Source organism: Acinetobacter sp. A22 (assembly GCF_030913345.1).
GTDB classification, from domain to species: Bacteria; Pseudomonadota; Gammaproteobacteria; order Pseudomonadales; family Moraxellaceae; genus Acinetobacter; species Acinetobacter junii.
The window spans coordinates 3170510-3226540 of the sequence record NZ_CP133162.1 but is presented as its reverse complement, the minus strand read 5'-3'; the positions used below and the strand labels follow the sequence as shown (position 1 = coordinate 3226540).

66 protein-coding genes, 4 tRNA genes and 1 pseudogene (1 of these 71 running past the window's edge) are annotated in these 56031 nt (G+C 40.6%); 15 read left to right on the top strand and 56 right to left on the bottom strand.

Annotated elements, in window-relative coordinates; translation table 11 throughout:
* Positions 1-117: 117 nt before the first annotated feature.
* The 4 genes from Q9Q86_RS15790 to Q9Q86_RS15775 form a co-directional block, all read right to left on the bottom strand.
* Positions 118-768, bottom strand: coding sequence for a hypothetical protein (locus Q9Q86_RS15790; protein WP_004678533.1), 651 nt, complete (start codon positions 766-768; stop codon positions 118-120).
* 140 nt (positions 769-908) lie between these two features.
* Positions 909-2444, bottom strand: a complete 1536-nt coding sequence (locus Q9Q86_RS15785) for an alkaline phosphatase (protein WP_112987631.1) — start codon at positions 2442-2444, stop codon at positions 909-911.
* 20 nt (positions 2445-2464) lie between these two features.
* On the bottom strand, positions 2465-4057 hold the full coding sequence (locus Q9Q86_RS15780; RefSeq protein ID WP_112987630.1) for an alkaline phosphatase: 1593 nt from the start codon (positions 4055-4057) through the stop codon (positions 2465-2467).
* Between the two features lie 142 nt (positions 4058-4199).
* Complete coding sequence (locus Q9Q86_RS15775; RefSeq protein ID WP_008941959.1) at positions 4200-4982, bottom strand: NRDE family protein; 783 nt, start codon at positions 4980-4982, stop codon at positions 4200-4202.
* Between the two features lie 105 nt (positions 4983-5087).
* Here Q9Q86_RS15775 and lgt point away from each other — a divergent pair, with 105 nt between their 5' ends.
* Both lgt and Q9Q86_RS15765 read left to right on the top strand, forming a co-directional pair.
* Positions 5088-5900 carry a prolipoprotein diacylglyceryl transferase gene (gene lgt / locus Q9Q86_RS15770; RefSeq protein WP_008941960.1) on the top strand — a complete coding sequence of 271 codons (813 nt, stop codon included), beginning with the start codon at positions 5088-5090 and terminating at the stop codon, positions 5898-5900.
* 59 nt (positions 5901-5959) lie between these two features.
* The gene (locus Q9Q86_RS15765) at positions 5960-6661 is read left to right on the top strand and encodes an IS1-like element ISPa14 family transposase (protein WP_004678526.1); all 702 of its coding nucleotides are present in this window, start codon (positions 5960-5962) and stop codon (positions 6659-6661) included.
* Between the two features lie 76 nt (positions 6662-6737).
* Here the strand turns inward: Q9Q86_RS15765 and wrbA are convergent, their stop codons facing one another.
* The gene (wrbA, locus tag Q9Q86_RS15760; RefSeq protein WP_112986939.1) at positions 6738-7337 is read right to left on the bottom strand and encodes an NAD(P)H:quinone oxidoreductase; all 600 of its coding nucleotides are present in this window, start codon (positions 7335-7337) and stop codon (positions 6738-6740) included.
* 112 nt (positions 7338-7449) lie between these two features.
* Between wrbA and Q9Q86_RS15755 the strand changes: the two genes are divergently transcribed.
* On the top strand, positions 7450-8700 hold the full coding sequence (locus tag Q9Q86_RS15755) for a YihY family inner membrane protein (RefSeq protein ID WP_005403234.1): 1251 nt from the start codon (positions 7450-7452) through the stop codon (positions 8698-8700).
* Between the two features lie 26 nt (positions 8701-8726).
* On the opposite strand, the gene Q9Q86_RS15750 is transcribed toward Q9Q86_RS15755, so the two are convergent.
* Positions 8727-9635: a DMT family transporter gene (locus Q9Q86_RS15750; protein WP_112986938.1), complete on the bottom strand. Its 909-nt coding sequence runs from the start codon at positions 9633-9635 to the stop codon at positions 8727-8729.
* Between the two features lie 103 nt (positions 9636-9738).
* Here Q9Q86_RS15750 and Q9Q86_RS15745 point away from each other — a divergent pair, with 103 nt between their 5' ends.
* Positions 9739-10539: a helix-turn-helix domain-containing protein gene (locus tag Q9Q86_RS15745; RefSeq protein ID WP_042893202.1), complete on the top strand. Its 801-nt coding sequence runs from the start codon at positions 9739-9741 to the stop codon at positions 10537-10539.
* A gap of 2 nt (positions 10540-10541) precedes the next feature.
* Here Q9Q86_RS15745 and Q9Q86_RS15740 read toward each other — a convergent pair whose 3' ends face one another.
* The 4 genes from Q9Q86_RS15740 to Q9Q86_RS15725 form a co-directional block, all read right to left on the bottom strand.
* A complete protein-coding gene (locus tag Q9Q86_RS15740; RefSeq protein ID WP_171293856.1) occupies positions 10542-11438 on the bottom strand; it encodes a polysaccharide deacetylase family protein in 897 nt (298 codons plus the stop codon).
* Between the two features lie 67 nt (positions 11439-11505).
* Complete coding sequence (locus tag Q9Q86_RS15735; RefSeq protein WP_112986936.1) at positions 11506-12147, bottom strand: fumarylacetoacetate hydrolase family protein; 642 nt, start codon at positions 12145-12147, stop codon at positions 11506-11508.
* A gap of 33 nt (positions 12148-12180) precedes the next feature.
* Positions 12181-12678, bottom strand: a complete 498-nt coding sequence (locus tag Q9Q86_RS15730; RefSeq protein WP_112986935.1) for a YcxB family protein — start codon at positions 12676-12678, stop codon at positions 12181-12183.
* 187 nt (positions 12679-12865) lie between these two features.
* A tRNA-Arg gene (locus Q9Q86_RS15725) sits at positions 12866-12942 on the bottom strand.
* 116 nt (positions 12943-13058) lie between these two features.
* Here Q9Q86_RS15725 and Q9Q86_RS15720 point away from each other — a divergent pair.
* Positions 13059-14084 carry a hypothetical protein gene (locus Q9Q86_RS15720; RefSeq protein ID WP_112986934.1) on the top strand — a complete coding sequence of 342 codons (1026 nt, stop codon included), beginning with the start codon at positions 13059-13061 and terminating at the stop codon, positions 14082-14084.
* A 124-nt stretch (positions 14085-14208) separates the two neighbouring features.
* Here Q9Q86_RS15720 and Q9Q86_RS15715 read toward each other — a convergent pair.
* The 3 genes from Q9Q86_RS15715 to Q9Q86_RS15705 form a co-directional block, all read right to left on the bottom strand.
* Positions 14209-14285, bottom strand: a tRNA-Arg gene (locus Q9Q86_RS15715).
* A 45-nt stretch (positions 14286-14330) separates the two neighbouring features.
* A tRNA-Arg gene (locus Q9Q86_RS15710) sits at positions 14331-14407 on the bottom strand.
* Between the two features lie 11 nt (positions 14408-14418).
* Positions 14419-14508: transfer RNA gene (locus Q9Q86_RS15705), tRNA-Ser, on the bottom strand.
* A gap of 261 nt (positions 14509-14769) precedes the next feature.
* On the opposite strand from Q9Q86_RS15705, the gene rnr reads away from it, so the two are divergent.
* Entirely contained in the window at positions 14770-17190 is a 2421-nt protein-coding gene (gene rnr / locus Q9Q86_RS15700; RefSeq protein ID WP_112987651.1) for a ribonuclease R, read from the top strand.
* A gap of 59 nt (positions 17191-17249) precedes the next feature.
* On the opposite strand, the gene Q9Q86_RS15695 is transcribed toward rnr, so the two are convergent.
* Positions 17250-17663 carry a putative four-helix membrane protein gene (locus Q9Q86_RS15695; protein ID WP_023013747.1) on the bottom strand — a complete coding sequence of 138 codons (414 nt, stop codon included), beginning with the start codon at positions 17661-17663 and terminating at the stop codon, positions 17250-17252.
* A gap of 299 nt (positions 17664-17962) precedes the next feature.
* Between Q9Q86_RS15695 and Q9Q86_RS15690 the strand changes: the two genes are divergently transcribed.
* The 4 genes from Q9Q86_RS15690 (at position 17963) to Q9Q86_RS15675 (ending at position 21778) form a co-directional block, all read left to right on the top strand.
* Positions 17963-20002, top strand: coding sequence for a M3 family metallopeptidase (locus tag Q9Q86_RS15690; protein ID WP_112987652.1), 2040 nt, complete (start codon positions 17963-17965; stop codon positions 20000-20002).
* Positions 20003-20040: 38 nt separating this feature from the next.
* Positions 20041-20247, top strand: coding sequence for a YheV family putative metal-binding protein (locus Q9Q86_RS15685; RefSeq protein WP_004909296.1), 207 nt, complete (start codon positions 20041-20043; stop codon positions 20245-20247).
* A gap of 12 nt (positions 20248-20259) precedes the next feature.
* Positions 20260-20703, top strand: a complete 444-nt coding sequence (locus Q9Q86_RS15680) for a hypothetical protein (protein ID WP_171293864.1) — start codon at positions 20260-20262, stop codon at positions 20701-20703.
* Between the two features lie 196 nt (positions 20704-20899).
* Positions 20900-21778: a DMT family transporter gene (locus tag Q9Q86_RS15675; protein WP_039908708.1), complete on the top strand. Its 879-nt coding sequence runs from the start codon at positions 20900-20902 to the stop codon at positions 21776-21778.
* Between the two features lie 81 nt (positions 21779-21859).
* Here Q9Q86_RS15675 and Q9Q86_RS15670 read toward each other — a convergent pair whose 3' ends face one another.
* The 11 genes from Q9Q86_RS15670 to Q9Q86_RS15620 form a co-directional block, all read right to left on the bottom strand.
* Positions 21860-23464 carry an IS66 family transposase gene (locus Q9Q86_RS15670; RefSeq protein WP_305156059.1) on the bottom strand — a complete coding sequence of 535 codons (1605 nt, stop codon included), beginning with the start codon at positions 23462-23464 and terminating at the stop codon, positions 21860-21862.
* Between the two features lie 74 nt (positions 23465-23538).
* Entirely contained in the window at positions 23539-23850 is a 312-nt protein-coding gene (gene tnpB, locus Q9Q86_RS15665; RefSeq protein WP_158319084.1) for an IS66 family insertion sequence element accessory protein TnpB, read from the bottom strand.
* A gap of 20 nt (positions 23851-23870) precedes the next feature.
* Positions 23871-24254, bottom strand: coding sequence for a transposase (locus tag Q9Q86_RS15660; protein ID WP_148699016.1), 384 nt, complete (start codon positions 24252-24254; stop codon positions 23871-23873).
* Positions 24255-24348: 94 nt separating this feature from the next.
* The gene (locus Q9Q86_RS15655) at positions 24349-26550 is read right to left on the bottom strand and encodes a TRAP transporter large permease subunit (protein ID WP_004964292.1); all 2202 of its coding nucleotides are present in this window, start codon (positions 26548-26550) and stop codon (positions 24349-24351) included.
* Positions 26551-26882: 332 nt separating this feature from the next.
* Positions 26883-27629, bottom strand: a complete 747-nt coding sequence (locus Q9Q86_RS15650) for an IS5 family transposase (RefSeq protein ID WP_004912080.1) — start codon at positions 27627-27629, stop codon at positions 26883-26885.
* Between the two features lie 178 nt (positions 27630-27807).
* Positions 27808-30018, bottom strand: coding sequence for a TRAP transporter large permease subunit (locus Q9Q86_RS15645; RefSeq protein WP_112987442.1), 2211 nt, complete (start codon positions 30016-30018; stop codon positions 27808-27810).
* 153 nt (positions 30019-30171) lie between these two features.
* Positions 30172-30741, bottom strand: coding sequence for a rhombosortase (gene rrtA / locus Q9Q86_RS15640; protein WP_004951830.1), 570 nt, complete (start codon positions 30739-30741; stop codon positions 30172-30174).
* A gap of 88 nt (positions 30742-30829) precedes the next feature.
* Complete coding sequence (locus Q9Q86_RS15635; RefSeq protein WP_099948048.1) at positions 30830-31912, bottom strand: hypothetical protein; 1083 nt, start codon at positions 31910-31912, stop codon at positions 30830-30832.
* A 360-nt stretch (positions 31913-32272) separates the two neighbouring features.
* Positions 32273-32479, bottom strand: coding sequence for a hypothetical protein (locus Q9Q86_RS15630; RefSeq protein WP_171053826.1), 207 nt, complete (start codon positions 32477-32479; stop codon positions 32273-32275).
* Between the two features lie 211 nt (positions 32480-32690).
* Entirely contained in the window at positions 32691-33068 is a 378-nt protein-coding gene (locus Q9Q86_RS15625) for a hypothetical protein (protein WP_227540267.1), read from the bottom strand.
* Between the two features lie 4 nt (positions 33069-33072).
* The gene (locus tag Q9Q86_RS15620) at positions 33073-33330 is read right to left on the bottom strand and encodes a succinate dehydrogenase assembly factor 2 (RefSeq protein WP_039047469.1); all 258 of its coding nucleotides are present in this window, start codon (positions 33328-33330) and stop codon (positions 33073-33075) included.
* 184 nt (positions 33331-33514) lie between these two features.
* Here Q9Q86_RS15620 and Q9Q86_RS15615 point away from each other — a divergent pair, with 184 nt between their 5' ends.
* Positions 33515-34687: an acyl-CoA dehydrogenase family protein gene (locus Q9Q86_RS15615; RefSeq protein WP_004909327.1), complete on the top strand. Its 1173-nt coding sequence runs from the start codon at positions 33515-33517 to the stop codon at positions 34685-34687.
* 47 nt (positions 34688-34734) lie between these two features.
* Here the strand turns inward: Q9Q86_RS15615 and Q9Q86_RS15610 are convergent, their stop codons facing one another.
* Together Q9Q86_RS15610 and Q9Q86_RS15605 are read right to left on the bottom strand one after the other, a co-directional pair.
* Positions 34735-35235, bottom strand: coding sequence for a DUF2059 domain-containing protein (locus Q9Q86_RS15610; RefSeq protein WP_112987444.1), 501 nt, complete (start codon positions 35233-35235; stop codon positions 34735-34737).
* 120 nt (positions 35236-35355) lie between these two features.
* Positions 35356-36846 (bottom strand): NAD(P)/FAD-dependent oxidoreductase, encoded by a 1491-nt coding sequence (locus tag Q9Q86_RS15605; RefSeq protein ID WP_112987445.1) that lies wholly within the window; start codon positions 36844-36846, stop codon positions 35356-35358.
* A 372-nt stretch (positions 36847-37218) separates the two neighbouring features.
* Between Q9Q86_RS15605 and Q9Q86_RS15600 the strand changes: the two genes are divergently transcribed.
* Positions 37219-37770, top strand: a complete 552-nt coding sequence (locus Q9Q86_RS15600) for a hypothetical protein (protein ID WP_112987446.1) — start codon at positions 37219-37221, stop codon at positions 37768-37770.
* Between the two features lie 114 nt (positions 37771-37884).
* Here the strand turns inward: Q9Q86_RS15600 and rplQ are convergent, their stop codons facing one another.
* From rplQ to Q9Q86_RS15455, 29 genes and pseudogenes are all read right to left on the bottom strand, one after another.
* The gene (rplQ, locus tag Q9Q86_RS15595; RefSeq protein ID WP_004641032.1) at positions 37885-38250 is read right to left on the bottom strand and encodes a 50S ribosomal protein L17; all 366 of its coding nucleotides are present in this window, start codon (positions 38248-38250) and stop codon (positions 37885-37887) included.
* Between the two features lie 18 nt (positions 38251-38268).
* Positions 38269-39276 carry a DNA-directed RNA polymerase subunit alpha gene (locus Q9Q86_RS15590; protein ID WP_004660372.1) on the bottom strand — a complete coding sequence of 336 codons (1008 nt, stop codon included), beginning with the start codon at positions 39274-39276 and terminating at the stop codon, positions 38269-38271.
* Between the two features lie 18 nt (positions 39277-39294).
* Positions 39295-39921 (bottom strand): 30S ribosomal protein S4, encoded by a 627-nt coding sequence (gene rpsD, locus Q9Q86_RS15585; RefSeq protein ID WP_004909337.1) that lies wholly within the window; start codon positions 39919-39921, stop codon positions 39295-39297.
* 12 nt (positions 39922-39933) lie between these two features.
* Positions 39934-40320, bottom strand: coding sequence for a 30S ribosomal protein S11 (gene rpsK / locus Q9Q86_RS15580; RefSeq protein WP_001040166.1), 387 nt, complete (start codon positions 40318-40320; stop codon positions 39934-39936).
* A 19-nt stretch (positions 40321-40339) separates the two neighbouring features.
* Positions 40340-40696, bottom strand: a complete 357-nt coding sequence (rpsM, locus tag Q9Q86_RS15575; RefSeq protein ID WP_000090815.1) for a 30S ribosomal protein S13 — start codon at positions 40694-40696, stop codon at positions 40340-40342.
* A gap of 107 nt (positions 40697-40803) precedes the next feature.
* Positions 40804-40920 carry a 50S ribosomal protein L36 gene (gene rpmJ / locus Q9Q86_RS15570; RefSeq protein ID WP_000867907.1) on the bottom strand — a complete coding sequence of 39 codons (117 nt, stop codon included), beginning with the start codon at positions 40918-40920 and terminating at the stop codon, positions 40804-40806.
* A 20-nt stretch (positions 40921-40940) separates the two neighbouring features.
* On the bottom strand, positions 40941-42260 hold the full coding sequence (secY, locus tag Q9Q86_RS15565) for a preprotein translocase subunit SecY (protein WP_171053828.1): 1320 nt from the start codon (positions 42258-42260) through the stop codon (positions 40941-40943).
* A 45-nt stretch (positions 42261-42305) separates the two neighbouring features.
* Positions 42306-42746: a 50S ribosomal protein L15 gene (rplO, locus tag Q9Q86_RS15560; protein ID WP_004909340.1), complete on the bottom strand. Its 441-nt coding sequence runs from the start codon at positions 42744-42746 to the stop codon at positions 42306-42308.
* Positions 42747-42749: 3 nt separating this feature from the next.
* Positions 42750-42926 carry a 50S ribosomal protein L30 gene (gene rpmD / locus Q9Q86_RS15555; protein WP_000849088.1) on the bottom strand — a complete coding sequence of 59 codons (177 nt, stop codon included), beginning with the start codon at positions 42924-42926 and terminating at the stop codon, positions 42750-42752.
* 6 nt (positions 42927-42932) lie between these two features.
* Positions 42933-43430: a 30S ribosomal protein S5 gene (rpsE, locus tag Q9Q86_RS15550; RefSeq protein ID WP_004657688.1), complete on the bottom strand. Its 498-nt coding sequence runs from the start codon at positions 43428-43430 to the stop codon at positions 42933-42935.
* 2 nt (positions 43431-43432) lie between these two features.
* Positions 43433-43783 carry a 50S ribosomal protein L18 gene (rplR, locus tag Q9Q86_RS15545; RefSeq protein ID WP_004641044.1) on the bottom strand — a complete coding sequence of 117 codons (351 nt, stop codon included), beginning with the start codon at positions 43781-43783 and terminating at the stop codon, positions 43433-43435.
* A gap of 14 nt (positions 43784-43797) precedes the next feature.
* A complete protein-coding gene (gene rplF / locus Q9Q86_RS15540) occupies positions 43798-44331 on the bottom strand; it encodes a 50S ribosomal protein L6 (RefSeq protein ID WP_005403248.1) in 534 nt (177 codons plus the stop codon).
* Positions 44332-44344: 13 nt separating this feature from the next.
* A complete protein-coding gene (gene rpsH / locus Q9Q86_RS15535; RefSeq protein ID WP_004909347.1) occupies positions 44345-44740 on the bottom strand; it encodes a 30S ribosomal protein S8 in 396 nt (131 codons plus the stop codon).
* An 11-nt stretch (positions 44741-44751) separates the two neighbouring features.
* On the bottom strand, positions 44752-45057 hold the full coding sequence (gene rpsN / locus Q9Q86_RS15530) for a 30S ribosomal protein S14 (protein WP_001074624.1): 306 nt from the start codon (positions 45055-45057) through the stop codon (positions 44752-44754).
* A gap of 9 nt (positions 45058-45066) precedes the next feature.
* A complete protein-coding gene (gene rplE / locus Q9Q86_RS15525) occupies positions 45067-45603 on the bottom strand; it encodes a 50S ribosomal protein L5 (protein WP_004909351.1) in 537 nt (178 codons plus the stop codon).
* 15 nt (positions 45604-45618) lie between these two features.
* Positions 45619-45936 carry a 50S ribosomal protein L24 gene (gene rplX, locus Q9Q86_RS15520; RefSeq protein ID WP_004909354.1) on the bottom strand — a complete coding sequence of 106 codons (318 nt, stop codon included), beginning with the start codon at positions 45934-45936 and terminating at the stop codon, positions 45619-45621.
* Between the two features lie 9 nt (positions 45937-45945).
* Positions 45946-46314 (bottom strand): 50S ribosomal protein L14, encoded by a 369-nt coding sequence (gene rplN / locus Q9Q86_RS15515; RefSeq protein ID WP_004657680.1) that lies wholly within the window; start codon positions 46312-46314, stop codon positions 45946-45948.
* Positions 46315-46406: 92 nt separating this feature from the next.
* Positions 46407-46664, bottom strand: a complete 258-nt coding sequence (gene rpsQ, locus Q9Q86_RS15510) for a 30S ribosomal protein S17 (RefSeq protein ID WP_004657679.1) — start codon at positions 46662-46664, stop codon at positions 46407-46409.
* The gene (gene rpmC / locus Q9Q86_RS15505) at positions 46661-46858 is read right to left on the bottom strand and encodes a 50S ribosomal protein L29 (RefSeq protein WP_004909358.1); all 198 of its coding nucleotides are present in this window, start codon (positions 46856-46858) and stop codon (positions 46661-46663) included. Before rpmC ends, rpsQ begins: the two co-directional genes overlap by 4 nt.
* Positions 46858-47271, bottom strand: a complete 414-nt coding sequence (rplP, locus tag Q9Q86_RS15500) for a 50S ribosomal protein L16 (RefSeq protein WP_004641059.1) — start codon at positions 47269-47271, stop codon at positions 46858-46860. Before rplP ends, rpmC begins: the two co-directional genes overlap by 1 nt.
* Positions 47211-48027, bottom strand: a pseudogene (gene rpsC / locus Q9Q86_RS15495) (30S ribosomal protein S3). Before rpsC ends, rplP begins: the two are co-directional and overlap by 61 nt.
* A 1-nt stretch (position 48028) precedes the next feature.
* Complete coding sequence (rplV, locus tag Q9Q86_RS15490) at positions 48029-48358, bottom strand: 50S ribosomal protein L22 (RefSeq protein ID WP_004683272.1); 330 nt, start codon at positions 48356-48358, stop codon at positions 48029-48031.
* Positions 48359-48369: 11 nt separating this feature from the next.
* Positions 48370-48645, bottom strand: coding sequence for a 30S ribosomal protein S19 (gene rpsS, locus Q9Q86_RS15485; protein ID WP_004641066.1), 276 nt, complete (start codon positions 48643-48645; stop codon positions 48370-48372).
* Positions 48646-48658: 13 nt separating this feature from the next.
* Positions 48659-49483, bottom strand: a complete 825-nt coding sequence (rplB, locus tag Q9Q86_RS15480; RefSeq protein ID WP_004909365.1) for a 50S ribosomal protein L2 — start codon at positions 49481-49483, stop codon at positions 48659-48661.
* Between the two features lie 11 nt (positions 49484-49494).
* A complete protein-coding gene (gene rplW / locus Q9Q86_RS15475; protein ID WP_004877633.1) occupies positions 49495-49815 on the bottom strand; it encodes a 50S ribosomal protein L23 in 321 nt (106 codons plus the stop codon).
* Positions 49812-50414, bottom strand: a complete 603-nt coding sequence (rplD, locus tag Q9Q86_RS15470; RefSeq protein WP_004909368.1) for a 50S ribosomal protein L4 — start codon at positions 50412-50414, stop codon at positions 49812-49814. The genes rplW and rplD overlap by 4 nt, the downstream gene beginning before the upstream one ends.
* 11 nt (positions 50415-50425) lie before the next feature.
* Positions 50426-51064, bottom strand: coding sequence for a 50S ribosomal protein L3 (gene rplC, locus Q9Q86_RS15465; RefSeq protein ID WP_004909372.1), 639 nt, complete (start codon positions 51062-51064; stop codon positions 50426-50428).
* 57 nt (positions 51065-51121) lie between these two features.
* Positions 51122-51433 (bottom strand): 30S ribosomal protein S10, encoded by a 312-nt coding sequence (rpsJ, locus tag Q9Q86_RS15460; RefSeq protein WP_000070912.1) that lies wholly within the window; start codon positions 51431-51433, stop codon positions 51122-51124.
* A gap of 227 nt (positions 51434-51660) precedes the next feature.
* On the bottom strand, positions 51661-52389 hold the full coding sequence (locus tag Q9Q86_RS15455; RefSeq protein ID WP_112987447.1) for a type 1 glutamine amidotransferase: 729 nt from the start codon (positions 52387-52389) through the stop codon (positions 51661-51663).
* A 167-nt stretch (positions 52390-52556) separates the two neighbouring features.
* Here Q9Q86_RS15455 and Q9Q86_RS15450 point away from each other — a divergent pair, with 167 nt between their 5' ends.
* From Q9Q86_RS15450 to hmpA, 3 genes are all read left to right on the top strand, one after another.
* Complete coding sequence (locus Q9Q86_RS15450; RefSeq protein ID WP_112987448.1) at positions 52557-53750, top strand: PLP-dependent transferase; 1194 nt, start codon at positions 52557-52559, stop codon at positions 53748-53750.
* 19 nt (positions 53751-53769) lie between these two features.
* Entirely contained in the window at positions 53770-55317 is a 1548-nt protein-coding gene (locus Q9Q86_RS15445; protein WP_112987449.1) for a helicase HerA-like domain-containing protein, read from the top strand.
* Between the two features lie 136 nt (positions 55318-55453).
* Positions 55454-56031: the beginning of an NO-inducible flavohemoprotein gene (gene hmpA / locus Q9Q86_RS15440; RefSeq protein WP_112987450.1), read on the top strand. The gene runs 634 nt beyond the window's last position; the window shows 578 of its 1212 coding nt (coding positions 1-578); its start codon is at positions 55454-55456; its stop codon lies beyond the right edge, outside the window.

Sequence of the window (56031 nt, the reverse complement as noted above, 5' to 3'; positions counted from 1 at the left end):
GTAAGCTCATTTCATTTAAAGATTGAAATGATAGCGGTCACCGAACAGATCAACTTCTATGATAAAAAAAGCCCCTTTAAATAAGGAGCTCAATTCAGTTAATTCAGCTTTATGCGGTTAATCACCAAAGTCTGAATAATCTTTGCTGCTGAATTTACTATAGCTTTTCCACGGTTCTACAATATTCACCTGTTGGATATTGGCTTTTAAAATGTCGTAGCGCAAACCATCTAAACTGCGTACTTCCACCCGTTTGGCAATATTATTGCGATTGTCCCATTCGATGCTCATTTTATTTTTCTTATTCTGACTTTCATACCAAGTACTATTGCTGTCTTTTTTCTTAACGGTCATTCCCTTTAAGCTTTTAGGGTCAATCAATGAATACACACAGCTCCAACAGCTACTCAGTCCTAACATATCGACATCGGCATCTTGTAAATGCACAACGGTTTTATCTTCCATCAGCACCAAATTGAGTTTGGGCTGTTTTTTCTGATCAATAAAATAATGCTGGGCCGCTTCTGCTAAATCCAAATGTTTATGCCCGCCCTTTTCATGTCCATGTTGGTGATGTTTAGGTAGTACACGTTCAATCCAAATATTCTGAGTATTACGATACATACGCTCCTGAAACACACTGGTTCGGGTCACACCATCATTGCCAATGCTTTGGGTCTCACGGGTAATATTGGCACTTAATACTGGGGCTGCATGCAAAGACGTCATTCCCACACTCAGTAATACCGCACTCATCACTAGACGCATGTTATTTCCTACATAAAAAAACCTCAGTCATAGTGACTGAGGTTGTTTGCAATATGATGAAAAGCTTCAATAAAGTATTGACGGTCTGTTAACATTTCAACCATGCTCTGTCGCAAGTATCTGTGAAATGTTAGCAGCCCCTATTTAAAACCAAACGCTTCTTTTAATTTGCTGAATACCCATACATTTTCACGTGTACCTTTAAATACTTGTGAACCCGCACCTTCAGCAAATAACAGCACATCACCACCCCCATGGGTTTCAGAACCAGGACTGCCGAGTTTTACACCAACTTCTTGCAAGTAATCATCTGCAGCTGCGTCATTGTCAGTAATGTCGATGCGCGATGTTGGACGCGGGCCACCACCATTACCAAATACCAAGGTGGTTGAGGTTTTACCATTGACATCCAGATTCGGTGCATGCTTCTTGCCGTCAGCCAATACACGCGTACGGGCGTCTGTTGCTTTGGCTTCTTGATAGCTATAGCTCAAACCCAAAATACCCGGGTTGGTGGTTGTGGTTTTCCCCGTACGCGCGGTATAACCGTTAAAGGTCATGGTATGGTCATGGTCAGCGGTCACCACGATCAGGGTATTCTTTAATTCAGGGTCAGTTTTCTTGATTTTATCCAATGCCGTCTTAATTGCATTATCAAAAGCAATGGTGTCTTGCAATGCGCGTTTGGCATTGGTTCCATGCAGGGCATGGTCAATACGCCCGCCTTCCACCATCAAGAAAAAGCCTTTGCCTGCAGTATCTTGAGCTTGTAGTAAATCAATCGATTTTGCGGTCATTTCAGCCAAACTTGGTTGGTTTGGCGCTGTTCGTGCTCGGTCTAAATCGTATTCCAAATGTGAGGTTGCTGAATAAAGACCGATGTATTTTTTATTCAATGGTGCTGCATCCATCTCTGCTTTGGTCGCACCAACAGTGTAGTTTTTAGCTTTTAATTCATTGAGTAGGTTACGTCCATCAATACGCCCCTTCTTGTTATCCGCCGCATTATAAGGGGTGAAATGATTGCGCCCGCCACCCATCAATACATCAACGCCATCTAACAGTTTTGTGTTATAACCTGCACCGCCAGGGATGACCTGACGTGCAATCTCAAACTGTGCATTACGATTACACACATGAGCAAATGTTGCAGCTGGCGTTGCATGGGTCAATTCTGTGGTGGTAATCGCGCCGACTTTTTTGCCATTGGCTTTAGCAAGTTCAAGAATCGTTTCCGCAGGGCTGCCCGCAGCCACACTTGAACCTGGGGTTGGACAATTATTGATGGCATTAGATACTTTGGTACCATCTGGTGCTGTACCCGCACTTGGTTTAACCGCGATCGTCCCAGGCGTCATTCCACTCACTTCATTACGGGTTTTCTTGCCCGTCATATAAGCCACCATTGAAGGAGCACTGTCGGTGGTTTGACCATCTTCTGAATATGTCTTAATTCTTGCCGTACGGCGCAAGGTGTCCATGGTTAATTTGCCAGATTCACCGTAGCCATAAATACGGCTTGCCGTAACTGTGGTTGGCCCCATACCATCACCCAAGAAGAAAATGATATTCTTGGCTTCGCCCGCAGCTTGTACACCAGTGCTTGCAGCAACTAATGCAACCGTTAAAACAGATGCTTTCATACCGAACTGACCTAATTTAAATTGTTTTAACATCATCGTTCTCCAGTCTGTTGTTATTTATCTAGGCCAATGGCTTTGCGAACTAAGTTAAAGACTTCGATATTTTCGAGGCTGCCATGGAAGTTGTCTGACCCTACACCAATTGCACCAAGGAACACATCGGTACCGCCATGCGTTTCACTATCAGCAAAACCAGTTTGCACCACAGCTTCTTGCTGGAAGTCATCGGAAGCTGTACCCGTACACCACCCTTCTTTATCAATATCTGTACCACGACTATCGGTAAATTTACCCGCTGGACCTACGGCTGGATTACAGCTGTCGTTATCGGTCAATACCCCACGTGCTTCGATACGGTCATTGTCTAAACGCTTTTTACCTGTACCAAAGCCGATGATTGGATATGGGTTACCATTCACATCGGTTGAGAAACCTGCCTTGTTATAGTTTTTGACTAAACCAAGCACACTGGTCTCTGCCCCTTTCACATATTTACCCGTACGTTTTGCATAGCCATTCAAGACCATGGTGTGATCATGGTCAGCGGTCACCACGATCAAGGTATTCTTGAGCTCAGGGTCGGTTTGTTTGACTTTATCAATCGCAGCTTTAATTGCATTATCAAATGCAACCGTGTCTTGTAAGGCGCGCTTGGCATTGGTGTCATGCAGTGCATGGTCAATACGTCCACCCTCAACCATCAAGAAGAAGCTTTTGTTTTTCGCGTGGAGGACATCAATGGCCTTGGTGGTCATATCGGCAAGGCTTGGCTCATCAATTTTCTTATTGGTACGATCCAAGTCATAGTTCATATGGCTGGCATTAAATAAGCCCAATAATTTTTTGGTCTTGCTTGGATCAATTTTGGCTAAATCACTTCCGCTTGAAACAAAGTTATAGCCTTGATCTTGCATTTCTTTGACCAGATCACGACCATCAGCTCGTTTACCGCCCGATACCGTCGTTGGTTTAAACTGACGTAAGCCACCACCCAAGACCACATCTACACCATCCTTTAATTTAGTATTATACGCGCCCCATCCTGTACCTTTACCTGCAGGAACAAGCTGTGCCGCAATATCGTTCTCGGCATCACGATGGCACACATGCGCATAGGTCGTGGCAGGTGTTGCATGAGTAATACGGGTTGTGGTAACTAGCCCAGTGCCCATGCCTTGTGCCTTAGCAAGTTCAAGCAATGTTTCTGCTGGTTTCTTGCCTTTATTGGATGCAACATCGTCACAGGTACTGGTGCCGTCTGCTTTCGGTGGAGATGCGATGGTGCCTGTCTGCATGGAAACGACTTCATTGTTCATTTTCACGCCCGTCATATAGGCAGCCATAGACGGTGCACTGTCTGTCACTTGACCATCTTCTGAAAAGGTACGAACAAATGCAGTTTCTGGCAGCGTATCAATGGTCAAATCGCCATCTTCCCCAACAGAATAAATACGCGATGCGGTTAAGGTGGTAATCCCCATACCATCGCCCAAGAAGAAAATTACATTTTTTGCGGTGGGTGTTTTTGGTACTTCTGTTTTTTCATTGTTATCACTATCGTTACAAGCAGTCAGTCCCGCTGACAAAACTGCCATTAAACTGACCGCCAATAGCTTTTTGGAAAAGCCCGTCTTTGATAAGAACATAGAATATCCCCAGATGTATTGTTTGGACGTAACTTGATTTGCTACACCATAACAATGCTGGGTGACACTTTTATGTCATCGTGATGACAGTATTATTTCATCTTGTTGTTTTATATACATAATTATGTTACAACATATCAACCTAACGCTTCAGATCAACGTGCAAATTAACCACTTGTCCCTGCTGTTCACCCTGTTGAGATTTTTCTAGCCATTGCCATTTGGTATCAGTTAATCTTAAAAAATTAGAGCATCGTGTTCCATAAACTGGGCTTTGAATAAAGGTGGATGACAATAGGGCTTCCATCTCAGGATTAATTCCCGTATCAGGTAACAGATTGGCAATGACTTTACGCTCATCTTCCAGAATGTCCCAAACCGCAGACACCAAATCCAATTCTGCGACTTGAGGCTGCTGTAGTATGGGTAAAAACTCCTGAGTAAAGCGTTTACGCAAATGTCTGGTTTTATGCCAGTCTTCAGACATTAATCCATTGGACACCACATAGACGCCATTGGCCAGAACCTGTGGCGCTTCTCCACGATTGCTCATATACACCGCCTGTTCACGATCACCCAGAAACAGGTTAAAGCCCGCATAGTCCTGCTGATTCTGTTCCAGCATTTGCGCAAAGCGGATGGGAGCTAAATCACTTTCCAGAAAGTCCTGAATCAGGTGTCCGCGTGAAGTGCTGTACTGGTTCTTGTCCCGACCATTGCGGAAGTTGGTCACGATTGCCCAGCGACCTGGTGCGGTCACACCCATCCATGTTCCACCCGACTGCAAATCCTGCCCTGCCACAATCGGGCGGTTTTCCCACTGATGCAGGGGAGCACTGGGACGATGGTAAAACTCATCACGGTTTGAAATGAGGCAAAGTGGCATCTCATCTAGCACATGCCATGCAAAAGCGACAATACACATTATTTTGTTCTCACATCTTTACACATTGAATGTACAACATTTTTCACATCATTCCGCTACAATCTGCTCAAAACTTAATTTCAAATTCTAAATTGAGGAAAAGCGATGCTGACCTATCCAAATATTGATCCAGTGGCACTGAGTTTAGGGCCAGTCAAGGTACACTGGTACGGATTGATGTATCTATTGGCATTTTTATGTGCATGGGGCTTGGCATCTTACCGAGCCAAACAGCGCGATGGCTGGACAGCCGACATGGTGTCCGACTTGGTGTTCTATGGTGCTTTGGGTGTGGTGCTGGGTGGTCGGGTGGGCTATGTCCTGTTTTACGAGTTCGGCAAGTTTCTGGAAAACCCACTATGGTTGTTTCAGGTCTGGACTGGGGGCATGAGCTTCCACGGCGGCTTCCTCGGTGTGATGGTCGCCATGCTGTTCTGGTGTCGGAAATACCAAAAAACATGGTTTCAAACACTGGACTTTATTGCCCCCTGTGTACCCACAGGCCTGATGTTCGGTCGTATCGGCAACTTTATTGGTGGTGAGCTATATGGCCGTCAGGTGACCAATCCTGATTATCCGTTTGGCATGATTTTCCCAACAGACCCACTGGGCTTGGTTCGTCACCCGTCACAGATTTATCAGGCACTGTGTGAGGGTCTCATCCTATTTATCGTGCTGTGGTGGTTTAGCTCAAAGCCCCGTCCACGTATGGCAGTTTCAGCTTTATTCCTAATCGGTTACGGCGTGGCACGTTTCTTTATGGAATTCTTCCGTCAACCCGATGCAGACCAAGGTTTTATCTTATTCGGCTGGATGACCAAAGGGCAAATTCTCAGCTTCCCAATGATTATTATTGGACTATGGATGATTTGGTATGCCTACCGTAAAAATATCTATGATTGGCAGCTTAAAAAATAAGGTGGTGTTTCAAAAAGTATGCTGAAACAAAGCAGGTTGAATTTTGATAAAATAGAGAAATGCGAATAACTCTAGAAATCAAATGTCCAACCTGCCTCAGTGACAGTATAAAGAAAAATGGCATCAAAGTAGATGGGAAACAAAACTATCAGTGCAAAGACTGTAAACGTCAGTTTATTGGTGACCATGCTCTGAGCTATCTAGGATGTAATTCAGGCATTACTCGAAAAATATTACAGTTGATGGTCAGAGGTAGTGGTATACGAGATATCGCTGAAGTTGAGCGAATCAGTATCGGTAAAGTTTTACGTACTTTAACCGAATCGACCTACCAAATTCAGCCTAAACAAAGTCATTATGAGTCTCTTGAAGTTGATGAGTTTTGGACTTTTGTGGGAAATAAAAATAATAAACAATGGCTTATTTACGCCTACCATCGAGAAACAGGTGAGATTGTTGCTTATGTTTGGGGTAAAAGAGACTTAGCTACAGTTCAACGATTGAAGACAAAGCTTAAACAATTAGGTATTCACTACACCCGAATTGCAAGTGATCATTGGGACAGTTTCATAACTGCTTTTAAAAACTGCGAGCAAAGTATTGGTAAATTTTTTACTGTAGGTATTGAAGGTAATAATTGCAAAATAAGGCATCGAATTAGGCGCGGTTTTAGAAGGAGTTGTAATTTTTCAAAAAAGATTGAAAACCATTTTAAAGCTTTCGACTTAACCTTTTTTTACATCAATAATGGCTTCATTTAATGTCAGCATACTTTTTGAAACACCACCAAAAATAATTAAAGGGAGCAAATGCTCCCTTTTTATTAACTTTGAAAACTTATAATTGAACCGATAATGCATTGACCACTTCACCCAAACGCTTACCTTGAGCTTCACACAAGAGTTTTTCATCTTGGCTTAAACTCTGATCATGACGCGGCCCACTAACATGACTCGCCCCATAAGGTGTTCCACCTGTTTTGGTATTTGATAATGCAGGGATTGAATTAGGTAGACCTAAAATGATCATGCCGTGATGAAACAAAGGAGGTAGCATTGTTAGTAATGTACTTTCCTGTCCACCATGCATCGAACCAGAAGAGGTGAATACACAGGCAGGTTTATTATGTAATGCGCCATTCAACCACAAGCTGGTCGTTTGATCCCAAAAATATTTCATTTCACTTGCCATATTTCCAAAACGAGTTGGTGAACCAAGCGCCAAACCAGAACAGTGGGTTAAATCATCTAAAGTACAATAGATGTCGCCTTCACTAGGGATACTTGCTTCAGCTTGAGTCACAACAGTAGCAAGATTGGGGACTGTTCTGATACGAGCTCTAACCCCAGTTGCTTCTACACCATCAGCAATCAAATGTGCCATTTGTTTGGTTGAACCATATTTACTGTAATAAAGTACAAGAACGTAAGGTTGCATCGCTTTCAAGTATTTTGTTAAAAAGAACACTATACGACATTTTTTATACTTTTCGCGGTAGTAATTCCTATGTATGCATAGGATTTGATTAAAAATAATTAGGATAGAACCCATGATATTAGACCGTTATCTAAAAAACCGAGCGTTTTTAGAGAAAACATGGTTTCAATTTATTGTATTTGTGTTACGACGTTTTGAGGCTGACCGATGCCGAGAGCAAGCTGGATCACTTACCTATACGACCCTTTTTGCTGTTGTTCCGATGTTGACAGTTTTTTTAGTCATTATTTCCTCCATCAAAGCATTAGAGCCAGCAAGACAACAGTTACAACAACTGATCTATAGTAATTTTTTACCTAAAAGCACGATTGCCTTTGACAAAGCCCTGAATGCATTTACTGAAAAATCCAGTAATTTGACTGTGATTGGTGTGTTGTTTTTATTTGTGACCACAGTCTTAATGCTGACTTCGATTGAAACAGTATTTAATCGCATTTGGCGTGTCAAAGAAACACGAACTGGTCTTGTCGGCTTTATGCGCTATTGGACAATCATTTCATTAGGTCCAATTGTGCTGGGAAGTGCGTTTGTACTTTCTTCAACTGTCGCATCAATGAATGTTTTAAGTAATAACTTTGCAGGTTATCAGCTTGATGGTGCGTTAATTTTATGGCTCATTTCCTTTATTTTGACCATTGTCGGATTCTTCATTTTATATTGGACGATCCCCAATCGGACGGTACCAATTTTTTCAGCTGTGATTGCGGCATGTTTCAGCGCGACCGTTTTTGAAATTTTAAAACATTTATTTGGCTGGATCATGAGTAATTTCACCAGCTATGAAATCGTTTATGGTGCTTTTGCAGCAGTTCCTATTTTTCTACTTTGGATCTATTTGTCTTGGAATATCATTTTATTGGGTGTAGAAGTAAGTTATGCACTCACCGCCTTTCATTCTGGTAAAGAAAAAAAGCGCCATCCAATTTTGATGTTATTGGATATTTTAGAATTGTTTTACCGTAAGCAACAAATCGGTGAAAGTGTTAGCGAGCAAGAGCTACTCAATATTATTGGTCGTGGTGAGCTTGGTCGTTTACCCTCTTACATCCTTCAGCTTGAAAAGCAAAACCTGATTAAACGCACTGATACGGATGAATATGTTCTGGTACGAAATCTAGCACAAGTCGATTTTTGGAGCTTTTTTACAGCTCTACCGTATCCATTGCCATTACGCCATGATGTTGCCAATATTCATGAAGACGATGAATGGATTGAACGCCTTGGGCCATCGCTAGTGGAAAGTAATGACTACTTAGCAGCAAAACTCTCCATCCCACTTTCAACTATTTTTGAACAAAAATAATTGAATAGACCTCTTCGGAGGTCTTTTTATTTCCTCAACCATCCCTGCAAACTCACAACTAAAATTCCAAGTAATACCAATGCCGTCCCAAAAATGAAATTTACTTCTATATTCTCATCTAACAGCCATACGCCAAATATGATTCCAAACAAAGGAGTGAGAAATGAAAATACTCCCAGTCGAGAGGCTAAATAATTTCGTAATAACCAAAACCATGCTAAAAAACTAGCAAAAGACACGATCAAAGTATGAAAAGCTAAACTCCCTATTACTAATGGTGTCCACTGTACAACTGCTTGTCCCAAGAAAAATGCCAAACCTAGCAACAGAATAAAGCTACCAGCCAACTGATAAAATAAAGTTTGGGTGACTGCAGCTTGTGCCAAAGAGGATAAACGTACCGTAACTGTAGTGGCCGCCCAGGCAATTGCCGCAGCTAAGGCGTATAAATCTCCCCATAACATCTGTTGCTGAAATGTATTGGCCCCTATCTGTTGTGGACGAATAAAAGTCACCACAATGCCGATAAAAGCGATACCAATGCCAGTCCATTGCAATAGCGTTAGGCGCTCAGATGGTAACTTCCAATGTAAACCTAGCGCCACAAAGATAGGGGCTGTGTAAAGCAAAACAACTGCATGCGAAGCAGAAGTCAACTGGAGTGCTTGTGCGAGTAAAAAGAATTCTAGAGAAAATAGAACAGCGACTAATGCTCCAGCTTTCAGGTTCTTGGGATTCATTAATTGACTTTTTTGATCAAGCAACACCAACGGCAATAAAAGTAATGCTGCTAACCCAGATCGCAAAGCAATTTGCATCAAAGGACTGATGTCTGAAGCTGCCATTTTTAAAATAACTTGCTGTAGCCCCCAAACCATACACAATACGATCATTAGACTTGAGGCTGTCTGATCTAGGGCTTTACGCTCGTCCATAGCAAGCTCCATATACACGATATTGAACCACTATAAGACTGTCGTATTTTAATGATATAGTGAAAAATAGACAAAATATGTGTGTTTTCAGGCAATTCTTTCTATGAAAAAATCAGCACAGCGAGTTCAAGATTTTCAGGAACTCCCTGCTTATAACGAAATACCTGAACTTCTGTGGCTCAGCATACGCGATGCACCTGCTGCAACGGTTTATCCACAACATGCGCATGCTTGGGGAGAGTTTATCTATGCTTTTGATGGTGTTTTAGAAGTAAATATTGATCAGGTACATTATCTCACTCCACCACCGTATGGGATTTGGTTACCGCCACATACTCAACATAGTGGTGTGAATCGAAATGATGTAACGCATTGCACCCTTTATGTTCATGAATCACTTTGTGAAAAAATGCCTCAACGGGCAGGAATTTTACTGACCGCACCACTGGTGCCGGCACTACTTGAACATATACAAAAATATGCTTTTAAAGATCACGATCCGGAATATTTGCGAATATTGCATGTTCTACTTGATACCTTAACCCATGCCGAAATCATCGGGAGTTATTTACCCAGTACAGAGCACCCTGCTTTAGCTCAAATATTAAATCACCTACATTTACATCCTGCTGACAACAGCACTCTAGCTGAGCTGGCAGCGATGATAAATATGACTGAAAGAACATTGGCGAGACATTGTCAAAAAGAACTCGGGATGTCCTTACACGAATGGCGACAACGTTTAAAGGTAATGAAAGCGATGTCTTTATTAAATCAAGGTTACACGATTGAAAGTATTGCTCTAGACTTAGGTTATGCAAGTTCATCAGCCTTTATTTATATGTTTAAACGTTGGATGAATTACACCCCTGATCAGTTTAGAAAATACTATCAAGGACGCTAAATTTATTCCAAACCAAACCGTTTTAGTCGCTCAAGTTCATATGGCGCATCTTCAGCAGGATAACGCAACTGAATCTTGGCTTGTTGTTTAGCTAAAGACCAAACAATACTTCCCCCTGCTGGCAAAACATTTGTTTTTAATCGATATATCGGATCTTGGTAAGCAGTTTCACTATCTATAAATTGCCATTGATGCAGCTTAAATGCCTCGACTACATCATTGAGAAATGCTGCATTGATTGCATTTACATGAAGTAGCAATACATGCTTTGGAGAATACCCGACAGTCTGTATCGCCAATTGATCATAATAATTTGCTCGATCCAATAAATGATCAATATAAGCATTCTTTAATTTTTCAAGCTCAGCTGTTTGTCCATTTTTAGTATAAGAAAGATATTTTAAATTATAAAACCAGTCACTAGCATCAATACTCACAGCACCTGATTCATAACCCTGCTGTTGTAAATAATGCGCAACTCCATCTCTTTTTTCTATGATATTGCCTTCTTTCAAAAACGGATAACGATACCTGGGAACCCAACCAGTCAATGGTTTAAATACTTGTTCGGCTCTGAAAATTTGATCAATATATTGCTGCGTTGTGACCTGCTCCTTGTTTAAATTGGAATGCAATTCACTGTGATTACCGATTTTATGCTCTTGCTTTCCCCATGCGGCAACCAAGCTCAAGCCTTTATAATCACCGATTTTAATTACACTTGGATAAACAATACTTCGTATATGATTTTGTTTAAGTTGTTCTAGAATTCTTTGATTAATTTGTTGGGCATTCGGATTTAGATCAGGATTGACCCCATCATCAAAACTTAAAGCCAGCTGCTTGCTATGACTGATAGTTATGATCAATAAGATCACAAGGAAAAAACACAGTTTCATTTTATTTTTCATTCTTTATGTAAAAAATGGCATTAATTCATTCAAATCAATGCCATAAGATCGTGCATTACACTTTGACAAAAGTATCCCAATCATACTCACCAGTCTGAGTAATCAATTTCATTGTCAATTTATCATGGGGTTTCAATGCCCCTACACCTGCTGGAGTACCTGTCATAATCACATCACCAGTTTTTAAACTAAATGATTGATTGATCTCAACTAACAAAGCGCCGATATCAAATAGCATATCGCGACTAAATCCATGTTGACGTTCAACTCCATTGATCATCAGAATAAGTTCTAGCTCTTGCAAATCGCCAATTTCATCAATCTCAATCCATTCCGCAAGCAAGCAAGCGCCATCAAATGCTTTTGCTCGCTCCCAAGGCTGCCCTTTTTCTTTTAAATCACTTTGCAGATCACGAAGAGTCAAATCCAAACCTAAAGTAATTGCACCTACGGCTTCTAATGCCTTTGAGATGTCAGTTTCTTTTGAAAGTGGATGTGCAATTTGTACGCAGATTTCACATTCGTAGTGACATTCACCCAATGCTTTATTCCAATCAATTCCTTTTTCTAAGGAACCTAAACTACTTGGAGGTTTCATGAATAAAATCGGGCGATCTGGAATAGCATTTCCTAATTCTTTTGCATGTTCTGCATAATTTCGACCCACACAAACAATTTTTGAAGGATGTGTACTCATGAAAGCTCCTTGCTTTTATAACCGATGAAAAATTTATTTTTTAAAGCTATTTTCAAACTTATTTTGATCAATAGAATCTGTAAATGCGCGTTTAGGCACAATAACAACAGTATGGTTTTTTAACTCCAACATATACGTCAGCTTTCCAATCGCAAAAGATTGAACCTCTGTGTATTGTACTATTTGCTTTTTCCCTGCTGCGTAAAGCTCAAATTGGTCTTGATATAAATCAATTCCCTGTTCACTTTTGCCAAACTGGTAACGAACAAATTGTCGTTTAAACAGCAATGGTAATAACCAATAACGCATTAACCCTTGCATAAGCAAGAAAAAAACACCCAATGCAACATAATAACGACCAACACCCGTTAAACCTAAATAGAATCCCCATAGAATCACTGCAATACTAATCACTGGTGTCAGAAAACGAGTGATCGTTTTCTTGCCAAAAGTCACTAAAGCAAAACCATCTTGAGACTCTTCTAAATTGAGATAATAACGCAGTGATAGTGTTGGACGTTGTTCAGACATTTCTTATTTCTTACATTTGAAAGACGTGCCCTATTAGAACATAAATTAATTTTGGCACACTATCACTGTTGTTTTTTTTGCTATGAACTTTGCAACAGATTCAGTTTTTGGATTTATAAACTTATTATGCAAATAACATAAATTTTAGACACAAAAAAACCGCTGCTAAGCGGTTAATTCTTCAAATTGGTGCGCTCAGAGAGATTCGAACTCCCGACCCCTTAGTTCGTAGCCAAGTGCTCTATCCAGCTGAGCTATGAGCGCATATTTGATAGGGGGCATTATACGCACTTTTTTCATATTGATAAGCGTTTTTTCATCTTATCGTCGTCAAATGGTGATAGATTCGCCTATCAATCTTAAATTCAAATAAAAACACATTGCTAAAAACCTTAACACCTAAATATTTATTAGCTGATAATGCGATCAACACTATTCATCAAGCTGAAAACCCAATCTCAGATGCTGCAAGTTTAGGCACACTCACTTTTGAAACTTCTCGCGATACTGTGAATGGTTCTTTAGAAACGATCTCTGATCTCGCTGGCGCTGATTTTGATGGTGCGATGGATTCTGTTACAGGTGTGATTGATACCATCACTGGCGGTACTGATGGTTCTCCATTTGAAATGGTGACTGATGCAATCGAAGGTTTCACGGGTGGTGACTTAGGTGATAACCCTGTAACAGGTGTGATTGATACCATCACTGGTGGTACGGATGGTTCACCTCTTGAAATGGTGACTGATGCGATCGAAGGTTTCAGAGGTGGTGACTTAGGTGACAACCCTGTAACAGGTGTGATTGATACCATTACTGGCGGTACTGACGGTTCTCCTCTTGAAATGATCACAGATACTGTAAGTGAATTTACAAACGCTGATGAATCATTGAGCACGATTACAGATTTACTTGGTAGCATCACAGGTGATTTGAATGGTGGAGCATTAGGTGAGATCACAAATCTTGCAGAAACAATCAGTGAAAGCCTGAACGGTGATTCTCTAGATCCAATCACAGGTGCGATTGATGGATTCTGTAGTGATATAGGTTTTGATCTTAATAGTGAAAGTATTATTCTCGGAGTATCAGAGCCAACACAAACGATTATCAGTAGTGGTAACTCTGTAATTGATAGTGTTCAAGAAAGCTCTACTGCGATATTTAGCGATAGTACGTTTGAAAGTATTAGTAGCTTGATTAGCTTAAGCGTTGAAAGTGGTGATGATTGTGGTTGTGATGGCGGTGTTGATAGTATCTTGACTGCAATCACAGGTTCGACATCTATACTTACTTCAGTTACGGATACAAGTACTTCAACTGCACCATTAACTGAAACTGTGACTCCACAAACATCGTTAACTAATTTATCAGACAATCTCTTCCATTCATTAAGCTTATTCTAAAAGCTTAAATTGAAAACAAAGGCAGCTATCATTAGCGGCCTTTGCTATTTAAATATACTGTAAAATAAATATCTTCAAAATTTGGGCACAAAAAAACCGCGATTAAGCGGTTAATTGTTTAAGTTGGTGCGCTCAGAGAGATTCGAACTCCCGACCCCTTAGTTCGTAGCCAAGTGCTCTATCCAGCTGAGCTATGAGCGCATTACTTATGTGCCTATTTCGGCATGTGTTACTTTAATCTTTACTTGGTGCGCTCAGAGAGATTCGAACTCCCGACCCCTTAGTTCGTAGCCAAGTGCTCTATCCAGCTGAGCTATGAGCGCCTTAAGTAAAGTGGCGGTGAGAGAGGGATTCGAACCCTCGATACAGTTACCCGTATGCATCCTTAGCAGGGATGTGGTTTCAGCCACTCACCCATCTCACCGTAACACGAGCGCAATAATACAAACTAAAACCACATTACACAAGGGATGATCCTGTTTTTTTCATCTTTTTTAAATCAATCAAATATTTTTTAAACAATTTCTGTATTTTTTCAGCATTTTTTCGTCCAACGCTTGTTAAGATAGTCTTCTCTTTATTTATTTAGATCATTTACATAAACAGAATCTTGCAATCTTTGACGTGCAGTCCAAGTTTGGATGACTTATGCTAAAGTGATCTGCCAGATGTGAAATGGAACGATATGACTAATAATTGGGTTGATCCCGAAGCAAAAGCAGAAGCTGAACGTTACGATAATCCTATTCCTAGCCGAACTCTTATTTTAACTACATTAGAACAATTACAAACTGCAAAATCTCATGCGGAACTTGTTGATCATTTCAACCTACCAGATCAAAAAAGTATTGATGCGTTAAATCATCGCTTAAGCGCAATGGTACGTGATGGTCAGCTCATGAAGGATGGTTTTAAATATCAACCTGCAACAGATTTACCAACACACGAAGCAACGGTTTATATTAATAGTAAAGGTTTAGGTACAGCGAATATTGCTGGACACGATGATGTGCTATTACCTGAACGTGAATTAAGACTCGTTTTTAACGGCGATCGCGTTAAAGTACGTCAGACTTCAGTTGATCGCAAAGGTAAACCTTGGGGTTTTATTACTGAAGTTGTACAACGTCGTGTCAAACAGATTATTGGTAAAGTCGCTGAGCATGAAGGTGAATACTTTATTCAACCGAGTAATCCGAATCAGCACCAACCGATTACTTTAGAAAAAGAATTAATTGAGCATGCCAATGCCAAAGTTGGCGATATGCTACGTGTTGCGATTGATGACTACCCGACCCGTGAAGAATTGGCAACAGGTCATGTCGTTCAATCCATGGCAGATAAAGCAGATACAGAGATTATCATTCCGCAGACTATTTTAGAATTTGGCTTGCCTTATGAGTTTCCTGAAGCAGTAATCAAAGAAGCTGAAAGCTTTAAAGAACCTTCAGAACAAGATATTAAAGGTCGTGTTGATTTACGTGACTTACCGTTAGTTACTATTGATGGTGAAGATGCACGAGACTTTGATGATGCTGTCTATGCTGAAAAACGTTCAGGTGGTGGTTATCGTGTGGTTGTTGCGATTGCTGACGTAAGCCATTACGTTCGTTTAGATTCACCTTTAAATGAAGAAGCAGAAGAACGCGGTACCTCAGTTTATTTCCCACACTTTGTCTTGCCGATGCTTCCTGAAGCATTATCAAATGGTTTGTGTTCTTTAAATCCACATGTAGATCGTCTATGTATGGTCTGTGACTTAAAGTTATCTCGTGCTGGAAAAGTGACAGGTTATGAATTCTATCCTGCGGTAATGCATTCTAAAGCGCGTCTGACTTACACACAAGTTGGTCGATATTTTGAGGGAGTAACCGATGCTATCCCTGAAGATAAAACTATTCATAAATCACTAAATACTCTTTTCCAGCTTTATCAGACCCTCAAAGAGTTACGTGCTAAGCGTCATGCGATGGAATTTGAAACCATCGAAACCTACATGACTTTTGATGAATTAGGTGGAATCAAAGAAATCCTGCCTCGCTCACGTAATGATGCGCATAAGCTCATTGAAGAATGTATGTTATTAGCCAATGTCGCTGCTGCGGAATATGCTTTAGAACATGACATCCCAATGCTCTACCGTGTACATGAGGCTCCTGAGTTTTCACGTATCCAGAAAGTTCGTGATTTCGTAAAATTGCTTGGTTTACCATTCCCAGAACAACCTACTCAGGCTGATTATCAACGTGTTATTGAAGCGACCAAAGATCGCCTAGATGCGCCAAGCATTCATGCTGTGTTATTACGCTCAATGATGCAAGCGTATTACGGTGCCAAGAATTCTGGGCATTACGGTTTAGCATATGAAGCCTATACGCACTTTACTTCACCAATTCGTCGTTACCCTGACTTATTATTGCATCGTGCGATTAAAGCCTATTTAGATAAAAAGGTTTACCCTCTTTCAGGTGCAGCACTAGATGATGCGGGTGAGCATTTCTCTCAAACTGAACGTCGTGCTGATGAAGCATCACGCAGTGTCACAACCTGGTTAAAATGCCACTATATGCAACAGCATTTAGGTGATGAATTTGTCGGCATCATCAGTGCAGTAACAGAATTTGGCTTATTTGTTACCTTAAAAGACCTCTATGTAGATGGCATGATTCATGTCAGCCAGCTGGGTGAAGATTTCTTCCTCTATGATCAAGCTAGCCAAAGTCTAATTGGTCAGAATCGTGGACAGTCATTTAGCCTCGGTGATGAAGTAAAAATTCAAGTGGCAGGTGTGAATTTGGAAGAACGTAAAATCGACTTCCAATTGGTACAACAACTCACTCATTTAGGTCGTGTGATTCGTCAAAAAGCACCGCGTACAACATCAACTCGAGCAGCCACTACAGAAGAAGTTTTTGGCAAGGCACCAACGGCATCCAAAGTAAGTGAAGATGGTGAAAAGCCTGTGCGTAAGAAAAAGGATAAGAACAAACCAAGTTCTTATACTAAAAAACCTGCTAAAAAAGCTTCGACTAAGCCCGAAAATAAAGAAAAGGCAAAGAAAAAAATAAAAAAGAAAAAGTCGAATGCAAAAGCAAAGAGTGAATAATTCATAAAATAAGAGAGCTTCGGCTCTCTTTCTGTTTTAGAGTTTCAGCTTTTCTTAAATTAAGTTCTATCAAAAAACACGAGTACTCCCCAAAAGCCCAATAAGACAAGATACCAAATCTGCCCTACCAATTCTTTCCCACCAAAAGTACTCAGTATTTCAAAAGTGAGTCCAGATGCAAACAATGCTAACAGCCCAAATACCGCCAGCATGATTGCCCAATCCCCCAACCCATATAAACGTTGTGGTTTTTCACCACTTTTCTTACGTTTAAACCAGCTTAGGAATAATTTATAGTAGACATAGAGTGCCCCAGCACCACACACAAGAAAGAACAACGTCGAAGCTGGACTATTGGCAGAAGGGCTTCCAATCCCCCTAGAGCCCACATATACCGCATTGTTTACCGTAGCGCTGGAGTGAGCAGAAACACACAAAGTTAAGAAAAAAACACTGATACTTTTTAATCTCATGATTAGGTTTAACCTATCTAGTTACGCATCGTGCTACAAAAAATTCTTCGTTAGATTTTCTTTGATCATGAGTTTAGCAAGAAATCGGCTTTCATCAAGACATTTACACCGAAGATAAAATTTCTTTTAAATTATAATTACTTATCAAAATTTTCAGCCACCATCCTAAACCACATACAGGCGTTTATAAATAAAAAATGAATCTAGATATAAGAGATGAAGCATAGTTACACTTGATTTCTCCCCCGCTAAGCCCTACATCTATAACTATGTTTAAAGATGAATATGGCAAAAATACAATGACACTACAGCAAGCGACACTCCCCACTCCCCAGTTTGATCAAATTCAACTTGCAGAATTAAAACAACAGATTGAACAGACTATTCAAAATGGTCAAAACTTCTTAAATCAACTCAATGAAGTTCCACAAGCTCCTGAAGACCAACTGGCAACTTTGGCGGAAGTCGATCAGCTTGAAAATAATATGAGTGAATCATGGGGAATTTTGTCACACCTCAATGCGGTTATGAACAATGCCGAAACCCGTGAGGTGTATCAGGCACTTTTACCTAGTTTAAGCGAATATTACACTCAGCTTGGACAGCACACGGTGTTGTATCAAACTTATCAACATATTCATGATAGTGCAGTATTTCAAACGCTGAGCGAAGCACAACAAAGTGCAATTAAACTCGCTTTACGTGATTTCAAACTATCAGGCGTTGCTCTCGAAGGCGAAGCCAAAAAACGTTATGCGGAAATCTCAGCACGTTTATCGCAATTATCTTCAGATTTTTCTAACCATGTACTCGATGCAACACAAGCCTACTTCAAACCATTAACCGAAGAACAGCTCAAAGGTTTACCACAAAGTAGTGTTGAATTATTAAAGCAATACGGCCAACAACGCGAGCTTGAGCAAGCCGTTGCCACACTCGACTTCCCTGCTTATTTTGCGATTATGACCTATGCCGATGATCGAGAACTTAGAGAGGAACTCTACAAAGCCTACGTGACTCGTGCTTCAGAACAATCAGACAAAACCGCGTTCGATAATACCCCTGTGATGGAAGAAATTCTGAGCTTGCGTCAAGAAATGGCTCAACTGCTTGGCTTCAATAATTTTGCTGAATATTCATTGGCTAGCAAAATGGCACCTGATGTTGATACCGTCGATAAGTTTTTGGTCGACTTGGCAGAACATGCCCGCACACCAGCCCTTGCTGAAATCGCTGAACTGAAAGCAATTGCACAACAAGATGGTGTTGAAGAATTAAAACCATGGGATTCAACCTACTATTCTGAAAAATTGAAACAACAACAATTCAATTTGTCTCAAGAAGCGCTTAAACCGTATTTCCCAGCACCCAAAGTTGTGGATGGTTTATTCCAAATCGTTCAACGTCTTTATGGTATTCAAATCATCGAACGCCAAGCCCCTGTTTGGCAAAATGATGTACGTTATTTTGAAATTGAAGATCAAGGTCAAGTGGTCGGTGGTTTCTATTTTGACTTATATGCCCGTAACGGCAAACGCGGTGGCGCATGGATGAGTGGTTTCCGTTCTCGTGTGCAAACGGCCAATGGTCTACAAAAACCAATTTGCTATATGGTGTGTAACTTTACCCCACCGATTGGCGATCAGCCTGCGCTATTGACTCATGATGAAGTGATTACATTATTCCATGAATTTGGCCATGGCTTACATCACATGCTGACCGAAGTGGATAATATCTCAGTTGCAGGTACGCATGGTGTTGCATGGGATGCCGTTGAATTACCAAGCCAGTTCATGGAATTTTGGGCTTGGGATAATGAAAGTTTGGATGTACTCAGCGAACATACTGAAACTAAGCAAACTTTACCGCAAGAATTGCTATCTGCTTTGTTGAATGCACGTTTCTTCCAGTCAGGTATGCAAACTCTGCGTCAGATTGAATTTGCTCTGTTTGACTTAACCATTCACCGTCAAACACCCGCTTTAAACAGCGAGCAAATCCAAACTACATTAGATGAAATTCGTGCTAAATTTGCGGTTGTTCCGACTGTTCCTTATAACCGTTTCCAACACAGCTTTAGTCATATTTTTGCTGGCGGTTATGCAGCAGGTTATTATTCTTATAAATGGGCGGAAGTTTTGGCGAGCGACGCCTTTGATCGTTTCGAAAATGAAGGTATTTTTAACACCGAGACTGGAAAAGAATTTAGAAAGTTTATTCTAGCAGTTGGCGGAAAAGATACAGCACTTGATGCGTTTCGCAATTTCCGAAAAAGAGAACCAAAAATAGATGCATTATTACGTCATCAAGGTTGGACGAATACGCATAAAACCGCTTAAACTACGTCATTATTGTTCACAGGATGTAATTAACTGACATGAAAAGACAGTTCATCGCGGGTGCTAAATGCCCAAAATGTGGAGCCTTAGATCGTGTGGTTAAGATCATCACTGTGGATGACGAATGGATTGAATGTATCGAATGTGCTTATAGTGAACAGCGTCCTACTCACGTAGAACCAGCTGAACCCGCTGAGCCAGATGAAATTGGGGTGATACAATTCAAGCCTCGTCATTTTGACTAGAAAGGTTAAAAAATGATGTCCTCGTATCAAAATGAAAACTCTAAATTATTATGGATGATCATCGGTGTAATCAGTATCGTCGTGGTGCTGATTTTTGCAGTACAGTGGTTTCTATCTCAAAAAAATCATGAGGCAACTGTTACACCAACGGTGCCAACGATTAGTAAAGCTGCACCGTCAGCACGTCCAGTCGAAACGACTGAAACTGTACAAGCTGCAAGCGAAGTTACTGCACCTATCCAACTAGTTGAAGAGTCAATTATCAAAGATCCAATTCCTGCAAATGACACTTTAGCCAAAGAAGAAATTGCTAAACTGGATGATATTCATCAACAACTTAAAGATCAGCAAAATGAGCTAAAGCAACAATACACTGATGTTGATACTTTAGTAAAACTGAAAGAAGATCAAATTAAGCTTCTTGAAGCTCAACTTGCAGCACAAAATAAATCATAAATAAGTAAGGCTTTAAAATGGGTTATAGCCTTAACGTCTTCGATGATTTGTTGGCCATGCTTGATTTAGTTCATCCCTTAATGTGAGGTCTTAACCTCTCTACTTTATATAATTCAATCGAAAATAATAATCGTACATTTCTTTAAAGGCAGCAGAGGCTTAGAATACAAGCTGCATCCTTGCTCTCACAATGATTATGACGCTGAATCAACCTAATCGTAAGCTCTTCTTAGCGATTAGCTGCCTGACCATCTCGGCTTTTCTTTTCTCCATCATGGGCATCTGCATCAGATACGCATCTCAAACTGTAGATAATTACACGATTGTTTTTTTCCGTAATTTCGTTGGGTTGATGCTTTTCCTACCATTTATTATGAAACAAGGTACAAGCTTTGTTAAAACAGAAAAATTGTGGATGCATACTTGGCGAAGTCTGGTTGGGCTTGCAGCAATGTATGGTTTTTTCTATGCGATTGCACATTTGAAATTGTCCAATGCCATGGTATTTACGTATTCCTCACCTATTTTTATTCCATTGATTGCTTGGCTATTTTTAAAAGAACGTATTACTAAAGCAATGTTAATGGCAGCTGCATTAGGATTCTTGGGCGTATTTTGTGTTGCAAAACCTGATCAAGGATTGTGGAATTGGGTATCTGCGATAGGCATAGCATCTAGCCTACTTGCATCAATGGCATTTGTAACCGTAAGAGCACTAACCAAAACTGAACCTCCAGAACGTATCGTGTTTTATTTTTGCTTGATCGGCTCCGTACTTTCAGCCATACCGATGTTTTGGGTTTGGCGACCTTATGCTTTGAAAGAACTTTTTTTTCTTATTGCAGCAGGAATACTTGCGAATGTCAGCCAAATTTTTATGTCTCACGCTTATCGCCTTGCTCCAGCTGGACAGATAGCACCAGTCAATTATATGGCGATCATTTTTGCGGGTGTTTGGGGCTTCTTTCTTTGGCAAGAAACACCTGATTTTTATAGTTTATTCGGTTTTGGATTAATATTACTGGCAATTATTTTATGTAGTCCTTTGAGTCAAAGGCAAAGAAAAAGTCTCTAATAAAGCACAAATTAAAAAGCACCCGAAGGTGCTTTTTTAGGAGATAAGAGGTAAGCGTCCGCTGAACCCCATGCCTATTTTTTAATTTGAGTTGGATTTCCAGCGATGTGGCAGTAATTCTTCTATTTGGGTCGCTTTATGCGTCGGCAGCCTTTTCAGCACATCACTGAGATAGGCATACGGATCCAACCCATTCAGCTTTGCTGACTGGATTAAAGTCATGATATTTGCCGCTCGCTGTCCACTGCGCAGCGAACCTGCAAACAACCAGTTCTTACGGCCCAATGCCCAGGGGCGCATTGAGTTCTCTGCCCAGTTATTGTCAATGGGTAGATTGCCATCATCCAGATAGCGGCTTAAGGCTGGCCAACGCTTCAGACTGTAATTGATGGCCTTGGCGGTTGGAGAACTCGATGGCACCGTCAGATAATGTTGGTTGAGCCATTCATACAGTTGTTGCATCACCGGTTGGCTGTGCTGTTGTCGGTATTCGCGGCGGTGTTCTGCTGTACTATCGGTCTTTTTCCTGAGTTCGGCTTCTATCGCATACAGTTTCTGAATCATCAGTAATGCCTGTTCAGCGATCTGACTTTTCCCAGTCACATGTAGCTCATGGAATTTACGACGTGCATGCGCCATGCAGCCCACCTCAATGACATCGCCTGATTTAAAGCGTGCTTTATAACCACTGTAATCATCACAGACCAGATAACCCTGCCAGCCATTCAAGAACTCTGCAGCATGCTGACCTGAACGGCTATCCTGAAAGTCATAGATCACCGCTTGAACTGGATTGTACTGTGTAGTGGCATAGGCCCAGACATAACCTTTCTTCGGTTTTTTCTCATCATCACCCATCCGCATAATGGTGACTGGTGTTTCATCTGCATGGATCACCCGCTGTTGCAGCACCACCTGTTTTAAGGCATTGGCCAGAGGTTCCAGTTCCACACCGCAGCGACCTATCCAGTCAGATAAAGTAGATCTGGACAGATCAATGCCCGCCCGCTGATAGATCAGGCGCTGACGGTACAGCGGCAAATGATCGGCATACTTCGATACCAGCACATGGCTGAGCAGTTCAGGTGAAGCAATGCCTTTATCAATCACATAGGCGGGCATCGCTTGCTGAGTCAGGGTGTCACACTGATCACAGACCCATTTGCCACGCACATGCTGTTCCTTATAGAACTGTGCCGGTCTGAAATGCAGTTTTTCACTGATATCTTCGCCGATACGACGTAACTGGCAGCCACAACTGCATTGGGTTGATGCTGGTTCATGCTCAATACGGATGGTGTGTAGATGATCTGGCAGTGGTCGACGTTTAGGTTTATTGACTGTGGCTTTGTGTGTCGCTGCATTGGTTTTATCTGCATTTAGCCGTTCCAGTTCTAGATCAACCGCGGCAATATCTTCTTCAACCGCTTCATCCCACAGATGGATTTGTTTTGCCGTTAAGTGTTCATTCTTTTGAGCGAATTTGTGCTTTTTAAACAGCGCCAGTTCATGCTCGTATTTTTGATTGAGAATAGAAAGATGTTGAACTTTAGAATCTAATTGCTGGTTTGATTTTTCTAATTCTTGATTTGATTGTGCCAGAGACTGATGCTGCATTGCCAACTGTCTGGTGAATTCCAGCAGTTGTTCATGGGTCAGTTGGCTTAAGTCAGGCAGCGTATTCATGACCGCAGTATGCCTGAGGTCATGACGCAGAGGAAATAGAACGTTTGGAGAATAGCAGAATGCACCAACCTGGTTTAGAGCATCGTCACTACCTGCTGTCGTCCAATGCGCTGCCAGGGCAAACCCTGGATCAGTGCCTGTAACTGTTCCGGGCTGAGGGCCACGGTTTCACCTTGGTGAACTTGAGCCCAGTGAAATTTACCCTGTTCCAAACGCCGGGCACACAGCCAGATGCCCAGTCCATCATGTACCAACACTTTCATACGATGACCACGTTTATTACAGAACAGGTAGGCGCAATGCGGTTTGATGTAGCCAAAGGCTCTCACCACCTGAGCCATGGTCGTATCCATACCTGCACGCATGTCCATGGGCTGAGTAGACAACCAGATTTCATCAATGCGGATCATGTTGCAAGTGCCTTGAGTAATTCTGCCAAGGCAGGTATTTCTGATACTTGCCATTTCAAGCCAATTTCTGCTTTTGAGTGGGGTAAAGTAATTTGAACCTTTAACATGTCAGTAGGAGTAGGATCTAATGGTGCAGAGCAAGATAAGGCAATAAATGCAGGTTTATTCGGTAGTGGTGAGCGATCATTCCCTGGCTTACCATCAATTAAGCGAATCCATTTGGATACAAGATTTGTATTCAATCCATGTTGCAAAGCGACCGAAGCAATTGAAACGTCCGGTGCTTTACAAGCCTGAACGATCTGCTGTTTAAATTCAGCACTGTATGTTCTTCGTTTTTTCGCAAGAGATGCGATGGATGTCTGGTGATTTGTAGTCATAAATTTTAGTCCCCACTTGTTTTTAAGTGGGGACTAAATTAAGGCTTATAGGATGAATTCATAAGGTGTGTTCAGCGGACGCTTACGATAAGAGTTAGTGTTTATACCAACCAAACATTTGGAAAATGTATGGTGCGTAAGTTACCAACACTAAAGATGAGAACAATACGATAATAGGTAATAACCAACGCTCATATCGGAAGTAGAAACTTGTATATTTCTCTTTCGCTTCCTTATCAGCTGCCGTAACCTCTTCATCACCGACGGAGAGTCGCGTCAACAAATGGTTCAGCGCAACAGGCGGTGTCACATAACCAAACTCAAATGCAACCAATACGATCATCCAGAAGTGAATTGGATGGATACCATTCTCGTAAGCCACTGGAGCAATCGTTGCAGCAACAAGAATTACCGCACCGAATGGATCGGTTGTCATACCAATAATTGCTAGTAAAAGCGCAATAAATGCCAGTGAAATATAGATATTGCCCAAGTGTGTAGGCAATAACTCAACCACTTCTGCACGTTCGATTAGACCACCAACACTTGCAGACAGAGCCATCAACAAGATCAATGCACCAATATGTCCTACAGTTTCTGATGTTGCAAAACGTAAAGCCCCACCAAAACCAAAGCCTTTGCTGCCATGTGGATCATGAGACTTTAAGAACTCAGACTTTTTCTCATGCTCACGAACTAAAGCTTCATGTTTAGGATCTGTTACTGGTACTGGATGTTTAGCCGCAAATAATTTGTCGAACAAAATCATCGCGATTAATACCAATGGAAGAATCATTGGTGCTGTAAATTCATTGATTGATGTATCTAAAGCAAGCTTATAGAACATCACCACGGCCAAACCAATGATCACATAAGGAATCACAGGAATACACGCGCGTAACATACCAGGTACAGCAACTTTCGGTGAATTCACACGGAATTTTTCTTCAGCAAGAATCAATGAAACGCCTAAGAAAATAAATGCGGTTAGCCAGAAGACATAAATACCGTGATCAAATAACTCTGTTGAAGTCACATGACGACTATCAAGCATCGAAATCAAAATCACAAGTAAACAAGGACGGATCACTACACCTAGTGAACCTGACATTGCCGATACCGCTAAGGCATATTGACGACGTGCACCAGAGTTCCAAACCTCTTTATAGATGATCGCACCAGCTGCAATAACGAAAATACCAGAAGCACCTGTATATGCTGTTGGAATCGCTGCTGCAATCAAGATTAACCAAGTTAAAGTTTCTGGAGCCAAGTTCCATGGACGTAAAATATTCAGGAACAAATCCATGACACGCGTTTGAGTCAGCAACATACCTGCCCAAATGAACAATGCTAGATTTAAGAAAATCCCTGAGAATTCAACCAAAATACCGAGGTAAATACCTTGCCCCATTGGATAATCCATGAAGAAGGTAAAAACAATACCTGTCACAAGTGACATATAGGCATATAAAGGTACGCTTAAGAATGCTAAACCAACATTTCCTTTTTCTTGAGCATTTTTAGGGACCAAGAATAATTGGAATACACTGATAATGGTCATGACTACGAATAAAATAATCCATAACCATGAAATCGCCATCGTTTTAGCTGTAACTTCAACACCAGAATTGAGTAAGGACTGATATTGGCTCCAAACAGAAGCACTTAATAATCCATTACCCAAGATCATCAAAGTTGAGTAAACACGATAGTCAATTTTGCTTTTTGGCGCACGTAAACCAATATGGTGGTAGCGCAAAGATGCTGTAATCGACGTAAACAAGACCATAACTAATAAAAGAACAGTCTGGTTTTCCGATCCAACCTTAAAGATACCGAAGAAAGATGTTTCAACTTGACGATATGTACGAATGCTTGGATGTGCTTCCAAATGCTTCATAGCTTTATCGTAAAATTGATATTTCTCTTCACACTGTTGTTGCGCACCCATTAAAGAAGCACGAACATCTGCTTCAGAAGCAGCACCAAACATGCTTGCGAACTCATCTGCAGCATTTGCTTTCATTTGCGCTTGAACTTGTGCTTCGATGTCAGGATGTCGATCACAAGAAGGTTTTTCAGGTTCAGCTCGTAAATACGAGTACTGCATTCCTGTAGTTTGATCACCGTAAAGACGCTCACCCATACGGAGCATCTGACCGTGAATCATTTCGCCAGTACCAATAAGCAAAGTCATTAGCAACAAAGCAAGAATGATAAATGTAGATATCCAATCATTCCAGATATAACCCAAACGAGCTAATCCAGACTTTTTGTCTTGATCATTTTGCATGTGTATTCCAGTTTATTTTTTCTCAACATCCATCCAAAGATGTTGAATCATGCGTTGTCCTTGGTTGATAGATAAATGAATTACCCTCTTCGGAACCAATCCCTTTTTAAACCGCCTAAATTTGCAGCAAACTTTTCTAAAAAATAATGACTGCAATCACTTTTTTGTAAGTTTTTTTTATCAATTTAAACAATGAATAATTTTAACCGTAAAAATATTAAAAGCATTTAACCTACTGTCGAAGCATACTGGTTTACTTGGATTTGCAAAATCTTTGGCAAAAATATTTAAAACGATTAGGGTCTGTTGACATTTACTGTTCATAATTAAACCTATAAAGGTAGCCATAAAAATATACAGGCTAAGGCAACAGCACTTTGATAATTTCTTTTGAGCTTGTCATATCGAGTAGCTATCCCTCTAAATTGTTTTAATCTACAAAACATATTTTCAACTAAATGCCTGATTTTATATAAATACCAGTCCATATGATCATTGTTCGATTGGCTATTTATTTTCTTTGGTATATTCGCTTTTGTTCCTGTTTTTCTGATCTGCTCACGCAGTGGTTCTGAATCATAGCCTTTATCTGCGCATACCACTTCTGTCTCTTTTAAATCTAATGTTGCTATTAAATCAGGTGCAACTTTGATGTCATGTGTAGTGCCATCGGTAATCATGAAATCAATAGGATTGCCATGTGAATCAACAATCAAATGTATTTTTGAGGAGTTTCCTCCTACACTTTTAGAAATGGATTGATTCGCTATACCGGCAGAATGTTGATGAGCACGTACGTGAGAGCCATCAATAAAAATCCACTCCATATCGGGGCATGATGCTAATAATTTGAATAATCTAAGCAACTTACCGCTGCTTGACCAACGATTAAAACGTTTGAAAATAGAGTTTGATTGACCGAAATAGGAAGGAATATCTCGCCACGGACAGCCTGTTCTAATTCTATAGAGAATAGCTTCAATAAAATTACGTAAATTTGAGTTGTGATGAATAGATAAATTACGCAAAATAGTTTTCAACTTTTGCCAGTGTTGATCTGTCAGCATGGTACGAGGAATAGCGAATAGTAAAATTGGGTTTGGCAATTTGATTTTACTACTTCGCTATTTTTTTAAGCTAAAAGTGTCAACACACCCTAACTATCTCAAATTTATTCAAATTTCTTATTTAGAGAAAATTGATGAGCTATTTCGAGAAATAAAAAAAGCACCCGAAGGTGCTTTTTTTATTGTTAGTTTAGTTATACCAACCAAATAATTTAAAGAAATACGGAACGTAAGCAATAATTAAGATTGCAGGTACCATCACCAATAAAGGCAATATCCAACGTTCATATCGATAGTAGAAAGACAAATGACGAACTTCTGCATCTGCTTCAGCCACTTCCGCATCACCAATCGATTGTCGAGCCAAGAGATGGTTTAACGCAACTGGAGGTGTGACGTAACCCAACTCAAAACCAATAAGCGCAATCATCCAGAAATGAACAGGATCAATACCATATTGATATGCAACAGGTGCGACTGTAGCCGTGATCAGAATCACAGCACCAAATGGATCCATGATCATACCTACGAAGATCATCAATAATACAATCAACGTAATCACGACAACAATATTATTAATATCTTGCGGGAATGCATCCATGATATGAATTTGCTCAAGGAAACCACCGACACTCACTGAAAGCGCCATCAGAATCACAAGTGCACCGATATGCCCTACTGTTTCACTTGAAGAAGCATGCAATGCTTTAGCAAAGGAGATATTACGCTCTGGTTTGCGTGGGTCATCTTCTGGATTAATTTTTGGTGCAGGTTGACTACCATCCGCAGGCAATGTGTAGCTATTCAAAGTACTGTCCCAATGACCAACAGGCGCCAACGGTGCAGGTTCTTTACGTAACTTATCAAACAATACCATCATCAATAGAATCACAGGCATCATTACAGGTGCAGTAAATTCATTGAGATCAGTTGCTAATGCATGTTTGTAGAATAACCAAATCAAAACAAAGATCACGATATATGGTGATACAGGTACGAATGCACGTAATGATTTAGGCAATGCAACTTTAAATGGTGCAATACGGAATTTTTGTTCTGCAAAGAATAATGCAATCACCAAGAATAACGTTGAGGTTAATAGGAATGTGTACATCCCGTATTTATAAAGCAAATCAGTCGTTACTTCTTTGTTCAGTGAAGCGACTACTACGATCAATAAACATGGACGTAGAACTACACCCATTGAACCCGATAGCGCCGTTGCTGCTAAAGCAAACTGACGGCGTCCACCCGCATTCCACACTTCTTTATAAATAATCGCACCCGCAGCGATAACGAAAATACCTGATGCACCTGTATAGGCTGTTGGTAATGCCGCTGCAAGAAGGATCAACCAAGTTAAAGTCTCTGGAGCCAGATTCCAAGGACGTAAGATATTGAGGAATAAATCAACAATACGTGTTTGCTTGAGCAACATACCCGCCCAAATAAACAATGCTAGATTCAAGAAAATATTCGAGAATTCAACCAACTGCCCCAGATAAATACCTTGCCCCATTGGATAGTCCATGAAGAAAGTAAATGCAACCCCGGTGATAATCGCCATATAGGCATATAAAGGAATGCTGAGGAAGGCTAAACCGACATTACCACCTTCACGAGTTGCAGCAGGTGGTTTGATTAGTTGGAATAAGCTGATGAGTGTCAGCACACCAAACAATATCATCCACAACCAATAAATCACGTTCATTTCTGGTGTGATCGGAACACCTGAATTCATGACCGATTTATATTGGCTAATCACAGATGATGTGAGTAATGCATTACCCATCAACATCGCAATACCATAAACACGGAAATCAGTTTTGGTAGCAGGACTACGTAAACCAATGTGATGCGCTTTCAATGTTGCACTTATTGCTGCAAATACAACCATAATAACGAGGAATAACGCACGGTTCTCTGTTCCAAATTTAAAGATACCAAAGAAACTAGTTTCAATTTTACGATAAGTACGAACACCAGGATTGGCTTCGATATGCTTCATTGCCTTATCATAGAATTGGTATTTCTCATCACATTGTTGCTGAGCCGCTATCAGCGAAGCTCGAACATCTGCCTCAGAAGCTACACCAAACATACTCGCAAACTCATCAGCAGCATTGATTTTCATCTGCTCTTGAACTTGTGCATCTATATTTGGATTTCTGTCACAGATTGGTTTCTCTGGTTCAGCACGTAGAAATGAATATTGCATTCCTGTATCAGGATCACCATAAAGGCGCTCCCCCATACGTAAAAGCTGACCATGAATCATCTCACCTGTTCCAATAACCAATGTCATTAGAAGCAAGAAAAGTATGACAAAGGTCGAAATCCACTCTGTCCATATATGGCTGAGCAGACCTAATCCAGATTTTTTCTCTTGATCATGTTGCATGTCTATTCCACTTTATTGTTCTCAACATCCATCCAAAGATGTTGAATCATGCGATGTATATGGTTGATAGAGAAATAACACCCTCTTGATAACCAATCCCTATTTAAACCGTCTAAGTTGTTGATAAGTTTGTATGAAAGTGACTTAATGTTTTTATTTCTTAATCCTTTTTAATAGCAAATAACCAAGTCCACAAAATACACCTCCAATTGCTCCAATCAAATGTGCTTCTGTTAGTACAGGACTTCCTATTAATTGTGCTGTACCTGTTTGACCAAAGGTATTTTCCCAAACAAGTTTGGCAAATATGAGCACTAAAACTAAAATTGCGAATGTTCTTTCCTTTGGATATTTTAGATAAACCAAACTTACCGCTGTATAAAGACCATGCAATACGCCTGATAAACCTGCATAAGCTTCAATATAAGGAAAGTAAAAATAAAAAATGAGGCTGATAAATGGTGGTAACAGTAATAACAACCAAACTAGATGTCTATTACGCGCATGTGGAAAAATAAAAGGTAAACAAGCAAATGCAAGCATATTCAAAAAGAAATGCATCCATCCAACATGTACCCAATGGGCTGTCCATAAACGCCAGACTTCGACCAGTACACTAGGCTTCCAATAGATGAAATGATCAGCAAAAACTTGCAGACTTGCAGAGATCGAAATACATACTGCGATCAATATGACTTTCCGTATCCATATTTGATCTTTCATTTACGTACCCCTCTTTTAAAACGGACCTTTTACATTCAACATTAACCAGTAATGTACTTAAATAATGTAAAAGGTCGTTTAATCTAGGTTACTGAGCTGGGGTCTCTTCTGCAGGAGCAGATGCACCATCCCCACCACCATCAAATAGCTCATCTAATTCTGAAGAACTTTCTTGTTTATCATCCCAGAATGTTGATAGACCTTCATCGGTAGCACGTATGCCAGTATTTTCTGTCCAGTAACGATCCGCAATTCCACGAACCATTAGACCTGCCATTTTGTCAATTAATCTAAATTGAGGGTTTGCAGGTTTATCTTCCCCTGTTGCAGCAGCATATGAACGGAATGCATCTCTAAGTTTTGCATCATCACCACTTGCTTGTGCAGCAACAGCATAAAGTGCATGTGCTAAGCGAACACCTTTTTTCTCACCAATTTGCATCGATTCTTTCATCGTTGCATAAGGTTCAGGTTTACCATCACCAGCACCTGGTAATAATGTCCAAATCACAGCACGAGTCGCCATTGGAGCGCCCCAGAACTTTTCATTATCTAGACATGCCATACCACGTTCTACAATACCCGCAATATCTTTCGGTACATTGATTGCACCACCAGAGTTAATATCATTGGTCATCGCTTGTAGACCATTCACCATACCCAATAAATATACGGTTTGATCTAAATCATTACGCATAGTTGGACATGAATCGCCTAATTTATACTTATATTTAGTTTCCCAACGATTCGCGAAAAGCTTGTAGCTTGCATATTGACGTTCTGCTGCAATACCAGCCCAACGTTTTTGCTCAATACGAGCATCTTGAGCTTCAGTCACTTGACCCGCTTTAGAAGCACGCAAATAACGTAATTCAGCCTCAAGCGCTTGATTTTCGGCACAAATACCCGCGGCAGTATACAATAAAACAGCCATTCGGGTCGGGTCGGCACCCATATCTTTGGTTGACATAATTGCAGGAGTTAATGCATTTCCTGAATTACATACCATTTCAGCATCTTCCATTGCTAAAATTGGTGGTACGATATGTTTTTCACTGAATCCTAACGCGACATTTGCACCAGTTTTAATGACATATGAACACCCTGATAACATTGAAGTTGTAACCAAAGCAACCGCCACACCCTGTCCAATTTTGTGGAGTTTAGACATTCTTCCTGTCCTCTAATTAATTTGTTTTTCCTTTTAGATGTACCTTATCAGATGCAATACTTGAATTAAAGAGTAATTGCTCTAATTTTAACGTGGACATTTTGACACAAGTCACAGAAAAGAGAATTGACAGAGAATTGAAGATCTAAAAATTTCAGGCAAAAAAAAGTAGCATTGCGACGGTTCAGCACATGCTACTTATTAACTGGTTAAAACGTGAAACTCTTTTATATTTTAGTTTTGTTGCAAATAATCCTTGAGTAATGTTCCAGCTCTTCCTATAACAATCGCCATAACGACTGCAATTACTAGAAACATCCACATTGAAATCTCCATAGAGACCTCCTACACTTTTTGTATCTACTTTTGATAGATACTAGATCGACGTTCGACATCAGCATTCACGGGATTGTGATATATTGATGACACCTTCAATCTCTTTCTCTTGGTCACTGCAACATTACGTTGATGTGATTCAAGAAGTTCCCTGAGTAAAGTTCCTGCTCTTCCTATTACAATTGCAAAAACGATTGCAATCACCAGAAACGACCATGTTGGAATTTCCATCATTTTAGGACCTCCACCACACTTTACGTTGGTGTTTGTACTTTAGCGAAAAGGTAGCGATCTTGATGCTCAGATTGTCTGACAATCATCATTTTCATTATTTTTTAGAGTATTTAATCTAACAATTGTTTTTAAAGTTGAGTAAAAAAACACTATCTAAATGATTTATATTAAATTAATTTAATTATACAAATGTAGACTTGTCTAACAATTATGCAAGTTTTGAGAGTAATTTAAGCATTTTCCATTGATTTAAAGACAATTGATCCCACCAAATTACACATGTTTTTGATTCAATATTAGAAAAATGCAGCACAATATATAAATGATGATCAACAATTTTGAGTAATTTTCCTTGCTCGATATTAAGCTCTACTCCATCAAAACGAATCGACCAATCATCGTCACAGAGATACTCAATTTGATTTATTTTCGGTTTGTTTAATGCCGACCAGCCCGCCCATCCCATAATCAACAAGCACACTAACCATAAAAAAGCTGACAATAATTGATAAAGTAGGATATTGATACCCAAAAAACAAAACAGCTGCAATCCTAGCGAAAATCGACTAGATTGCAGCTCAAACATACGTTTAGCCGTGTACATATTTTTTTAATTTTAAAATAAACGCTTTTAACTCTGCACGTGGTGGCTCACCCACTTCCATAAACCAATCCAACAAATCAGGATCTTCTTGATCCACCAACTCTGCAAATAATGCTTTTTCTGTTGGGTCTGCAGTCAAATAATATTGTTTAACATAAGGGTCAAAGTACACATCAATTTCTTTTAACCCACGACGTGCACGATAAATCACCTTGCGCTCTTCCAGTGTCATTTCATCAGACATTACTTATTCCACTTGCAACAAAGACAGCATAGTGTACCTGATCCAGTTTTATCTGCGCATAGATTTTTATAAGGTGACCAAATACATCAATCAAAATGAGCATTGATCACATTGTTGAATAATTCAGCTTTCTTGTATCTTCATGATGATCATTTAATCCAATGAACTAGGGAAAAAATAACAAATGCAATCAGGTGCCATTCGTCCAATTCCAAACATGCTTCCACGTAAACTTTTTACTCCAGACCATGAAGCATTCCGTGAAACTGTTCGTAAGTTCTACGAAAAAGAAGTTGTTCCAAATATCGAAAAGTATGAGAAACAGCAGCATGTAGATCGCGATTTATGGAACAAAGCAGGTGCGCTAGGTTTGTTATGCACAACGATGCCAGAAGAATATGGTGGCTCAGGTGTGGATCGACTCTACAGTATGATTCTGATTGAAGAACAAGCATATGCGATGGACTCAAGCACAGGTTTTTCTTTGCATTCAGATATCGTTGCTAATTACATTAATAATTTTGGTAATGAAGATCAGAAGCAAAAATGGTTGCCAAAAATGGCATCAGGTGAAACGGTTACGGCTATTGCTATGACAGAACCAGGTACAGGTTCAGATTTGCAAGCTGTTCGTACAACGGCTGTACTTGATGGTGATGAATACGTTATCAATGGTTCTAAAATTTTCATTACCAATGGCTATCTTTGCGACATGGCAATTGTAGTTTGTAAAACAGGTAACAGCGACAAAGGTTCAGCCAATCTTTCATTAATTATTGTCGAAGCAGATCGTGCAGGTTTTAGTAAAGGTAAACCTTTAAACAAAATTGGTATGAAAGGACAAGATACATGCGAACTCTTCTTTGACAACGTCCGCGTACCAAAAGAAAATTTACTAGGTATGGAAGGCATGGGCTTTATCATGCTCATGAAAGAATTAGCATGGGAACGTATGTTAGTTGCGATTATTTGCCAAGCAGGTGCTGAAGCAGCTTTTGCACATACAGTTCAATATACTAAGGACCGTAAAGCATTTGGAAAACCAATTGGGACTTTCCAAAATACTCGCTTTAAACTAGCTGAACTAAGAACTGAAATTGATTTCTGTCGTACCTATTTAGATCGTTGCATGGAATTACAGTTAGAAGAAAGTCTAGGTGTCGATGCTGCTGCGGCTGCCAAATACAAAATTTCTGATATGTTCTCTAAAGTTGTAGATGAATGCTTACAATTGCATGGCGGATACGGTTATATGCTTGAATACCCAATCGCACGTGCCTACATCGACAACCGTGCAAACCGTATTTATGCTGGAACCAATGAAATCATGAAAGAGCTGATTTCTCGCACCCTATAATAAGATCTAAAGGGATAGCACTATCGATAATGCTATCCCTTTTTAAATCACTTCTGTTGTGTTTTTTCTGTGTGTTGTGCATCTTGAGCATTCATACGCATCATGATTTTCTTTATTGTGGCATGATCAGCATGTTGTTGCATCGTAGTATTCAGTGCTGCTCGAGCATCTTGTGTTGTGAAATGAGCAATCTCGCCACCAATACCACTTGCTTTCTTCGCCCAAGCCTTTCCCTCAGCGGATTCATAGAATTTCAACGCTGCTTCTAATTCTTTTTGATTAAAAGTTTCCACATAACGTTGAACGATAAACTGCTTTCGTTTTTCGCTATTCAAATTCTTGCTCAAATCAACATAAAACTGCTCAGGAATATCTTTAGGCAGTCGCATACGAATTTGCTCGATAATCATTTTATCAGTGTTCTGTAAACCTTGTTCAGTTCCGTCCATTGATACGAGCTTCTGTGCAACGGTCTCTTTCTTTTTAATATCTTCTGCAAAAGTCGCTGTGCTTAACATTAAAGTTATTAAAAGCAAGCCTATCCTCATGATTTCTTCCTTGATCGTTATTTAAATTTTGAATCAATATACTCGAATTCTTAACAGAAATTAAAATTTAGAAATAAAAAAACCTATGTATTAACATAGGTTTTTTATCAAACAAAAAATTTATGAAACTAATTTAGGCTTACGATCCGCTTGCTCACCACGTTTATGGAATTGCAATACGCCATCGTTAAACTTAGCATCTTTTAGATCTTTACGATCTGCAAGATAGTTATTGGTAATTTTCCAAGGCGCTTGCTTACCTTGTTTTGGCATAACATCAGCTGCACGTGCGATATAACCAGAAGACAATTTACCCATAATGGTATCCTGTTCAAACTGACTTGGGTCAGCATGAGCAATCACTTCATCATAGCCATTCTTATCCATATGATTAATCAAGCGGCAAATATAATCAGCTGCGATATCAACTTTTAATGTCCAAGAAGCATTGATATAACCAATAATCATTGCCATATTCGGCACATCACTCACCATCACACCTTGATACAACATGTGTTTAGAGGTATTAAGTGGCTTACCATCGATTGAACCTTGTACACCACCCAAGATTTGGATCTCTAAACCAGTTGCTGAGATCACAATATCTGCTTCTAAGTGTTTACCAGATTTTAACTGAATACCATTTGCGGTGAATTTTTCAATTTGATCTGTTTCAATACTTGCTTGACCTTCGCGTAAAGCTTTGAATAAATCACCATCAGGAACGACACACAAACGCTGATCCCATGGGTTATAGCTTGGAGTAAAGTGTTTCATATCCACTTTACCTTTTAACTGCAACTCGATTCCTTTCAACAGCAAACGACGAACAGTTTTAGGATGCTTTTGTGCTAATGCATAAATTGCACGCTGCATGCCAATGTTACGAGCACGAGTAAATTTATATGCTGTTTCTTCAGACATGAATCGACGTGTCTTTTCATAAATAAAGTCAATTGAAGGCACTGTTGCGATATAAGTTGGAGAACGTTGCAACATGGTTACATGACCTGCCCCACCTTTTACCATTGAAGGAACAAGTGTAATTGCAGTTGCACCACTACCGATAATTACAACTTTTTTGCCTTTATAATCTAAATTCTCAGGCCAGTGTTGTGGATGGATAAATTGCCCTTTAAATTTATCTTGATCTTGGAATTGTGGTGCATAACCTTGGTCATAATTATAGTAACCAGTACATCCCATCACAAAATTAGCTGACCAAGTCTGCTTCTTCTTGTTGTTGTCTTCAATTTCAACCAACCACTTTTTCTTAGCAGAATCATAGTTTGCAGAAAGTACACGATGACCAAAGTGAATTTTCTCTTTTAATTTATTTTCAGAGATGACTTCACCTAAATAACCTTTAATTTCAGAACCGCTTGCTAAAACTTTTTCTTTTGCCCATGGTTTAAAGTTAAAACCAAAAGTAGACATGTCTGAATCAGAACGAATACCAGGATAACGGAATAAATCCCAAGTCCCACCAAAGCTATCACGACGCTCTAAAATTTCAAATTGGCGTTGCGGACAGTTCTTAGAAAGATGCACAGCTAACCCAATCCCAGAGATACCTGCACCAATAATTAATACATCAACTTGCTTTTCCATTTTTTTTATACCCTGTATAAACCATGTCTTTATTAAAGCACAAATTTGACAATACACAATGTCAAGTTTAGTCATTCATAGGTTTTTTTATATCAGTTCGGGACATTTTGAAAAAAAAGAGGGTAAAAAATCCTGAGATTTTTGCTTGGATTTGCTAATTTCTGAAACTGGAAATTAAGAATACATCCTTACTTTATTACAAAAAAATTAATTTAACTAATTAATATTTATAGAACATAAAATAGATTAAGGACATCAAATGTAGAGGCAATTTATAATGAAATTTTAATGTAAATAGGAACCTTAAATAATTCATATACCTTGTTTTGAAAACGAATAATCCTATAAACAAACCGTGAAGAGTGTGTACCATTGATTCCGAATTTATTTGCTGAAATTATACCAGCTCAATCTGCTGCAGGAATTGCATTAGGGTTAAATTTCAACACCTTTAAAGCAGTTTCAGATTTTCAAATCATTCATGATTATGAAGAATCAGACAACTTATCTTATGAGCAAAATAAATGGCTAGTTTTACACCGAAATTTAGTACAGCCAAGTGGACATCCTATTAGTGAAATATGTTGTTATTGGAATAAAAGCATTACGCTAACATTCAATGCAGATACAAATAGACTAGAATTCATCTATGTAGGCGAAGGATATCAAGGAAAATTATTAGGTTTGTTAGGAATAGGAGATCTGTTAGATTCAGTCAAAATACAATATAACTTTCATTTTGAAGGTGATAGACATTATCTTGAATATACGGAAGATAGTAGCCTGGCTGGAGAAATTATTCCTGTTGAGATAGAAACAAACTACAGAATAGCGTACTCAGAAGAATATTCAGACCAAATTATTCAAGGTTTCTTGATCTACTTGCCGCCAATTGAAAGGAATAATTTAAAAATAATTGCTTAACTTAATGCTCCATCAATACATTTGAATACAATGTCCTTAACCTTAAACAATAAAAAAGGTCGGTTATTACACCGACCTTTTTTGGAACAACTGACTGTTCTACACGTAGAAGTATTATTTTACTTCACGGTCAACGAGTTCAACGTAAGCCATCGGTGCAGCATCACCTGCACGGAAGCCCGCTTTAAGAACACGTAGATAACCGCCGTTACGCTCTTTGTAACGAGGGCCAAGAACGGTAAATAATTTACCAACAGTTGCTGCAGAACGAGTACGAGCAAACGCTAAACGACGGTTTGCTACTGTATCGTTTTTAGCTAAAGTGATTAAAGGCTCAGCTACGCGGCGAAGTTCTTTCGCTTTAGGCAAAGTTGTTTTAATTAACTCATGCTCAACTAAAGCATTTGTTAAGTTTTGGAACAACGCCTTACGGTGGCTGCTTGTACGGCCTAATTTCACACCACTATTACGATGACGCATGGTGATAGTCCTACTTAATTAACGGCTACGATAGGCAAAACGGTCATCCATACGGAGACTAGCAGGTGGCCAGTTCTCTAAACGCATGCCGAGTTGTAAACCTTTCGATGCCAAAACATCTTTGATCTCAGTTAACGATTTTTTACCTAAGTTAGGAGTTTTTAACAACTCAACTTCGGTACGTTGAACAAGATCACCAATGTAGTAAATATTTTCTGCCTTCAAACAGTTAGCAGAACGAACAGTTAGCTCGAGATCATCTACTGGACGAAGCAAAATTGGATCAACTTCTTCGCGAGGTTCTTGAGCAACTGGAGTTTGATCTTTCTGAAGATCAACAAAAATTGCAATTTGTTGTTGCAAGATTGTTGCCGCTTTGCGGATTGCTTCTTCTGGATCAACAGTACCGTTTGTTTCAAGATCGATCACTAGCTTGTCAAGATCAGTACGTTGTTCTACACGCGCATTTTCAACGGTATAAGAAACACGTTTAATCGGGCTATATGAAGCATCTAATTGTAAACGACCTACAGGGCGAGTTTCGCCTTCTGGGAAGCGTGAATCAGAAGTTTCGTAGCCACGACCTTGAGCAACTTTAAGGCGCATTTTTAATGAACCGCTAGAACTCAAAGTACCAATTAAATGATCAGGGTTAACCACTTCAACATTATGAGGTAAACGAAGATCAGCTGCTGTTACGTCACCTGCACCTTGTTTCTCTAATGTTAAATATGCTTCGTTTTGATCGAACAGTTTAATAGACAATCCTTTTAGGTTCAGCAAGAGCTCGACGATGTCCTGCTGCAAGCCTTCTAAAGTACTGTACTCGTGCTCGACACCTTCTATTTCTACTTCAACCACAGCAGCGCCAGGTAAAGAAGACAATAGAATGCGACGTAAAGCATTACCTAGAGTATGACCAAAGCCACGCTCTAAAGGTTCCAGAATCACTTTTGCCGAGGTCCCGCTCACCGCTTCGACCTTGATCGCTTGCGGAGTTAGAAACTCGTTTGCAGTACGCGTCATTTATTGCTACCTCAAGGATTATTTAGAATACAATTCTACAATCAAGCTTTCGTTGATTTCAGCAGGTAAATCAGAACGATCTGGAGCAGCTTTGAACGTACCTTCTAACTTAGAATGGTCAACTTCCATCCAAGCAGGGATACCACGTTGAGCAGCTAATTCAATCGCGTTTTTAATACGCAATTGTTGTTTAGCGCCTTCATGCACTGCAATTACATCGCCCGCTTTAACTTGAATAGACGCAATGTTTACACGACGACCATTTAAAGTAATAGAACGGTGACTTACTAACTGACGAGCTTCTGCACGTGTAGAACCAAAACCCATGCGATAAACTACGTTATCAAGACGGCTTTCAAGCAATTTCAACAAGTTTTCACCTGTTGCGCCTTTAACACGAGCTGCTTCTTTATAGTAATTACTAAATTGACGCTCTAACACACCGTACATACGACGTACTTTTTGTTTTTCACGTAATTGTAGTGAGTACTCAGATTGCTTTCCACCGCGTGCCTGACCATGTTGACCAGGTGCTTTGTTAGCTTTTTTTGTTTTGACGTCAAATGGTTTAACGCCAGATTTAAGTTGCAGGTCTGTCCCTTCGCGGCGAGAGAGTTTGCATTTTGGACCAATATAACGAGCCATGAATGTTTCTCCTTACACGCGACGTTTTTTAGGTGGACGGCAACCGTTGTGAGGAATTGGAGTCACATCGGTAATGCTGTTAATCTTATAACCCACTGCGCCTAATGCACGAACCGCAGACTCACGACCTGGACCAGGACCTTTTACAAGGACGTCTAGGTTTTTCAAACCGTAATCTAAAGCTGCTTTACCAGCAACTTCAGCAGCTACCTGAGCAGCGAACGGAGTTGATTTACGTGAACCACGGAAGCCTTGTCCACCTGAGGTAGCCCAAGCCAATGCATTACCTTGACGATCGGTAATCGTTACAATGGTGTTATTAAAAGACGCGTGAATGTGTGCAACACCTTCAGAGACGGTACGAGTGACCTTCTTGCGTGTGCGAGTATCTTTAGCCATCTTTTAGCTTCCAGAAATCTTACTTTTTAATCGGTTTGCGCGGACCTTTACGGGTACGTGCGTTAGTTTTGGTGCGTTGTCCGCGAACAGGCAAGCTGCGACGATGACGAAGACCGCGGTAGCAGCCTAAATCCATTAAACGTTTAATGTTCATGGAAATTTCGCGACGTAAATCACCTTCGGTCGGAACCTTAGCAACTTCTGCACGAATCGCATCAAGCTGAGCATCATCTAATTCACGAATTTTTGTAGTCTCAGTGATACCTACAGCAGCTAAGATATTCTTAGCAGTGTGGCGGCCGATACCAAAAATATACGTGAGAGAGATAACAGCATGCTTGTTATCCGGAATGTTTACACCGGCAATACGAGCCATTCAATTTTCTCCAAAAAGGCAGTCAAGATAATCAACCGCCCCACAAAAATCTTGAGGGGCGGATAATAACCTAATTAGCCTACTGAAATCAACAGGTCTTAATTAAATTAACCTTGACGCTGCTTATGACGAGGTTCTGCGCTACAAATCACGCGAATAACCCCATTACGACGGATAACTTTACAGCTACCACAGATTTTCTTTACAGAAGCTTGTACTTTCATGATGAAACCTCTAAGTGCGCTTATCCCTGAGGATGAGCAGTCGTTTTTCTCATTAACGTTTGATTATCATATTGATGCGAAGTTAGATGCGCTTGAAGTTGCGCCATAAAATCCATCACTACAACAACTACAATAAGCAATGATGTTCCACCCAAATGGAATGGAATACCAAATGAACTTTGTAAAACCATCGGCATTAAGCACACAACGGTGATGTAGATTGCACCAATAAACGTCAAACGATTAAGGATATGATCTAAATAACGAGCCGTTTGCTCACCTGGGCGGATACCAGGCACATACGCTCCGCTACGTTTCAAATTCTCTGAAACTTCTTTCGGGCTAAAAACAAGCGCGGTATAGAAATAACAGAAGAAAATAATTAACGCACCAAAGAGCATTAAATATAACGGCTGTCCAGGCGATAACACCAATGCCAAGTCTTGCAGACTACGCTTAATAATCCCTGCATTAGGATCAGCACTACCTAGCCATTGCCCCAAACTCGCTGGAAATAATAACAATGAGCTTGCGAAAATTGCTGGGATTACACCTGCCATATTAATTTTCAATGGCAAATGTGTTTGCTGTGCAGTAAATACACGACGCCCTTGCTGTTTTTGAGCATAGTTCACTGGAATACGACGTTGTGCTTTTTCAATAAACACAATCGCAGCTAAAACTGCTAAAGATAATAATCCAAATACAGCTAAACCAATTAAACTACCTTGACCATTTTGTACTGTTGTAAATGACTGAATTACCAAGTTTGGTAAGCCTGCCACAATACCTGCGAAAATGATCATTGAGATACCATTACCGACACCACGTTCAGTAATTTGCTCCCCTAACCACATCAAGAACATTGTTCCAGCAACCAATGAAGTTACCGCTGGAACATAAAATGCCAATCCCGAAGTCAAAGTAATACCCTGACTAATGAGACCAGCACACATCCCCACCCCTTGCACTAGTGCAAGGAATAAAGTTCCGTAACGTGTATATTGATTAATCTTGCGTTTGCCTTGCTCGCCTTCTTTTTTCAAAGCCTCTAACGAAGGGATCACTGTCGACATTAACTGCACGATAATCGAAGCAGAAATATACGGCATGATACCTAACGCTAGAATCGACATGCGTTCTAATGCACCGCCAGAAAACATGTTAAATAAACCTAAGAAGGTACCTTCATTAGCTTTAAAAAAACGTGCCAGCGCTACATTATCAATACCCGGCAACGGAATATGCGCTCCTAGTCGAAAGACCAATAACGCGCCAATTAAAAACATTAATCGGCGGATAATTTCACGATATTTCACATGAAATGGCTGGCCTTTCATCATGTTAACATGACCAGTAGAACTAGGAGTCATAGACACTCGAGATTACTCCTCGACTTTACCGCCAGCAGCTTCAACAGCAGCTTTAGCGCCTTTAGTCAACGCAACACCTTGTACAGTGAACGCGCGAGTGATTTCACCAGAAAGCACGATGCGAGCACGAATCTGGTCACGACGAACAACATTCGCAGCTTTTAAAGTTTCAAGGCTAACGATGTCGCCTTCCACTTTATTCAACTCAGACAAACGCACTTCAGCAGTTTTCAAAGCGATTTGGCTAGTGAAACCGAATTTAGGTAAACGACGATATAACGCAGTTTGACCGCCTTCAAAGCCTGGACGAGTACCACCACTTTTACGTGAGTTTTGACCCTTGATACCACGACCACCAGTTTTACCAACGCCAGAACCGATACCACGGCCTAAACGACGGTGTTCACGCTTTGCACCTTCAGCAGGTGAAAGTTCATTTAAACGCAGAGTCATGGCTTATTCCTCTACACTAACCATATAGTAAACTTTGTTGATCATACCACGGTTAGAAGGCGTATCTTGCACTTCTACAGTATGACCAATACGACGCAGACCTAGACCTTGTAGGCAAAGTTTATGATTTTTTAAACGATGCGAAGAAGATTTAGTCTGGGTAACTTTAATCGTTTTCATGATTGATTACCCTTGAATTTGTTCTACTGAAAGACCACGTTTCGCAGCGACTTTCTCAGGAGAAGTCATATCACGCAAACCTTTGAAAGTTGCGTTTACTACGTTAGCAGCATTAGTAGAGCCATAACATTTAGCAAGTACGTTATGTACACCTGCAGCTTCTAAAACGGCACGCATAGCACCACCAGCAATTACGCCAGTACCTTCAGAAGCAGGTTGCATGTATACACGGCTTGCACCATGACGAGCATTCACAGGGTGTTGTAAAGTAGTACCAGCAAGGTCTACAGTAATCATGTTGCGACGAGCAGCTTCAAGTGCTTTAGAAATAGCAGCTGGAACTTCACGTGCTTTACCACGACCAAAACCTACACGACCATTACCATCGCCCACAACAGTTAATGCTGTGAAAGAGAAGATACGACCACCTTTAACAACCTTGGCTACACGATCAACGGCAACCAGCTTTTCAACGAGACCTTCGTTTTGTTCAACTTTCGCCATGATTAGAACTCCAAGCCGCCTTCACGAGCAGCATCAGCCAAGGCTTTGATACGACCATGATATTTAAAACCAGAACGGTCAAATGCAACTTTAGTAACACCAGCTGCTTTAGCACGTTCTGCGATCAAAGCACCTACTTTAGTAGCCGCTTCAACGTTACCAGTAGTACCACTACGTAAAGATGCATCTAAAGTTGAAGCTTGCGCTAAAACTTTGCCACCATCTGCTGAAATAACCTGAGCATAGATGTGACGCGGAGTGCGGTTTACACACAAACGAGTCGCACCCAATGCACGGATGTGCAAGCGTGTGCTTTTCGCACGACGCAAACGGGTTTGTTTCTTTTCGTTCATAAGAACCTCGCGCCTTATTTCTTCTTAGCTTCTTTACGAAGAATAACTTCATCCGAATAACGAACACCTTTACCTTTATATGGTTCAGGAGAACGGTATGCACGGATTTCCGCTGCCACTTGACCTAACAACTGCTTGTTTGCTGATTTCAAAATGATTTCAGTTGCAGTTGGAGTTTCCGCTGTTACACCTTCAGGTAAAGCGTAGTCAATCGGGTGTGAATAACCTAATGCTAGGTTAACAACACTACCTTTAACAGCAGCTTTGTAACCTACACCAACAAGTTGTAGTTTACGTTCGAAGCCTTCACTAACACCTTTTACAAGGTTGTTCAATACAGCGCGAGCAGTACCAGCTTGCATCCAAGCATCTTTCGATTCTTTTACTGGAGCAAGTTGAAGTTTACCTTCTTCCTGTTTTAGCTCGACCAGCGCATGCAGGTTGAAAGACAATGTACCTTTGCTGCCTTTCACTTCGACCTGCCGGCCGTTCTGAGTAACTGTTACACCATTAGGTACAGTTACTGGGGCTTTAGCCACACGAGACATGAGGAATCACCTATTAAGAAACAAAAGCAATAACTTCACCACCAACACCCGCAGCACGTGCAGCGCGATCAGTCATGATGCCTTTGCTTGTAGAAACAATTGCAATACCCAAACCTTGCTTAACGCTAGGAAGTTTATCTTTACCACGGTATTGACGTAGACCTGGACGGCTTACGCGCTTAACCGTTTCGATAACTGGTTTGCCTTCGAAATATTTTAGCGTAATAGTCAAAGTAGATTTTGCATCTTCTTGAGCAACTTCTACATTTGAAATATAACCTTCTTGTTGAAGTACGTTTGCAATTGCAACTTTCAACTTAGAAGAAGGCATAGAAACAACTTGTTTCTTCGCCATTTGTGCGTTACGAACACGTGTTAACATGTCGGCAACGGTATCTTGCATACTCATTTAGTCGCTCCTTACCAGCTTGCCTTAACAACGCCTGGTACATCACCCTGCATTACTGTGTCACGTAATTTGTTACGGCTTAAACCGAACTTACGGAAGTAACCATGAGGACGACCAGTTAAACCACAGCGGTTACGAAGACGTACTGGAGATGCATTACGTGGCAATGCTTGTAACTTTAACATCGCTTCGAAACGTTCTTCGTCACTTGCGTTTACATTTGCAATCGTTGCTTTTAATTCAGCACGTTTTGCAGCGTATTTAGCAACTGTCTTTTCGCGTTTCAATTCGCGATTAATCATACCTTTCTTAGCCATATCGACCTCTTATTTGAACGGGAAGCCGAATGCACGCATAAGCGCACGGCCTTCGTCATCGCTACGAGCAGTTGTCGTAATTGTGATATCTAAACCACGAATACGATCAATCTTGTCAAAATCGATTTCAGGGAAAACGATTTGCTCTTTTAAACCCATAGAGTAGTTACCACGACCATCAAATGATTTTGAAGAAAAACCACGGAAGTCACGGATACGAGGAATCGCGATAGAGATCAAACGGTCCAAGAATTCGTACATTTGGTCGCCACGTAAAGTAACTTTACAACCAATTGGCCAACCATCACGGATTTTGAAACCAGCGATTGATTTACGAGCAAGTGTCACAACTGGTTTTTGACCAGCAATGAGTTGCATATCAGCAACAGCACCATCTAATAATTTCTTATCAGTTGCAGCTGCGCCTACACCCATGTTAAGAGTGATTTTTGTGATGCGTGGAATTTCCATCACATTCTTAATGCCAAGTTCTTCTTTTAACTTTGCTTTAAGTTCGTCATTGTAACGTGCTTTAAGTCTGGCCATTGCCTTTTCAACCTATTACTTCGCTGCCGCCACTGATTCACCATTTGATTTATAAACACGAGTTTTCGTGCCATCAATCACTTGGTAACCAACACGGTCAGCCTTTTGGGTTGTAGCATTAAAAATTGCCACGTTAGAGATATGAAGCGTTGCCTCTTGAGTAACGATACCGCCTTCAGCGCCTGTTACACGGTTTGGCTTTTGATGCTTCTTCACCAAGTTAAGACCTTCGACCTTAACTCGATCTTCAGAAACAGACAAAACAACACCTTGTTTGCCTTTTTCTTTACCTGCGATCACAATTACTTGATCGCCTTTTTTAATCTTAGCCATGATTGCCTCTTATAGAACTTCAGGAGCCAATGAAATGATTTTCATGAACTGTTCAGTACGAAGTTCACGAGTCACTGGTCCGAAGATACGAGTAGCAATCGGAGCTTTGTTGTTATTCAAAATAACAGCTGCGTTATCGTCGAAACGAATAACTGAACCATCTGGACGACGGATGCCGAATTTTGTACGAACAACTACAGCATTCATCACGTCACCTTTTTTAACACGTGCGCGTGGGATTGCTTCTTTTACAGTAACTTTAATAATGTCGCCAACAGAAGCATAACGACGATGTGAACCACCTAGTACTTTAATACATTGTACGCGGCGTGCACCACTGTTGTCTGCTACGTCGAGCATACTTTCGGTTTGAATCATTGCCCTACTCCAAAACCGAGCATCACCGGTCACAATTTCGAAAGGCTCAAAGAGTACTCGAAATTGTCCGATGATGCAACAAGAACGTCTAATTACTCAGCAGCAGCTTCAACTACTTCCACTAAAGTCCAAGCTTTAGTTTTAGAAATTGGGCGGCTTTCTTTGATGGTTACCAAGTCGCCTAATTTAGCAACATTGTTCTCATCATGAGCGTGTAATTTAGTTGAACGGCGGATTGATTTGCCATACAACGGGTGTTGAACGCGGCGTTCAATAAGCACAACAATAGATTTGTCCATTTTGTCGCTTACGACTTTGCCGGTTAACGTGCGGACTGTTTTTTCACTCATTGTCCGTTCCCCTGTTTTTCGGTAAGGAGTGTCTTGATACGAGCAATTGTCTTACGAGCAATTTGCACTTCGTGCGATTTGCCCAACTGACCAGTTGCTTTCGCCATACGAAGACGGAATTGGTTAAGCTGTTGCTCATCAAGCATCGCTTTCAACTCTTCTACCGATTTTTCACGTAGATCTTTAGTTTTCATTACATTACCGTCCGAGTCACGATAGTGGTTTTAAACGGAAGTTTAGCAGCAGCTAAAGCAAAAGCTTCACGCGCTAATTCATCGTTCACACCTTCAATTTCGTACAGGATCTTACCTGGCTGAATCTGGCAAACCCAGTATTCCACGCTACCCTTACCTTTACCCATACGAACTTCTAATGGTTTTTCGGTAATTGGTTTATCCGGGAACACACGGATGAAGATTTTACCACCACGTTTAATACGACGGCTAATGGTACGACGGCAAGCTTCGATTTGACGCGCAGTCATACGACCACGTTCAGTCGCTTTAATCGCAATCGAACCAAATGATACTGTACTACCACGATGCGCTAGACCAGTGTTACGGCCTTTGTGCACTTTACGGAATTTGGTACGTTTAGGTTGCAACATGGATTATTCTCCCTTGTCAGCAGCACGGTCACCGCGACGACCACGACGCTCTTGACCTTCACCACGACCACGACCACGTTTAGCTGGACGCTCTTCAGCAGGAGCAGGGTTCATGACTTGTTTCATGCCACCTAAGATCTCGCCACGGAAAATCCAAACTTTAACACCGATCGTACCGTAAGTTGTTTCAGCACGCATAGTTGCATAGTCGATATCAGCACGAAGAGTATGCAAAGGAACACGACCTTCACGATACCATTCAGTACGAGCAATCTCTGCACCACCTAAACGGCCAGAAACTTCAACTTTGATACCTTTCGCGCCAGCACGCATAGTGTTTTGAACCGCACGCTTCATAGCACGACGGAACATTACACGCTTTTCTAATTGAGAAGCGATTGCTTCAGCAACTAAACGAGCATCTAAGTCTGGGCGATCAATTTCGTTGATGCTAACTTGCGCTGGAACACCCATAATGTTGGTGAGTTCGCGCTGTAATTTCTCAATATCTTCGCCTTTTTTACCGATAACGATACCAGGACGAGCAGTGCTAATAGTTACTTTAGCAGCGCCTGTAGGACGTTCGATAAGAATATTGCTTACCATCGCATTCTTAAGTTTTTTAGTTAAAAACTCACGAACTTGAAGATCTTTAAGCAAGTATTCAGCGTATTGTTTCGGACTCGCATACCAGTTAGCGTTATGGCGTTTCACAACACCTAGGCGGATACCGATTGGATGAACCTTCTGACCCATATCAAACCCCTACCTTAACGGTGATGTGACAAGTACGCTTTGTAATACGATCCGCACGGCCTTTAGCACGTGGCAAAATACGTTTAAGGCTCATACCTTCATCAACGTAAATCGTAGTTACTTTAAGATCGTCAACATCTAAGCTGTTGTTGTGTTCAGCATTTGCAATTGCAGATTCAAGCGCTTTTTTAACAAGCACAGCTGCTTTTTTGTTGCTGAAGTTCAAAATATCTAGCGCGCGCGCAACCGATTTACCACGGATCAAATCAGCAACTAAACGTGCTTTTTGTGCCGAGATAGCGGCACCGCGTAATTTTGCAGTTACTTCCATCATAGCACCTATTAACGTTTAGACTTCTTATCAACACCGTGACCACGATAGGTACGAGTTGGTGCGAATTCACCAAGCTTATGACCAACCATATGCTCAGTAACAATTACTGGAACATGGTTACGACCATTGTGAACAGAAATTGTTAAACCAACAAAATCTGGAAGGATCATTGAACGACGTGACCAAGTCTTGATCGGCTTACGGTTGTTAGCTGCAATTGCTGCTTCAACTTTAGCGAACAAGTGTGCGTCGACGAATGGACCTTTTTTTAATGAACGAGGCATTATTCAGATTCCTTTACTTGACGCGACGGTCGCGAATAATCATCTTAGTCGTACGCTTATTGGTACGTGTCTTGTACCCTTTAGCTTTTTGACCCCATGGACTTACAGGTTGAATACCTTTGCTACGCCCTTCACCACCACCGTGTGGATGGTCAACCGGGTTCATCGCCATACCACGAACAGTAGGACGAACACCGCGCCAGCGTGAAGCACCAGCTTTACCCAATGAACGAAGGTTGCTTTCTTGGTTAGAAACTTCACCAATTACAGCACGACATTCAACGTGGATTTTACGCATTTCACCAGAACGTAAACGAACGATTGCGTAAGAACCATCACGACCTAACAACTGAACTGAAGTACCAGCAGAACGTGCTAATTGAGCACCTTTACCGATTTTAAGTTCAACGTTGTGAAGTGTAGAACCGATAGGCATATTACGAAGCGGTAAGCAGTTACCTGGACGAATTGGAGCATCGTTACCAGATTGTACTTTATCGCCAGCACGCAAACCTTTAGGTGCGATGATGTAACGACGCTCACCATCAGCATACAAAACTAATGCAATGTGTGCAGTACGGTTAGGATCGTATTCAATACGCTCTACAGTCGCTGGAATACCATCTTTGTTACGTTTAAAGTCAACGAGACGATAGTGTTGTTTGTGTCCACCACCAACGTGACGAGTCGTAATGTGACCGTTGTTGTTACGACCACCAGTACGTTTTTTAGCTTCAACCAACGGTGCATAAGGTGCGCCTTTGTGAAGATGGTCATGAACCACTTTCTCTACAAAGCGACGTCCTGGAGACGTTGGCTTACATTTTTGAATCGGCATAATTTTCGTCCTTACTCCGCTGCGTTTTCAGCGGTATCGCCCAAGTCAGCCATTTCTACATCTTGGCCAGCTTTCAGGGTGACGTATGCTTTTTTAACATCAGAACGACGTCCTAATGTACGACCAAAGCGTTTTGTTTTACCTTTAGTGATCGTTGTATTTACTTTCACAACTTCAACACCAAAGAGCTGCTCAACTGCTTTCTTGATTTCAAGCTTGTTTGCATTTAATGCAACTTTAAATACTTGAACACCAGCAGTATCACCTAAAACTTGTGCTTTTTCTGAGAATACTGGTCCTTGTAGGACTTGATATAAACGTTCGTTGTTCATCCGAGTTCTACCTCAATTTTCTTAGCAGCAGCTACAGACATGACAACTTTATCGAATGCGATCAAGCTAACAGGATCAATTGCAGTTGCATCCACCACATCTACATGTGGGAGGTTGCGAGCTGCAAGATACAAGTTCTCATCTACAGCATCTGTAACGATCAATGCACGAGTTGCATTTAAGTCGTTAAGTTTTGCAAGCAATTCTTTAGTTTTTGGAGCCGCAACAGCAAACTCTTCAACTAATACAAGACGATCTTGGCGAACAAGTTCAGCTAAGATACATTGCATTGCACCGCGGTACATTTTGCGGTTAACTTTTTGAGACCAATCTTGTGGACGAGCAGCAAAAGTTTTACCACCACCTACCCAGATTGGGCTACGAATAGAACCAGCACGAGCGCGACCAGTACCTTTTTGACGGAATGGCTTTTTACCACCGCCAGAAACATCTGCACGTGATTTGTGAGCACGAGTACCTTGACGACCACCAGCTAAGTAAGCTGTAACAACTTGGTGTACAAGAGCTTCGTTAAATTCACGTCCGAAAGCAACTTCAGACAATTCAACAGCAGAGCCGGAAACAGTTTTTAAATTCACAGTATTTCCCCTCAGGCCTTGATGGTAGGACGCACGATAACGTCGCCGCCAGTTGAACCAGGAATAGCACCCTTAACAACTAAAACTGAACGTTCAGCGTCAATAGATACAATTTCAAGACCTTGAACTGTTACACGTTCATCACCTAAGTGACCAGCCATTTTCTTGCCTTTGAACACGCGACCAGGTGTTTGGTTTTGACCTGTAGAACCTAAAACACGGTGAGATACAGAGTTACCATGTGTAGCATCTTGCGTACGGAAGTTCCAACGCTTAACACCACCTTGGAAGCCTTTACCTTTAGACTGACCAGTTACGTCAACAATTTGACCAACTGTGAACAAGTCAACACCGATAGAACCACCAACTTCACGACCTTCAAGCTCGGCTTCAGTAACACGGAACTCTTTAACTAAACGACCAGCAGCAACACCAGCTTTCGCAAAGTGACCTTTCTGAGCGCTAGTTACGCGCGATTCGCGACGTTCACCAGTAGTTACTTGAATTGCTTGATAACCATCAGTTTCAAGTGTTTTGATTTGCGTAATGCGGTTTGGATCGACTTCGATAACTGTAACAGGTACAGATACACCAGCATCTGTAAAGATGCGAGTCATACCACATTTGCGACCGACTAAACCAATAGCCATGTGCATAAACCTCTAAAAAAGCGGCTTAATTAACTTAGAGTTAATTAACCGAAAGCCTTAACCCAAAGCGATCTGAACATCAACACCAGCAGCAAGATCCAACTTCATCAATGCATCAACAGTTTTATCTGTAGGTTGAACGATGTCGATCAAACGCTTATAAGTGCGGATTTCGTACTGATCACGAGCGTCTTTATTGACGTGTGGTGAAGTAAGAACGTTGAAGCGTTCGATGCGAGTAGGCATCGGAATTGGACCACACACTTGTGCGCCAGTACGCTTAGCGGTTTCTACGATCTCTTGAGCAGATTGATCAATCAGACGATGATCAAAAGACTTCAAACGGATACGAATTCTCTGGTTAGACATACCAGTAAACTCCAAGCCAAATATATAAAGAATCACCCATGACGCACCTCACCTTTTGGCAAGTGTCAAGGGCAGTGAAAATCACTATGGTCGTGATCGATGCCACGACTGTAATGCGTTAACTACTTTCTTCGTAGAAAACGCCCTCCATTTGAGGGTCGCCCATTATAGCGATTGTTTAAGTCTTATGCAATTCTTCTTTTATTTTTTACCGTTAAAAAATCAATTTAAGCGCTTACAACATATTCAATTGCTTGATTAAGCAAATCGTTGCCTTGTTGAAATTTATTTTGGTTTGTTTTTTTGAGCTCAGCGATTGATTGAACAAATTCCCCATTAAATACAGCCATGTCTTCTTCATTTTCAATCAACAATTGCAATGCATGTGGCGTCATTTCAGGATGAAATTGAAAACCTAAAACATTACGTCCAATTTGATAAAGTTGATTTCTACATACTTCATTTTCTGCTAAACGGATACCACCTCTAGGTATTTCAAAGGTCTCGCTATGCCATTGCATAATGTTAATTTTCTCTGGAATTTGAAAACAATTTTCAGGTATGTGTGAAGCTCGACCAACATCCATCCACCCCAACTCTTGATATTGATTACGGCTAACCACAGCACCAAGTGCATTTGCAATTAACTGCCCACCGAGACATAAGCCTATAGCAGGCTTTCCTGATGCCAAATAACGACGCAACCATCTTTTTTCCAATTTTAACCATGGGTAATTTGCTTCATCATTCACACTCATCGTCCCACCCATGATAATTAACAAATCCACCTCATCTACATGTGGCAATGCTTCCAATTCCAATGGCAGGTCGACAGGCAAAGCAAAAAACTCTGTTGCCGTGATTTTTGCTTTATGTGCTTTCAAGAAATTGTAACAACTACCAAAACCTTCACCTGCGATGTGCTGAAAATAATGCACTCTTAAATGCGACTTCATGCGCTAAAACCTATTATCGTTAGAATGATACTAAGTCTTAGCAAAAATAAAGCCAGTTTCATTCAATCTATTTGATCTGTAACGATTGTGTACAAAACACCTGAACAACTAGCAGAATTGTTGTTTTTCTCTTAACCTAAATCCATCTATTGATTTGATTTAGCACCATGACTAAGCACCAAAATGCACAAACCAACCTTATTCACGCACCAAGAAAAGCCCCTCAATATATAGAAACTATTCAACCTCCCCTATATCGTGCATCTACCATTATTTTTAAAAGCACATCGCACCTTTTTGATCGTCATTGGACAGATCCCTATGACTATAGCTACGGCACACATGGCACACCAACAACATTTACGCTTGGCGATAACATCGCGCATATTGAAGGCGGTTTGTTTAGCTTACTGGCACCGAGTGGTTTATCTGCGATCAATTTAGTTAACAGTACTCTTTTAAATTCAGGCGATGAGGTATGGGTTGCAGATAATATTTATGGTCCAAATTTAGAGCACCTCAACAACCTTCAAACTCGTTATGGCATTCAAGTTAAAGTTTATAATCCGATTGATATTGATAGTTTCACACCTTCAGAAAAAGCAAAGTTAATTTGGCTCGAAGCTGCTGGTTCTGTCAGTTTAGAATTTCCTGATTTAAAAAAACTAGTCAAAAAAGCCAAGCAATTTAATCTTCTCATCGCCCTCGATAACACTTGGGGGGCTGGTCTGGCATTTAATGCATTTGATTTCTCTGATGAACATTTATCGGTTGATGTAACAGTACACGCCCTTACCAAATATCCAAGTGGTGGCGGAGACATCCTCATGGGCTCGGTTGTAACGCGCGATCAACATTTACATCATAAACTTTATCGCATGCATGCAACCCAAGGCATATCTGTTTCAGGTGATGATACTGCGCAAATTCAACGTAGTTTGGCGCATATGTCGCTGCGTTATGAACAGCAATCTCAAAGCACACTAAGATTATTAGATTGGCTAAAACAACAGCCCCAATTTATTCAAGTTTTACACCCAAGTCTTTCTGATTCAGCTGGACATCAATTTTGGAAAGAGGTTTGCACCACAGGCAAGAGTGCTGGCTTGGCAAGTGTAATCTTTGATTCAAGATATGATATGCATGCAGTGCGTAGATTTTGCGATAACTTAAAACTATTCAAACTTGGTTTTAGTTGGGGTGGCCCTGTAAGTTTGGTGATGCTCTATGATTTAAAACAGATGCGTGCATTGGAAAATACACATTTACAACAAGGTTTATTGGTTCGTTTCTGTATAGGACTAGAAGATCCTGCGGATTTAATTCAAGATATTCAAAACGCATTAAAACAACTGGAATAACTCTTATAATAGGTGAAGAATGAGTACACCCATCGTAATTGCAAAAAAAACCACAGATACAACACAAGATATTGTTCTACATTCTCAATTTGCTAACCGCCATGGTCTGATTGCTGGTGCAACCGGTACAGGAAAAACAGTAACTCTAAAAGTACTTGCTGAGAGTTTTTCTCGTATCGGCGTCCCTGTTTTTCTAGCAGATGCGAAAGGTGATGTTTCAAGCCTAGCCAAAGCAGGTTCAAGCAGCCCCAAATTTGATGAACGCATTAAAAGTCTGCATCTGGATTCTGTTCCATTTGCAGCCTCACCTGTTATTTTCTGGGATCTATTTGGCCAACAAGGACATCCTATTCGAACCACTATTTCTGAAATAGGCCCTTTATTATTAGCGCAGATGCTAAATTTAAACGATACACAAGAAGGTGTATTGTCCGCAGTATTTAGAATCGCAGATGATCAAGGCCTTCTCCTCATCGACTTTAAAGATCTAAAGGCGATGCTAACTTATGTCAGTGAAAATGCTGCTGAACTGAAAAATGAGTATGGCAATCTCTCTCCTGCCAGTATTGGTGCGATACAACGCAATCTGCTTGCGTTAGCAGATCAAGGTGGAGATCAGTTTTTTGGTGAACCAAGTTTGAATATTCTAGATTTTATTCAAACAGATACTCAAGGTCATGGTTATATCAACCTTCTCGCTGCAGATAAGTTGATGAATACCCCAAAACTTTATGCAACATTCTTGCTTTGGATGCTCTCAGAATTATTTGAGCAACTACCCGAAGTTGGCGATATGGATAAGCCTAAACTTGTCTTCTTCTTTGATGAAGCACATTTATTGTTTTCCAATGCTAGTCCAGCTTTGCAAGAGAAAATTGAACAAGTGGTTCGTTTAATTCGCTCGAAGGGTGTAGGAATCTACTTTATCACTCAAAACCCACTTGATTTACCAGAAAGTGTTCTAGGTCAACTCGGGAATCGAGTACAACATGCTTTACGTGCTTTTACACCTAAAGATCAAAAAGCGGTCAAAACCGCAGCCGACACTTTCCGAGCCAATCCTGATTTTAAGGTTGATCAAGCGATTACTGAACTAGCTGTAGGTGAGGCTTTGATTAGTTGTTTGGATGAACAAGGCACCCCTCAGATTGTTGAGCGTGGTTGGGTGATGCCCCCATATTCCTCTTTTAGCCCAATCACCCCTGAAGAACGACAGGTGATGATGGGGCAAAGTATTGTTGCTGGGGTTTATGATCAAGCCTTAGATCGTGACAGCGCTTACGAACTTTTACAGAAAAAAGTATTACAACAGTCTCAGCAAAAGCAAGCTGACGAACTCGCTAAGCAGCAAGTAAAGGAACAAGAAACCCTCGCAAAGCAACAAGCAAAAGAACAAGAGCGATTTGCCAAAGAGCAACAAAAAGCGGCAGAAAAAGCGCAACGTGATCGTGAAAAGCTCACACAAGACATTGTCGGTACATTTGCAAAAAGTGCTGCCCGAAGCTTAGGTGGTAGCACTGGACAAAAAATAGTGCGTGGATTACTCGGCTCATTATTCGGAAAATAAAAAAATCTCAAAAATAAGGGATAATTAATTATCCCTTATCTTTTTTATGGTTTTTATTATAAGATGTATTGCAAATACATTTTATAAGGTGTATTTTAAATATATCTTATAAAATGATAGTCCAGAGAGATCACTCATGACTCCACAGCAAATTGAACTCGTAAAAGCAACTGTTCCTGTCTTACGTGAAAATGGTGTCGCATTAACAGGTTATTTCTATAATCGTATGTTAGGAAATAATCCTGCACTCAAAGAAACCTTTAACATGGGTCATCAACGCAGTGGTGCTCAAGCTCAAGCACTCGCAGGAGCTGTTTTAGCGTACGCAGAAAATATTGAAGATCCATCTGTGCTTTTGCCTGTGGTGGAACTGATCGCTCATAAACATGTCAGCCTCAATATCCAAGCGCCTGATTACAGTATTGTGGGTGAAAATTTATTACATTCGATCAGTGAAGTACTGAATATCTCAATGGAAGATCCTTTGATTGCGGCATGGGCCGCTGCTTATGGACAACTAGCAGATTTGTTTATCAGCACTGAAAAAGCGATCTACGACCAACATCAACAAACTAAAGGCAGTTGGTTAGGATGGCGTAATTTTAAAATCGCTAAAAAAGTGGTTGAAAGTGATGAAATTACGTCGTTTTATTTAGCACCTGTCGATGGCGGTGATTTACCAAACTACGAAGCTGGCCAATATATTTCAGTACG

Coding starts and splice junctions, on each gene's coding strand:
- Q9Q86_RS15790 (WP_004678533.1), bottom strand. CDS start 768: ATGCGTCTAGTGATGAGTGCGGTATTACTGAGTGTGGGAATGACGTCT.
- Q9Q86_RS15785 (WP_112987631.1), bottom strand. CDS start 2,444: ATGTTAAAACAATTTAAATTAGGTCAGTTCGGTATGAAAGCATCTGTT.
- Q9Q86_RS15780 (WP_112987630.1), bottom strand. CDS start 4,057: ATGTTCTTATCAAAGACGGGCTTTTCCAAAAAGCTATTGGCGGTCAGT.
- Q9Q86_RS15775 (WP_008941959.1), bottom strand. CDS start 4,982: ATGTGTATTGTCGCTTTTGCATGGCATGTGCTAGATGAGATGCCACTT.
- lgt (WP_008941960.1), top strand. CDS start 5,088: ATGCTGACCTATCCAAATATTGATCCAGTGGCACTGAGTTTAGGGCCA.
- Q9Q86_RS15765 (WP_004678526.1), top strand. CDS start 5,960: ATGCGAATAACTCTAGAAATCAAATGTCCAACCTGCCTCAGTGACAGT.
- wrbA (WP_112986939.1), bottom strand. CDS start 7,337: ATGCAACCTTACGTTCTTGTACTTTATTACAGTAAATATGGTTCAACC.
- Q9Q86_RS15755 (WP_005403234.1), top strand. CDS start 7,450: ATGATATTAGACCGTTATCTAAAAAACCGAGCGTTTTTAGAGAAAACA.
- Q9Q86_RS15750 (WP_112986938.1), bottom strand. CDS start 9,635: ATGGACGAGCGTAAAGCCCTAGATCAGACAGCCTCAAGTCTAATGATC.
- Q9Q86_RS15745 (WP_042893202.1), top strand. CDS start 9,739: ATGAAAAAATCAGCACAGCGAGTTCAAGATTTTCAGGAACTCCCTGCT.
- Q9Q86_RS15740 (WP_171293856.1), bottom strand. CDS start 11,438: ATGAAACTGTGTTTTTTCCTTGTGATCTTATTGATCATAACTATCAGT.
- Q9Q86_RS15735 (WP_112986936.1), bottom strand. CDS start 12,147: ATGAGTACACATCCTTCAAAAATTGTTTGTGTGGGTCGAAATTATGCA.
- Q9Q86_RS15730 (WP_112986935.1), bottom strand. CDS start 12,678: ATGTCTGAACAACGTCCAACACTATCACTGCGTTATTATCTCAATTTA.
- rnr (WP_112987651.1), top strand. CDS start 14,770: ATGACTAATAATTGGGTTGATCCCGAAGCAAAAGCAGAAGCTGAACGT.
- Q9Q86_RS15695 (WP_023013747.1), bottom strand. CDS start 17,663: ATGAGATTAAAAAGTATCAGTGTTTTTTTCTTAACTTTGTGTGTTTCT.
- Q9Q86_RS15690 (WP_112987652.1), top strand. CDS start 17,963: ATGACACTACAGCAAGCGACACTCCCCACTCCCCAGTTTGATCAAATT.
- Q9Q86_RS15685 (WP_004909296.1), top strand. CDS start 20,041: ATGAAAAGACAGTTCATCGCGGGTGCTAAATGCCCAAAATGTGGAGCC.
- Q9Q86_RS15680 (WP_171293864.1), top strand. CDS start 20,260: ATGATGTCCTCGTATCAAAATGAAAACTCTAAATTATTATGGATGATC.
- Q9Q86_RS15675 (WP_039908708.1), top strand. CDS start 20,900: ATGACGCTGAATCAACCTAATCGTAAGCTCTTCTTAGCGATTAGCTGC.
- Q9Q86_RS15670 (WP_305156059.1), bottom strand. CDS start 23,464: ATGAATACGCTGCCTGACTTAAGCCAACTGACCCATGAACAACTGCTG.
- Q9Q86_RS15660 (WP_148699016.1), bottom strand. CDS start 24,254: ATGACTACAAATCACCAGACATCCATCGCATCTCTTGCGAAAAAACGA.
- Q9Q86_RS15655 (WP_004964292.1), bottom strand. CDS start 26,550: ATGCAAAATGATCAAGACAAAAAGTCTGGATTAGCTCGTTTGGGTTAT.
- Q9Q86_RS15645 (WP_112987442.1), bottom strand. CDS start 30,018: ATGCAACATGATCAAGAGAAAAAATCTGGATTAGGTCTGCTCAGCCAT.
- rrtA (WP_004951830.1), bottom strand. CDS start 30,741: ATGAAAGATCAAATATGGATACGGAAAGTCATATTGATCGCAGTATGT.
- Q9Q86_RS15635 (WP_099948048.1), bottom strand. CDS start 31,912: ATGTCTAAACTCCACAAAATTGGACAGGGTGTGGCGGTTGCTTTGGTT.
- Q9Q86_RS15630 (WP_171053826.1), bottom strand. CDS start 32,479: ATGGAAATTCCAACATGGTCGTTTCTGGTGATTGCAATCGTTTTTGCA.
- Q9Q86_RS15625 (WP_227540267.1), bottom strand. CDS start 33,068: ATGTTTGAGCTGCAATCTAGTCGATTTTCGCTAGGATTGCAGCTGTTT.
- Q9Q86_RS15620 (WP_039047469.1), bottom strand. CDS start 33,330: ATGTCTGATGAAATGACACTGGAAGAGCGCAAGGTGATTTATCGTGCA.
- Q9Q86_RS15615 (WP_004909327.1), top strand. CDS start 33,515: ATGCAATCAGGTGCCATTCGTCCAATTCCAAACATGCTTCCACGTAAA.
- Q9Q86_RS15610 (WP_112987444.1), bottom strand. CDS start 35,235: ATGAGGATAGGCTTGCTTTTAATAACTTTAATGTTAAGCACAGCGACT.
- Q9Q86_RS15605 (WP_112987445.1), bottom strand. CDS start 36,846: ATGGAAAAGCAAGTTGATGTATTAATTATTGGTGCAGGTATCTCTGGG.
- rplQ (WP_004641032.1), bottom strand. CDS start 38,250: ATGCGTCATCGTAATAGTGGTGTGAAATTAGGCCGTACAAGCAGCCAC.
- Q9Q86_RS15590 (WP_004660372.1), bottom strand. CDS start 39,276: ATGACGCGTACTGCAAACGAGTTTCTAACTCCGCAAGCGATCAAGGTC.
- rpsD (WP_004909337.1), bottom strand. CDS start 39,921: ATGGCTCGTTATATTGGTCCAAAATGCAAACTCTCTCGCCGCGAAGGG.
- rpsK (WP_001040166.1), bottom strand. CDS start 40,320: ATGGCTAAAGATACTCGCACACGCAAGAAGGTCACTCGTACCGTCTCT.
- rpsM (WP_000090815.1), bottom strand. CDS start 40,696: ATGGCTCGTATTGCCGGTGTAAACATTCCGGATAACAAGCATGCTGTT.
- rpmJ (WP_000867907.1), bottom strand. CDS start 40,920: ATGAAAGTACAAGCTTCTGTAAAGAAAATCTGTGGTAGCTGTAAAGTT.
- secY (WP_171053828.1), bottom strand. CDS start 42,260: ATGAAAGGCCAGCCATTTCATGTGAAATATCGTGAAATTATCCGCCGA.
- rplO (WP_004909340.1), bottom strand. CDS start 42,746: ATGACTCTGCGTTTAAATGAACTTTCACCTGCTGAAGGTGCAAAGCGT.
- rpmD (WP_000849088.1), bottom strand. CDS start 42,926: ATGAAAACGATTAAAGTTACCCAGACTAAATCTTCTTCGCATCGTTTA.
- rpsE (WP_004657688.1), bottom strand. CDS start 43,430: ATGGCGAAAGTTGAACAAAACGAAGGTCTCGTTGAAAAGCTGGTTGCC.
- rplR (WP_004641044.1), bottom strand. CDS start 43,783: ATGAACGAAAAGAAACAAACCCGTTTGCGTCGTGCGAAAAGCACACGC.
- rplF (WP_005403248.1), bottom strand. CDS start 44,331: ATGTCTCGTGTGGCTAAAGCCCCAGTAACTGTACCTAATGGTGTAACA.
- rpsH (WP_004909347.1), bottom strand. CDS start 44,740: ATGAGTATGCAAGATACCGTTGCCGACATGTTAACACGTGTTCGTAAC.
- rpsN (WP_001074624.1), bottom strand. CDS start 45,057: ATGGCTAAGAAAGGTATGATTAATCGCGAATTGAAACGCGAAAAGACA.
- rplE (WP_004909351.1), bottom strand. CDS start 45,603: ATGGCCAGACTTAAAGCACGTTACAATGACGAACTTAAAGCAAAGTTA.
- rplX (WP_004909354.1), bottom strand. CDS start 45,936: ATGGCTAAGATTAAAAAAGGCGATCAAGTAATTGTGATCGCAGGTAAA.
- rplN (WP_004657680.1), bottom strand. CDS start 46,314: ATGATTCAAACCGAAAGTATGCTCGACGTAGCAGACAACAGTGGTGCA.
- rpsQ (WP_004657679.1), bottom strand. CDS start 46,664: ATGAGTGAAAAAACAGTCCGCACGTTAACCGGCAAAGTCGTAAGCGAC.
- rpmC (WP_004909358.1), bottom strand. CDS start 46,858: ATGAAAACTAAAGATCTACGTGAAAAATCGGTAGAAGAGTTGAAAGCG.
- rplP (WP_004641059.1), bottom strand. CDS start 47,271: ATGTTGCAACCTAAACGTACCAAATTCCGTAAAGTGCACAAAGGCCGT.
- rplV (WP_004683272.1), bottom strand. CDS start 48,358: ATGGAAGTAACTGCAAAATTACGCGGTGCCGCTATCTCGGCACAAAAA.
- rpsS (WP_004641066.1), bottom strand. CDS start 48,645: ATGCCTCGTTCATTAAAAAAAGGTCCATTCGTCGACGCACACTTGTTC.
- rplB (WP_004909365.1), bottom strand. CDS start 49,483: ATGCCGATTCAAAAATGTAAGCCAACGTCTCCAGGACGTCGCTTTGTA.
- rplW (WP_004877633.1), bottom strand. CDS start 49,815: ATGAACAACGAACGTTTATATCAAGTCCTACAAGGACCAGTATTCTCA.
- rplC (WP_004909372.1), bottom strand. CDS start 51,064: ATGGCTATTGGTTTAGTCGGTCGCAAATGTGGTATGACTCGCATCTTT.
- rpsJ (WP_000070912.1), bottom strand. CDS start 51,433: ATGTCTAACCAGAGAATTCGTATCCGTTTGAAGTCTTTTGATCATCGT.
- Q9Q86_RS15455 (WP_112987447.1), bottom strand. CDS start 52,389: ATGAAGTCGCATTTAAGAGTGCATTATTTTCAGCACATCGCAGGTGAA.
- Q9Q86_RS15450 (WP_112987448.1), top strand. CDS start 52,557: ATGACTAAGCACCAAAATGCACAAACCAACCTTATTCACGCACCAAGA.
- Q9Q86_RS15445 (WP_112987449.1), top strand. CDS start 53,770: ATGAGTACACCCATCGTAATTGCAAAAAAAACCACAGATACAACACAA.